This is a genomic window from Microcella alkalica (genome assembly GCF_014137945.1).
In the GTDB taxonomy this organism is placed as follows: Bacteria; Actinomycetota; Actinomycetes; order Actinomycetales; family Microbacteriaceae; genus Microcella; species Microcella alkalica.
Genome location: NZ_JACGWX010000010.1, coordinates 1 through 52569, shown reverse-complemented (window position 1 = coordinate 52569; position 52569 = coordinate 1). Strand labels below are relative to the sequence as shown.

The 52569-nt window shown below is 70.4% G+C and carries 66 protein-coding genes and 1 pseudogene; 12 read left to right on the top strand and 55 right to left on the bottom strand.

The features are described from left to right. The 3 genes from FHX53_RS13040 to FHX53_RS13030 all read left to right on the top strand — a co-directional run. A partial coding sequence (locus FHX53_RS13040) for a DUF4190 domain-containing protein (protein ID WP_182491830.1) occupies nucleotides 1–284 on the top strand: 284 nt, incomplete at its 5' end. After that, on the top strand, nucleotides 281–850 hold the full coding sequence (locus FHX53_RS13035; RefSeq protein WP_220476445.1) for a hypothetical protein: 570 nt from the start codon (nucleotides 281–283) through the stop codon (nucleotides 848–850). The genes FHX53_RS13040 and FHX53_RS13035, both read left to right, overlap by 4 nt. 93 nt (nucleotides 851–943) lie before the next feature. Further along, entirely contained in the window at nucleotides 944–1750 is an 807-nt protein-coding gene (locus FHX53_RS13030; protein ID WP_182491828.1) for a Bax inhibitor-1/YccA family protein, read from the top strand. A 79-nt stretch (nucleotides 1751–1829) separates the two neighbouring features. Here FHX53_RS13030 and FHX53_RS13025 read toward each other — a convergent pair whose 3' ends face one another. The 6 genes from FHX53_RS13025 to FHX53_RS13000 form a co-directional block, all read right to left on the bottom strand. After that, nucleotides 1830–2093: an SGNH/GDSL hydrolase family protein gene (locus FHX53_RS13025; RefSeq protein WP_182491826.1), complete on the bottom strand. Its 264-nt coding sequence runs from the start codon at nucleotides 2091–2093 to the stop codon at nucleotides 1830–1832. A gap of 69 nt (nucleotides 2094–2162) precedes the next feature. Continuing rightward, nucleotides 2163–2396 carry a hypothetical protein gene (locus FHX53_RS13020; RefSeq protein ID WP_182491824.1) on the bottom strand — a complete coding sequence of 78 codons (234 nt, stop codon included), beginning with the start codon at nucleotides 2394–2396 and terminating at the stop codon, nucleotides 2163–2165. A gap of 260 nt (nucleotides 2397–2656) precedes the next feature. After that, complete coding sequence (gene guaA / locus FHX53_RS13015; protein ID WP_182491823.1) at nucleotides 2657–4231, bottom strand: glutamine-hydrolyzing GMP synthase; 1575 nt, start codon at nucleotides 4229–4231, stop codon at nucleotides 2657–2659. After that, the gene (locus tag FHX53_RS13010) at nucleotides 4228–4680 is read right to left on the bottom strand and encodes a DUF3817 domain-containing protein (RefSeq protein WP_182491821.1); all 453 of its coding nucleotides are present in this window, start codon (nucleotides 4678–4680) and stop codon (nucleotides 4228–4230) included. Before FHX53_RS13010 ends, guaA begins: the two co-directional genes overlap by 4 nt. Nucleotides 4681–4689: 9 nt before the next feature. Next, on the bottom strand, nucleotides 4690–5442 hold the full coding sequence (locus FHX53_RS13005) for an SURF1 family cytochrome oxidase biogenesis protein (RefSeq protein WP_182491819.1): 753 nt from the start codon (nucleotides 5440–5442) through the stop codon (nucleotides 4690–4692). A 6-nt stretch (nucleotides 5443–5448) separates the two neighbouring features. Then, nucleotides 5449–6570 carry a GuaB3 family IMP dehydrogenase-related protein gene (locus tag FHX53_RS13000; protein WP_182491817.1) on the bottom strand — a complete coding sequence of 374 codons (1122 nt, stop codon included), beginning with the start codon at nucleotides 6568–6570 and terminating at the stop codon, nucleotides 5449–5451. 79 nt (nucleotides 6571–6649) lie between these two features. Between FHX53_RS13000 and FHX53_RS12995 the strand changes: the two genes are divergently transcribed. After that, entirely contained in the window at nucleotides 6650–7690 is a 1041-nt protein-coding gene (locus FHX53_RS12995) for a Gfo/Idh/MocA family protein (RefSeq protein ID WP_343051028.1), read from the top strand. Here FHX53_RS12995 and guaB read toward each other — a convergent pair. After that, nucleotides 7678–9180, bottom strand: coding sequence for an IMP dehydrogenase (guaB, locus tag FHX53_RS12990; RefSeq protein WP_182491815.1), 1503 nt, complete (start codon nucleotides 9178–9180; stop codon nucleotides 7678–7680). The two genes, FHX53_RS12995 and guaB, sit on opposite strands and share 13 nt — an antisense overlap. Nucleotides 9181–9510: 330 nt before the next feature. Here guaB and FHX53_RS12985 point away from each other — a divergent pair, with 330 nt between their 5' ends. The 4 genes from FHX53_RS12985 to FHX53_RS12970 are packed head-to-tail and all read left to right on the top strand — an operon-like array spanning nucleotide 9511 to nucleotide 13406. Then, nucleotides 9511–10737, top strand: coding sequence for a branched-chain amino acid ABC transporter permease (locus FHX53_RS12985; protein WP_182491814.1), 1227 nt, complete (start codon nucleotides 9511–9513; stop codon nucleotides 10735–10737). A gap of 12 nt (nucleotides 10738–10749) precedes the next feature. Continuing rightward, nucleotides 10750–11730, top strand: a complete 981-nt coding sequence (locus tag FHX53_RS12980; protein WP_182491846.1) for an ABC transporter permease subunit — start codon at nucleotides 10750–10752, stop codon at nucleotides 11728–11730. Next, nucleotides 11720–12649 carry an ABC transporter ATP-binding protein gene (locus FHX53_RS12975; RefSeq protein WP_182491812.1) on the top strand — a complete coding sequence of 310 codons (930 nt, stop codon included), beginning with the start codon at nucleotides 11720–11722 and terminating at the stop codon, nucleotides 12647–12649. Before FHX53_RS12980 ends, FHX53_RS12975 begins: the two co-directional genes overlap by 11 nt. Then, nucleotides 12627–13406 (top strand): ABC transporter ATP-binding protein, encoded by a 780-nt coding sequence (locus FHX53_RS12970; protein WP_182491845.1) that lies wholly within the window; start codon nucleotides 12627–12629, stop codon nucleotides 13404–13406. Before FHX53_RS12975 ends, FHX53_RS12970 begins: the two co-directional genes overlap by 23 nt. A 348-nt stretch (nucleotides 13407–13754) precedes the next feature. On the opposite strand, the gene FHX53_RS12965 is transcribed toward FHX53_RS12970, so the two are convergent. The 4 genes from FHX53_RS12965 to groES form a co-directional block, all read right to left on the bottom strand. Further along, nucleotides 13755–15017 carry an ABC transporter substrate-binding protein gene (locus FHX53_RS12965; RefSeq protein ID WP_182491811.1) on the bottom strand — a complete coding sequence of 421 codons (1263 nt, stop codon included), beginning with the start codon at nucleotides 15015–15017 and terminating at the stop codon, nucleotides 13755–13757. A 266-nt stretch (nucleotides 15018–15283) separates the two neighbouring features. Beyond that, a complete protein-coding gene (locus FHX53_RS12960) occupies nucleotides 15284–16582 on the bottom strand; it encodes an ABC transporter substrate-binding protein (protein ID WP_182491809.1) in 1299 nt (432 codons plus the stop codon). 36 nt (nucleotides 16583–16618) lie between these two features. Then, nucleotides 16619–17545, bottom strand: a complete 927-nt coding sequence (gene rarD, locus FHX53_RS12955) for an EamA family transporter RarD (protein WP_182491808.1) — start codon at nucleotides 17543–17545, stop codon at nucleotides 16619–16621. Between the two features lie 90 nt (nucleotides 17546–17635). Continuing rightward, nucleotides 17636–17932, bottom strand: coding sequence for a co-chaperone GroES (groES, locus tag FHX53_RS12950; protein WP_168914950.1), 297 nt, complete (start codon nucleotides 17930–17932; stop codon nucleotides 17636–17638). A 142-nt stretch (nucleotides 17933–18074) separates the two neighbouring features. Between groES and FHX53_RS12945 the strand changes: the two genes are divergently transcribed. After that, the gene (locus tag FHX53_RS12945) at nucleotides 18075–19253 is read left to right on the top strand and encodes a class I SAM-dependent methyltransferase (RefSeq protein WP_182491806.1); all 1179 of its coding nucleotides are present in this window, start codon (nucleotides 18075–18077) and stop codon (nucleotides 19251–19253) included. A 44-nt stretch (nucleotides 19254–19297) separates the two neighbouring features. On the opposite strand, the gene FHX53_RS12940 is transcribed toward FHX53_RS12945, so the two are convergent. From FHX53_RS12940 to glmS, 9 genes are all read right to left on the bottom strand, one after another. After that, nucleotides 19298–19705 carry a DUF4190 domain-containing protein gene (locus tag FHX53_RS12940; protein ID WP_182491804.1) on the bottom strand — a complete coding sequence of 136 codons (408 nt, stop codon included), beginning with the start codon at nucleotides 19703–19705 and terminating at the stop codon, nucleotides 19298–19300. An 85-nt stretch (nucleotides 19706–19790) separates the two neighbouring features. Further along, nucleotides 19791–20177 carry a DUF4190 domain-containing protein gene (locus tag FHX53_RS12935; RefSeq protein WP_182491803.1) on the bottom strand — a complete coding sequence of 129 codons (387 nt, stop codon included), beginning with the start codon at nucleotides 20175–20177 and terminating at the stop codon, nucleotides 19791–19793. A 116-nt stretch (nucleotides 20178–20293) separates the two neighbouring features. Next, on the bottom strand, nucleotides 20294–21355 hold the full coding sequence (gene tsaD / locus FHX53_RS12930) for a tRNA (adenosine(37)-N6)-threonylcarbamoyltransferase complex transferase subunit TsaD (protein WP_343051026.1): 1062 nt from the start codon (nucleotides 21353–21355) through the stop codon (nucleotides 20294–20296). Beyond that, nucleotides 21352–21849 carry a ribosomal protein S18-alanine N-acetyltransferase gene (gene rimI / locus FHX53_RS12925; protein ID WP_182491802.1) on the bottom strand — a complete coding sequence of 166 codons (498 nt, stop codon included), beginning with the start codon at nucleotides 21847–21849 and terminating at the stop codon, nucleotides 21352–21354. Before rimI ends, tsaD begins: the two co-directional genes overlap by 4 nt. Continuing rightward, the gene (gene tsaB, locus FHX53_RS12920; protein WP_182491800.1) at nucleotides 21849–22463 is read right to left on the bottom strand and encodes a tRNA (adenosine(37)-N6)-threonylcarbamoyltransferase complex dimerization subunit type 1 TsaB; all 615 of its coding nucleotides are present in this window, start codon (nucleotides 22461–22463) and stop codon (nucleotides 21849–21851) included. Before tsaB ends, rimI begins: the two co-directional genes overlap by 1 nt. Further along, nucleotides 22447–22968 carry a tRNA (adenosine(37)-N6)-threonylcarbamoyltransferase complex ATPase subunit type 1 TsaE gene (tsaE, locus tag FHX53_RS12915; protein WP_343051024.1) on the bottom strand — a complete coding sequence of 174 codons (522 nt, stop codon included), beginning with the start codon at nucleotides 22966–22968 and terminating at the stop codon, nucleotides 22447–22449. Before tsaE ends, tsaB begins: the two co-directional genes overlap by 17 nt. Next, complete coding sequence (gene alr / locus FHX53_RS12910) at nucleotides 22965–24071, bottom strand: alanine racemase (protein ID WP_182491798.1); 1107 nt, start codon at nucleotides 24069–24071, stop codon at nucleotides 22965–22967. Before alr ends, tsaE begins: the two co-directional genes overlap by 4 nt. Continuing rightward, on the bottom strand, nucleotides 24068–24442 hold the full coding sequence (locus tag FHX53_RS12905) for a holo-ACP synthase (RefSeq protein WP_182491796.1): 375 nt from the start codon (nucleotides 24440–24442) through the stop codon (nucleotides 24068–24070). Before FHX53_RS12905 ends, alr begins: the two co-directional genes overlap by 4 nt. A gap of 21 nt (nucleotides 24443–24463) precedes the next feature. Beyond that, on the bottom strand, nucleotides 24464–26314 hold the full coding sequence (glmS, locus tag FHX53_RS12900) for a glutamine--fructose-6-phosphate transaminase (isomerizing) (RefSeq protein WP_182491794.1): 1851 nt from the start codon (nucleotides 26312–26314) through the stop codon (nucleotides 24464–24466). A gap of 57 nt (nucleotides 26315–26371) precedes the next feature. Here glmS and coaA point away from each other — a divergent pair, with 57 nt between their 5' ends. Further along, nucleotides 26372–27316: a type I pantothenate kinase gene (gene coaA / locus FHX53_RS12895; protein WP_182491792.1), complete on the top strand. Its 945-nt coding sequence runs from the start codon at nucleotides 26372–26374 to the stop codon at nucleotides 27314–27316. Between the two features lie 38 nt (nucleotides 27317–27354). After that, nucleotides 27355–28152 (top strand): methyltransferase domain-containing protein, encoded by a 798-nt coding sequence (locus FHX53_RS12890; RefSeq protein WP_182491791.1) that lies wholly within the window; start codon nucleotides 27355–27357, stop codon nucleotides 28150–28152. 31 nt (nucleotides 28153–28183) lie between these two features. Here the strand turns inward: FHX53_RS12890 and glmM are convergent, their stop codons facing one another. From glmM to FHX53_RS12870, 4 genes are all read right to left on the bottom strand, one after another. Next, a complete protein-coding gene (glmM, locus tag FHX53_RS12885) occupies nucleotides 28184–29545 on the bottom strand; it encodes a phosphoglucosamine mutase (protein ID WP_182491789.1) in 1362 nt (453 codons plus the stop codon). A 33-nt stretch (nucleotides 29546–29578) separates the two neighbouring features. Beyond that, nucleotides 29579–30049 (bottom strand): 30S ribosomal protein S9, encoded by a 471-nt coding sequence (gene rpsI, locus FHX53_RS12880; RefSeq protein WP_370689153.1) that lies wholly within the window; start codon nucleotides 30047–30049, stop codon nucleotides 29579–29581. Nucleotides 30050–30092: 43 nt separating this feature from the next. Beyond that, entirely contained in the window at nucleotides 30093–30539 is a 447-nt protein-coding gene (gene rplM, locus FHX53_RS12875; RefSeq protein ID WP_182491788.1) for a 50S ribosomal protein L13, read from the bottom strand. A 134-nt stretch (nucleotides 30540–30673) separates the two neighbouring features. Then, nucleotides 30674–31603 (bottom strand): tRNA pseudouridine synthase A, encoded by a 930-nt coding sequence (locus FHX53_RS12870; RefSeq protein ID WP_425488317.1) that lies wholly within the window; start codon nucleotides 31601–31603, stop codon nucleotides 30674–30676. Nucleotides 31604–31668: 65 nt separating this feature from the next. Between FHX53_RS12870 and FHX53_RS14190 the strand changes: the two are divergent. Next, nucleotides 31669–32724: pseudogene (locus FHX53_RS14190) on the top strand (acyltransferase family protein); the annotation flags it as partial. An 846-nt stretch (nucleotides 32725–33570) separates the two neighbouring features. On the opposite strand, the gene FHX53_RS12860 reads toward FHX53_RS14190, so the two are convergent. The 31 genes from FHX53_RS12860 to FHX53_RS12710 all read right to left on the bottom strand — a co-directional run. Then, complete coding sequence (locus FHX53_RS12860; protein WP_182491784.1) at nucleotides 33571–34605, bottom strand: GNAT family N-acetyltransferase; 1035 nt, start codon at nucleotides 34603–34605, stop codon at nucleotides 33571–33573. A 64-nt stretch (nucleotides 34606–34669) separates the two neighbouring features. Continuing rightward, a complete protein-coding gene (gene rplQ, locus FHX53_RS12855) occupies nucleotides 34670–35230 on the bottom strand; it encodes a 50S ribosomal protein L17 (protein ID WP_182491783.1) in 561 nt (186 codons plus the stop codon). Nucleotides 35231–35284: 54 nt separating this feature from the next. Next, nucleotides 35285–36274 (bottom strand): DNA-directed RNA polymerase subunit alpha, encoded by a 990-nt coding sequence (locus tag FHX53_RS12850; protein WP_182491781.1) that lies wholly within the window; start codon nucleotides 36272–36274, stop codon nucleotides 35285–35287. A gap of 200 nt (nucleotides 36275–36474) precedes the next feature. Continuing rightward, nucleotides 36475–36873, bottom strand: a complete 399-nt coding sequence (rpsK, locus tag FHX53_RS12845) for a 30S ribosomal protein S11 (RefSeq protein WP_055857188.1) — start codon at nucleotides 36871–36873, stop codon at nucleotides 36475–36477. A gap of 57 nt (nucleotides 36874–36930) precedes the next feature. Continuing rightward, nucleotides 36931–37311, bottom strand: a complete 381-nt coding sequence (rpsM, locus tag FHX53_RS12840; RefSeq protein ID WP_182491779.1) for a 30S ribosomal protein S13 — start codon at nucleotides 37309–37311, stop codon at nucleotides 36931–36933. Between the two features lie 146 nt (nucleotides 37312–37457). Further along, a complete protein-coding gene (rpmJ, locus tag FHX53_RS12835) occupies nucleotides 37458–37571 on the bottom strand; it encodes a 50S ribosomal protein L36 (RefSeq protein ID WP_047561540.1) in 114 nt (37 codons plus the stop codon). Nucleotides 37572–37646: 75 nt separating this feature from the next. After that, entirely contained in the window at nucleotides 37647–37868 is a 222-nt protein-coding gene (gene infA / locus FHX53_RS12830) for a translation initiation factor IF-1 (RefSeq protein WP_055857193.1), read from the bottom strand. A gap of 174 nt (nucleotides 37869–38042) precedes the next feature. Next, on the bottom strand, nucleotides 38043–38633 hold the full coding sequence (locus tag FHX53_RS12825; RefSeq protein WP_182491777.1) for an adenylate kinase: 591 nt from the start codon (nucleotides 38631–38633) through the stop codon (nucleotides 38043–38045). After that, entirely contained in the window at nucleotides 38630–39955 is a 1326-nt protein-coding gene (gene secY, locus FHX53_RS12820; protein WP_182491776.1) for a preprotein translocase subunit SecY, read from the bottom strand. Before secY ends, FHX53_RS12825 begins: the two co-directional genes overlap by 4 nt. Nucleotides 39956–40063: 108 nt before the next feature. Beyond that, nucleotides 40064–40816, bottom strand: a complete 753-nt coding sequence (gene rplO, locus FHX53_RS13470) for a 50S ribosomal protein L15 (RefSeq protein ID WP_220476441.1) — start codon at nucleotides 40814–40816, stop codon at nucleotides 40064–40066. Next, nucleotides 40816–41001: a 50S ribosomal protein L30 gene (gene rpmD / locus FHX53_RS12810; RefSeq protein ID WP_182491833.1), complete on the bottom strand. Its 186-nt coding sequence runs from the start codon at nucleotides 40999–41001 to the stop codon at nucleotides 40816–40818. The genes rplO and rpmD overlap by 1 nt, the downstream gene beginning before the upstream one ends. Further along, on the bottom strand, nucleotides 41001–41690 hold the full coding sequence (gene rpsE, locus FHX53_RS12805) for a 30S ribosomal protein S5 (RefSeq protein ID WP_182491832.1): 690 nt from the start codon (nucleotides 41688–41690) through the stop codon (nucleotides 41001–41003). Before rpsE ends, rpmD begins: the two co-directional genes overlap by 1 nt. Nucleotides 41691–41701: 11 nt before the next feature. Then, complete coding sequence (gene rplR / locus FHX53_RS12800; protein WP_182491774.1) at nucleotides 41702–42073, bottom strand: 50S ribosomal protein L18; 372 nt, start codon at nucleotides 42071–42073, stop codon at nucleotides 41702–41704. Nucleotides 42074–42075: 2 nt separating this feature from the next. Then, nucleotides 42076–42612: a 50S ribosomal protein L6 gene (rplF, locus tag FHX53_RS12795; RefSeq protein ID WP_182491772.1), complete on the bottom strand. Its 537-nt coding sequence runs from the start codon at nucleotides 42610–42612 to the stop codon at nucleotides 42076–42078. 6 nt (nucleotides 42613–42618) lie between these two features. Beyond that, nucleotides 42619–43017, bottom strand: a complete 399-nt coding sequence (gene rpsH, locus FHX53_RS12790) for a 30S ribosomal protein S8 (RefSeq protein WP_182491771.1) — start codon at nucleotides 43015–43017, stop codon at nucleotides 42619–42621. Nucleotides 43018–43115: 98 nt separating this feature from the next. Further along, nucleotides 43116–43703, bottom strand: a complete 588-nt coding sequence (gene rplE / locus FHX53_RS12785) for a 50S ribosomal protein L5 (RefSeq protein WP_182491769.1) — start codon at nucleotides 43701–43703, stop codon at nucleotides 43116–43118. Beyond that, the gene (gene rplX, locus FHX53_RS12780) at nucleotides 43703–44062 is read right to left on the bottom strand and encodes a 50S ribosomal protein L24 (RefSeq protein ID WP_055857211.1); all 360 of its coding nucleotides are present in this window, start codon (nucleotides 44060–44062) and stop codon (nucleotides 43703–43705) included. The genes rplE and rplX overlap by 1 nt, the downstream gene beginning before the upstream one ends. Nucleotides 44063–44064: 2 nt before the next feature. Continuing rightward, nucleotides 44065–44433 (bottom strand): 50S ribosomal protein L14, encoded by a 369-nt coding sequence (gene rplN, locus FHX53_RS12775; protein ID WP_055857214.1) that lies wholly within the window; start codon nucleotides 44431–44433, stop codon nucleotides 44065–44067. A gap of 33 nt (nucleotides 44434–44466) precedes the next feature. Further along, a complete protein-coding gene (gene rpsQ / locus FHX53_RS12770; protein WP_182491767.1) occupies nucleotides 44467–44784 on the bottom strand; it encodes a 30S ribosomal protein S17 in 318 nt (105 codons plus the stop codon). Then, a complete protein-coding gene (gene rpmC / locus FHX53_RS13925; RefSeq protein ID WP_182491765.1) occupies nucleotides 44784–45104 on the bottom strand; it encodes a 50S ribosomal protein L29 in 321 nt (106 codons plus the stop codon). The genes rpsQ and rpmC overlap by 1 nt, the downstream gene beginning before the upstream one ends. After that, entirely contained in the window at nucleotides 45104–45523 is a 420-nt protein-coding gene (gene rplP, locus FHX53_RS12760; protein WP_055857223.1) for a 50S ribosomal protein L16, read from the bottom strand. The genes rpmC and rplP overlap by 1 nt, the downstream gene beginning before the upstream one ends. 5 nt (nucleotides 45524–45528) lie before the next feature. After that, entirely contained in the window at nucleotides 45529–46302 is a 774-nt protein-coding gene (gene rpsC / locus FHX53_RS12755; protein ID WP_182491764.1) for a 30S ribosomal protein S3, read from the bottom strand. 2 nt (nucleotides 46303–46304) lie between these two features. Then, nucleotides 46305–46703, bottom strand: a complete 399-nt coding sequence (gene rplV, locus FHX53_RS12750; protein WP_182491762.1) for a 50S ribosomal protein L22 — start codon at nucleotides 46701–46703, stop codon at nucleotides 46305–46307. Between the two features lie 27 nt (nucleotides 46704–46730). After that, nucleotides 46731–47012 (bottom strand): 30S ribosomal protein S19, encoded by a 282-nt coding sequence (gene rpsS / locus FHX53_RS12745; RefSeq protein ID WP_182491760.1) that lies wholly within the window; start codon nucleotides 47010–47012, stop codon nucleotides 46731–46733. A gap of 15 nt (nucleotides 47013–47027) precedes the next feature. Continuing rightward, complete coding sequence (gene rplB, locus FHX53_RS12740; protein WP_182491759.1) at nucleotides 47028–47864, bottom strand: 50S ribosomal protein L2; 837 nt, start codon at nucleotides 47862–47864, stop codon at nucleotides 47028–47030. A 19-nt stretch (nucleotides 47865–47883) separates the two neighbouring features. After that, entirely contained in the window at nucleotides 47884–48195 is a 312-nt protein-coding gene (rplW, locus tag FHX53_RS12735) for a 50S ribosomal protein L23 (protein WP_182491757.1), read from the bottom strand. Further along, nucleotides 48192–48839: a 50S ribosomal protein L4 gene (rplD, locus tag FHX53_RS12730; RefSeq protein WP_055857242.1), complete on the bottom strand. Its 648-nt coding sequence runs from the start codon at nucleotides 48837–48839 to the stop codon at nucleotides 48192–48194. The genes rplW and rplD overlap by 4 nt, the downstream gene beginning before the upstream one ends. A 5-nt stretch (nucleotides 48840–48844) precedes the next feature. After that, complete coding sequence (rplC, locus tag FHX53_RS12725) at nucleotides 48845–49495, bottom strand: 50S ribosomal protein L3 (RefSeq protein WP_182491755.1); 651 nt, start codon at nucleotides 49493–49495, stop codon at nucleotides 48845–48847. Between the two features lie 11 nt (nucleotides 49496–49506). After that, nucleotides 49507–49815 (bottom strand): 30S ribosomal protein S10, encoded by a 309-nt coding sequence (gene rpsJ, locus FHX53_RS12720; protein ID WP_047561503.1) that lies wholly within the window; start codon nucleotides 49813–49815, stop codon nucleotides 49507–49509. Between the two features lie 814 nt (nucleotides 49816–50629). After that, entirely contained in the window at nucleotides 50630–51814 is a 1185-nt protein-coding gene (hutI, locus tag FHX53_RS12715; protein ID WP_220476440.1) for an imidazolonepropionase, read from the bottom strand. Next, nucleotides 51814–52569: arginase family protein (locus tag FHX53_RS12710; RefSeq protein ID WP_182491751.1), on the bottom strand; the 756-nt coding region annotated here is incomplete at its 5' end. The genes hutI and FHX53_RS12710, both read right to left, overlap by 1 nt.

Here is a 52569-nt window from a genome sequence, read left to right as displayed (position 1 = left end):
ACGGGATGCCCGCCCTGCGCCCCGGCCCGACCGACGCCGCACCGCCCGCGCCGCCCGCGCGAGCCGCGCGCCTGAACCCGCTCGCCGTGCTCGCCCTGCTCCTGGGAATCCTGCTCAGCCCCCTCGCCGCCCTCTTCGGTCACCTCGCCGCCGGCCAGATCACCCGGTCCCACGGCGCCGAGCGTGGGGCCGTCCTGGCGTGGGTCGCGATCGGGCTGGGGTGGCTGTGGCTCCTTCTGCTCGTCATCATCGCCGCCGCCGTCTGGGTCGCCCTCGCCTCATGACCGAGGCCCCCGCCCGCACCGCCGCGACCCCGGCCTCCCGGGTCGAGCCCGCCGCGCGCCTGCCCCTGCGATGGGGCCGCTACGACGATCGCCGGGCGATCGGCCTGCTCCTCATCGTCGGCGGACTGCTGCACCTGCAGTCCTCCGACACGGGCAATCTCATCCCGCTCATCACGGGCTCAGCGGCTCACATCGCCGGCTGGCTGATCATGCCCGCGGCCGGGTGGCGCCGCGTCCTCCCCCTCGCGCCCTCGACGCTCGTCGTCTGGCTCCTCCTCACAGGCCCCTCCTCGATGTGGACGCTCACCATCCCCTTCCTGTTCTGGCTGCTCGTCCGGCACCGGCCGTGGCGCAGCGTGCTCGCCGTCGGCCCGGTCCTCCTCAACGGCGTCGTGTGCGCGGCGCTGTTCGCCGAGTACCGGTGGATGCCCGTGGCCCTCGCCCTCTCCGCCGCCGTCGTCGTCGGGTCGGCCTGGGGCGCTCGGGCCCTCGCCCGGCCCGTGGCGAGCATCCGCCGCCCCGCCCGCGGCGCCGCAGCGACCGATACGCCCACAGCGAGCGCATAGCCTCCGACGTTCCTTCGCCGAGCATCCCTCTCTACACTGGTGTCAGTGCCGACCGGGGAGCCTCCCCGCGGCCGACACGTCGAAGAGGAAACCATGGCAACGTCCAATCCCGCTTTCTCGAACTCCCCCGCCTTCACGCACAACGCGACCAAGGCGATCCAGTTCTCGCAGACCCCGAGCGCCGAGCAGCTCGACGAGCTCTACGGCCGGCCCGCCGCCACGGCTGAGCAGACCGACCGGATGACGTACGAGAACACGATCCAGAAGATCGTCGGCTCGTTCGCCGTCCTCCTCGCGGCTGCGGCCATCGGCTGGTTCGTGCCGCTGCTCGCGATCCCCGCCGCGATCGCCGGCTTCGTGGTGTCGCTCGTCCTGATCTTCAAGAAGAAGCCGAGCGCGCCGCTGACCCTCGCGTACGCCGCACTGGAGGGCCTGTTCGTCGGTGGCATCTCGGCGATCTTCGAGCAGATCGCTCCCGGTGTCGCCACGCAGGCAGTCATCGCGACCTTCGTGATCATCGGTGTCGTCTTGGTGCTGTTCCGCAGCGGCAAGATCCGCGCCTCGAAGCGAGCGACCAAGGTCTTCATGATCGCGATCATCGGCTACGCCGTGTTCTCGCTCATCAACCTCGGTCTCATCGTGTTCGGCGTCAACAGCGACCCGTGGGGCATGCGCGGCGGCGAGATCTTCGGCATCCCGGTCGCCCTGCTCCTGGGTGTTCTCGTCATCCTTCTCGCCTCATACTCGCTGGTGCTCGACTTCGACTCGATCCAGCAGGGCGTCCGCCGCGGCGCTCCGGCCGCCTTCGGGTGGCAGGCGGCTTTCGGCATCATGGTCACAGTCGTCTGGCTCTACATCGAGATCCTGCGCATGCTCGCGATCCTGCGCGGCAACGACTAGACGACGCGCCACTCAGCAGGAATGGGCCGCCCTTCGGGGCGGCCCGTTCTGCGTTCCGGTTCGGGCGAGGGCGGAGCGGTCAGTGGCCGCGGATGACCGCGACCTGCCGCACCGCGGCCGCGTAGGCGGCGTTACCGGCGGCGTTGGGGTGGAGGCTCTCGACCGAGGACCCGTACGCGATCCACGGGTCCGCCGAGCCGATGCCGTGCGCAGCGAAGTCGGCGGTGACGTCGACGAGCGAGACACGGGGGTTCCCGGTGAGGAGGACCGCCTGCGCGAGGGCGCCGTTGAGGGCGTCCGTCGCGCCGTTGACGGTGGCCGCGGTGACCGGATCGGGGAACAACGGGTCGAAGAGCCGCGGATAGGTGAGGACGGAGATCCGCGCCTTCGGGAAGGCCGCCGCGACCGCGCTTTACGTGCCCACGAGACTCTGGGTGACCGTCGGCAGATTCGCGATCGCCGCACCGAACGCCTGGGCGCACGCGAGCGACTGCGAGTCCGCGCTACACGCCGCCACGATCGCGGCCGCTGCGGCGTCGATGCCGCCGACCGTGATGGTCACGAGTGAGGCGTTCGCCGCCACCCGGTCACCGACAGCCGCGATCTGACCGGGGATGCTCGCCGTGCTGGCCGCCGAGCACGCCACGTTGATCGTCCTGGCCCGGTAGCTGCTCGTGCTCGCGATGATCGCCGGGTAGCTCGGAGCCGCTGGGCGACGCTCTGGTGGGGGCGATCCCCGCTGCGACCACGAGACCGAGGGTGAGGATCGAGACCGCGCTGAGCCGTGACATGAAGCGCATTCGGGTTTGCGTGATTCGTGTCATGGCGTGACAACACGTCCGGGACGGGCGCACCGCAGGTGGACCGATCGGTCGGCGGCCGCGTCAGCTCGTCACGAGCCGGCGACTACTCCCACTCGATCGTCCCCGGCGGCTTCGATGTCACATCGAGCACGACGCGATTCACGTCGGGCACCTCGTTCGTGATGCGGTTCGAGATGCGCGCGAGCACGTCGTACGGAAGGCGCGTCCAGTCGGCCGTCATCGCGTCCTCGCTCGACACGGGGCGCAGGACGATCGGATGCCCGTACGTACGGCCATCGCCCTGCACGCCGACCGACCGCACGTCGGCGAGCAGCACGACCGGGCACTGCCAGATCTCGCCGTCGAGGCCCGCGGCCGTGAGCTCCTCGCGCGCGATCGCGTCGGCCTGGCGCAGGATCTCCAGGCGCGCCTCGGTCACCTCGCCGATGATGCGGATGCCCAGACCCGGGCCGGGGAAGGGCTGGCGGCTGACGATCGCCTCGGGAAGGCCGAGCTCGCGGCCGATCGCGCGCACCTCGTCCTTGAAGAGCGCGCGCAGGGGCTCCACGAGCTCGAACTCGAGGTCCTCGGGTAGACCGCCGACGTTGTGGTGGCTCTTGATGTTGGCCGTGCCGGTGCCGCCGCCCGACTCGACGACGTCGGGGTAGAGCGTGCCCTGCACGAGGAATTTCACGGCCTCGCCCTCACCCTGCGCCTCGAGCACGAGCGCCTCGGCCGCGTTCTCGAAGGTGCGGATGAACTCGCGCCCGATGATCTTGCGCTTCGTCTCGGGGTCGGCGACGCCCGCGAGCGCGTCCATGAACTGCCGCCGGGCATCCACCGTCACGAGGCGGATGCCCGTGGCTGCGACGTAGTCCTCCTCGACCTGGCGGCGCTCGTCGGCCCGCAGGAGTCCGTGGTCGACGAACACACACACGAGCTGGTCGCCGACGGCCTCGTGCACGATCGCCGCGGCGACCGCGCTGTCGACGCCGCCGGACAGGCCGCAGATGACCCGGGCATCCCCCACCTGCTCGCGGATCCGCTCGACCTGCTCGGCGATGACGCTCCCGCTGTTCCAATCCGGGGTGATGCCCGCGGCGCGGTGCAGGAAGTTCTCGAGCACGCGCTGGCCGAAGTCGGAGTGCTTCACCTCCGGGTGCCACTGCACGCCGTACAGCTTCCGCTCGTCGCTCGCGAAGGCCGCGACGGGCGTGCCGGGTGTCGAGGCGAGCACCTCGAAGCCGTCGGGCGCCTTCGCGACCGAGTCGCCGTGGCTCATCCACGTCGTCTGGGACTCCGGCTGCTCGGCGAGCAGCGCGCCGCCGTCGCCGTGCACCGTCATCGTCGTCGCGCCGTACTCGCGGCGACCCGTCTTCGCGACCTCGCCGCCGAGCTGCTGCGCCATCACCTGGAAGCCGTAACAGATGCCCATGACCGGCACGCCGAGCTGCAGGATGCCCGGATCCAGGCTCGGCGAGCCCGGCTCGTACACGCTCGACGGCCCGCCGCTCAGGACGATGCCGACGGGGTTCATCGCCGCGACCTCCTCGGCGGAGATCGTGTGCGGCACGATCTCGCTGTAAACGCTCGCCTCGCGAACGCGGCGGGCGATGAGCTGCGCGTACTGAGCGCCGAAGTCGACGACGAGAACGGGGCGGTGGTCGGTCTCGCTCACGCGGAGGCCTCCTGGGTCGTGGTCTGCTGGTCGAGCTCGGCGACGATCGCCTCGACCTCGCGCGGCACCTGCCGCTCGAAGTAGAAGGATAGGAAGGGCACGATTCCGCCCATCGCGATCCAGAGGAAGCGGAGGAAGGCGTAGCTGCGCGCCCCCTGGTAGGCGACCCGCCACAGCACGAAGTCGCACGCGAGGTAGACGACGTAGAGCCAGCCGTGCACCGTCAGGAGCACGATCGAGAGGTTGACGCCCGTCAGCTCCTCCTTCGGCGTGAGTGCGAGGAACCCGTCGGGGCCGAGCAGCTCGATGTCGCGGCCGAAGCCGTAGCGCGTGACCATCATCACGACGAGACCGAGCAGGAAGAGGCCCGTGACGATCGACGAGACCTTGAAAACGGCGAGCGTGCGACGGATGAGGGGAATGTCCGAGGGCTGGGGGCCGAGCGCCATGGCTCCAGTCTAGGCGGGCGGGCTGGGGGCTTCGGCCGCCGTCGACGCCTCTGCGAGCGCCGCCTGCTCCTTCTCGTACTCGTCGCGCACGAGGCGCCACCAGAGGTACACGGCGAAGCCGCCGAACAGCACCCACTCGATCGCGTAGAACAAATTCAGGAGGTTGAGCTCGACGTCGCCCTCGGGCGGGGGCGCTGCGATCTCCTCGAGCCCCGGCGGAGCATCCGCCGCCGCCAGATAGCCCGAGTAGACGAGGTCGACATCGCGCCACAGGTTGATGAGCTCGGCCACCGCGATCGCGCGCCGCTCGCCCGCCTCGAAGTCGGACTGCTGCGGCGACTCGCTCGGAACGTACCGGCCGACGAGGCTCGCCTCGCCGACGGGCAGGTCGGGGATGTCCGCTCCGGGAGCCACGAACCCCACGACGACCGCGAGGCTCGCCCCATCGCTCGTCACGAGGTGCCGGACGATCCAGTCGCCCGGCTCGCCCCCGCTCTCGCGACCCGTCGCGACGACGTCATCGCCCTCGACCCACGTGCCGTCGACGCTCACCGTGCGCCCGCTCGCATCGGAGGTCATGACCTCCTGCGGCTCGGCCACCGACTCGAGCGGCACGGGCGTCTCCGTGTCGCGCTCGATGACCGTCGCCGCCTCGATCGAGCGCTCGAGCTGCCACTGGCCGAGCGCCGCGAACACCGCGGCGACGCCGAGCGCGAGCAGGAGCGCCGCGATCCACTTGGGGCGACGGGCGATGCGCCACACGGCTGGCTAGTGCCCCTGGTAAGGCGCGACGACGACATCCACCCGCTGGAACTCCTTGAGATCGGAGTAGCCGGTCGTCGCCATCGAGCGCCGGAGGGCGCCCATGAGGTTGACCCGCCCGTCGGCGTGCGAGCTCGGGCCGAAGAGCAGCTGCTCGAGCGACGCGAGCTGGCCGACGTGCACGCGGTTGCCGCGCGGGAGTTCGGGGTGGTGCGCCTCCGCGCCCCAGTGCCAGCCGCCGCCCGGCGCCTCCTCGGCGCGCGCGAGGGTCGAGCCGAGCATGACGGCATCGGCGCCCATCGCGACCGCCTTGACGATGTCGCCACTCGTGCCGAGGCCGCCGTCGGCGATGACGTGCACGTAGCGGCCGCCCGACTCGTCGAGGTAGTCCCGTCGCGCGGCGGCGACGTCGCTCACCGCGGTCGCCATCGGGGCGTGGATGCCCAGGCTCAGGCGCGTCGTCGACGCGGCGCCGCCGCCGAAGCCGACGAGCACGCCGGCCGCGCCCGTGCGCATGAGGTGCAGCGCGGCGGTGTAGGTCGCGGCGCCGCCCACGATGACGGGCACGTCGAGCTCGTAGATGAACTTCTTCAGGTTGAGGGGCTCGCTCGACTTCGAGACGTGCTCGGCGCTCACCGTCGTGCCGCGGATGACGAAGAGGTCGACGCCCGCGTCGACGACGACCTCGTGGTGCTCCTGCGTGCGCTGGGGACTCAGGGCCGCCGCCACGGGCACGCCGGCCGCGCGGATCTCGGCCAGGCGCGCGCTGATGAGCTCGGGCTTGATCGGCTCGGCGTAGATGCGCTGCATCTCCGCGGTCGCCTCGGGGCCGTCGAGCTCGCGGATTCGGGCGAGCTGCGCCGCGGCATCCTCGTACCGCGTCCACAGCCCCTCGAGGTCGAGTACTCCGAGGCCGCCGAGGCGCCCGATCGCGATCGCGGTCTCGGGGCTCACGACCGAGTCCATCGGGGCGGCGATGACCGGGATGTCGAACTTGAGAGCGTCGATGCTCCAGGCGATCGACACGACCTCGGGGTCGCGCGTGCGCCGACTGGGCACCACCGCGATGTCGTCGAAGGAGTAGGCCCTCCGGGCGCGCTTGGCCCGCCCGATCTCGATGTCCGTCACCGCATCAGCCTATCGGGCGGGGGGTGAGGGGTAGCGTGACGCAGGCGGGCGGCACGAGCCGGCCGCGGAGGGAGCACCCGTGACCGGCAGCGCACTCAGCATCCAGCGGCCGGGCCTGCGCGACGTGCCGCCGCTGCGCATCGCGGTGGTCGGGGCCGGCGGCTGGGGAGCCCAGCACGCGCGCGTCGTCACCGAGCGCGTCGACACCGAGCTCGTGGCCGTCGTCGGGCGGTCGCCCGAGCGCACCGCCGCCCGCGCGGCCGCGTACGGCACGCGCGGGTACACCTCGATCTCCGGGATGCTCGAGGCCGAGCATCCCGATCTCGTCATGGTCAGCCTCCCGAACGAGGGGCGCTTCGCGCCGACGCGCGAGCTCCTGCAGGCCGGTGTGCCGCTGCTCGTCGAGAAGCCGCTCGTCTTCGACCTGGGCGAGGCCGATGCGCTGCTCGACGCGGCGGGCGACACGTTCTTCGCCATCAACTTCAATCATCGCTACGCCGAGCCGGTGCTGCGCGCGCGGGCGGCTCTGCAGGCCGGTGAGCTCGGCGACCTCGTGTTCGCGACCTGGCGCTTCGGCGGCGAGGCCAACCGCGGGCCGTCGCCGCACGCCAACCTCATCGAGACGCAGTGCCACGGCTTCGACATGCTCGAGCACCTGTGCGGGCCGATCGCCTCGGTCGCCGCGCAGATGACGTCGATGACCTACGGCGCGTTCAGCACCGTCGCGATCGCGCTCGAATTCGCGTCGGGAGCCGTCGGCACCATGCTCGGCTCGTACGACTCGTCGTACGCCTACCCCGACACCCAGCGCGTCGAGCTCAACGGCACCGCGGGCCGCGCGGTCATCCACGACACGGTACGGGCGCTGACGCTGCAGTCAGTCGGCGACGAGACCGAGCGCGTGTGGCGCCCCGGCTACTTCGACGACGAAGCGAGGTCGTTCGAGCGCACCTTCGACCGTCACCTGGATGCTGTGCTCGCGGCTCTGCGCGCGGGCTCGCCCCCGCCCGTGCCGGCGTCGGCGGGTCGCCGTGCGCTCGAGCTCGCGCACGCGGTGATCCGCTCGCACGAGTCGGGCGCTCGCGTGCCGACGCCGCCCTCGCGCGGCTACCGGCGGTAGTTGGGCGCCTCGACGACCATCTGGATGTCGTGGGGGTGCGACTCCTTCAGACCGGCGGCCGTGATGCGCACGAACTTGCCGCGCACCTTCAGGTCGTCGATCGTGCGGGCGCCCGTGTAGAACATCGACTGCCGGAGGCCGCCGAGCAGCTGGTAGACGACCGAGCCGACCGGGCCGCGGTAGGGCACCTGCCCCTCGATGCCCTCGGCGATGAGCTGCTCGTCGCTCGGCACATCGGCCTGGAAGTAGCGGTCGCGCGAGTACGAGGTCTTCGTGCCGCGCGTCTGCAGCGCGCCGAGCGAGCCCATGCCGCGGTACGACTTGAACTGCTTGCCGTTCACGAAGATGAGGTCGCCGGGGCTCTCGTCGGTTCCCGCGAGGAGCGAGCCGAGCATCACGGTGTCGGCGCCGGCCACGATCGCCTTCGCGATGTCACCCGAGTACTGCAGGCCGCCGTCGGCGATGACCGGAACGCCCGCGGGGCGCGCGGCGAGCGATGCCTCGTAGACGGCGGTCACCTGGGGAACGCCGACGCCCGCGACGACGCGGGTGGTGCAGATCGATCCGGGACCGACGCCCACCTTGACGGCGTCCGCGCCGGCATCCACGAGCGCCTGGGCCCCCGATCGCGTCGCCACGTTGCCGCCGATGACGTCGATGTGGGCGAAGGCGGGGTCGGCCTTCAGGCGCGCGATGATCTCGAGCACGCCGCGGCTGTCGCCGTTCGCGGTGTCGACCACGACGACGTCGACACCGGCGTCGCGGAGGCGACCGGCGCGATCCCAGGCATCGCCGAAGAATCCGATCGCGGCGCCGACGCGGAGGCGGCCCTCCTCGTCCTTCGTAGCGTTGGGGTACTGCTCGCTCTTGTCGAAGTCCTTCACGGTGATGAGGCCGTGCAGGCGGCCCGCCTCATCGACGAGGGGCAGCTTCTCGATCTTGTGCTTCGCGAACAGCGCGAGCACCTCGCCCTGCGAGATGCCGACCGGCCCCGTGATGAGCGGCACCTTCGTCATGACGTCGCGCACGAGGGTCGACGAGGCCTCGAACGGCGAGACGAAGCGCATGTCGCGGTTGGTGATGATGCCGACGAGGCGACCATCGCCCTCGACCACGGGAAGACCGGATACGCGGAACTGCCCGCAGAGTGCATCCACCTCGGCGACCGTCGCATCGGGCGTCGTCGTGACCGGATTCGAGATCATGCCCGACTCGGACCTCTTGACCTTGTCGACCTGCTCGGCCTGCTCGTCGATCGAGAGGTTGCGATGCATGATGCCCATGCCGCCCTGCCGCGCCATGGCGATCGCCATGCGGGCCTCGGTCACGGTGTCCATCGCGGCGGAGAGCAGCGGAGCGTGCACCCGGATGCGGCGCGTCAGCCGCGAGCTCGTGTCGGCCTCCGAGGGGATGACGTCGGTGTGCGCCGGCAGGAGCATGACGTCGTCGTAGGTGAGTCCGATGAAGCCGAACGGGTCGGGCTGGTCCATGAGTCCCCTTGGTCGAGAGAGGTCGAGAGCCGAAGATTCCCGGATGCGGCGTCGGATACCGGTGCTCCATCTTAACGAGTTAGGCCGTCGAGTATTCCGCCGTCATAATGGGGGACGGTCGGGAGGCCGCGCCGAGAAACACGGGCGCAACATCCCGTCCGTATCGTCATCGTGGACGAAACTCGGGCTACCCGCCCGCGGGGCAGAGCGCCTCACCCGAAACGACCTGGAGGTTTCGTGGCTCACGCTGCTAGCAGACCACGCGCGCGAAAGGCCTCGCGATTCCTCGCCGGCCTCTTCGCCGCGGGATTGGCTGCACTCTCACTCTCGATGGCATCTCCGGCGATGGCGGACGAGGTCGGCCTCGACGACTACGACTTCCGGATCTTCGGAATCGTCGAGCTCGCCGATGAGCCGCTGGAGGACGTCCTGCTCGTCATCGCCGGGAACGGCTTCGAGGTCGACGTCGAGTCGGATGCCGAGGGTCGCTGGGCGGTCGGGGTTCCGGAGCGGGGCGACTACACCGTCACCCTCGACGAGAGCTCGCTGCCCGAGGGCATCGCCGTCATCGACGAGGACCGCGAGGCGCCCAACGTCCGCGAGGTGAGCGTCGGCCAGAGCGGCAGCACGGTCGCCAACTTCTTCATCGGTCAGGGCGAGCGCAACACGACGAGCTACATCGACCAGGTGTTCGAGCGCATCTTCAACGGTCTGAACTTCGGTCTGCTCCTCGCCCTCGCCGCGATCGGCCTGTCGCTGATCTTCGGCACGACGGGCCTGAGCAACTTCGCGCACGCCGAGCTGATCACCTTCGGGGCGCTCATGACGTTGCTGTTCGGCGTCTTCCTCGACGTGCCGATCTGGCTGGCCATCCCGATCGCGCTGGCGCTGAGCGGCGCCTTCGGGTGGCTCAACGACGCGGCGCTCTGGAAGCCGCTCCGTCGGAAGGGCGTCGGGCTGATCCCGCTCATGATCGTGAGCATCGGCCTCTCGCTCGCGGTGCGCTACGTCTACCAGTACTTCATCGGCGGCGGCACCTCGCAGCTGCCGGGCGCGACCGACACCACCGGGTCGATCGGCCTCTTCGGCCTGACCTGGGTGGACGTCGCGAGCATGGCGCTCTCGGTCGTGGTGCTCCTCGGCGTCGCCTACTTCCTGCTGCGCACCCGCATCGGCAAGGCGACGCGTGCGGTCTCCGACAACCCCGCGCTCGCGGCGGCGAGCGGCATCGACGTCGACCGCGTCATCCGGATCGTCTGGGTGCTGGCCTCGGTCCTCGCCGGGCTCTCGGGCATCCTGTGGGCGTACTTCCGACCCGGCGTCAGCTGGGACATGGGCTTCCAGATCCTGCTGCTGACCTTCGCGGCCGTCACGCTCGGAGGCCTCGGCACCGCGTTCGGAGCCCTCGTCGGTGCGATCGTCGTCGGAATGTTCGTCGAGATCTCGACCCTGTGGATCCCGTCCGACATGAAGTACGTCGGCGCCCTCGTCATCCTCATCATCGTCCTGCTCATCCGGCCCCAGGGAATCCTCGGCCGCAAAGAGCGGATCGGCTAGGAGCGCATCATGATCGACTGGCTTCTTCTCTTCTCCAACGCCGCGCAGGAGATCATCTCTCCCACCACGGCCGCCTACGCGCTCGCCGCCCTCGGGCTCGCGATCCACTTCGGGTTCACGGGCCTGCTCAACTTCGGGCAGGCGGGCTTCATGGCCCTCGGAGCGTACGGGTACGCGATCGCGACCCTGACCTTCGGCTTCCCGGTGTGGGGCGCCATCCTCTTCGGCATCGGCGCATCGATCGTCTTCGCGCTGATACTCGGCGTGCCGACGCTGCGATTGCGCGCCGACTATCTGGCGATCGTCACGATCGCGGCCGCCGAGATCCTCCGTCTGCTCTTCACGACGAACACCTTCGAGCCGGTCACGGGCTCGGCGAACGGCCTCCAGGGCTACAAGGGCGGCTTCGAGGAGCTCAACCCCATCCCCGAGGGCACCTACGGCTTCGGCCCGTGGGTGTACAACGAGTACGACTGGTGGGTGCGCATCTTCGGCTGGGGCCTCGTGGCGCTCGCGGCGCTCATCACCTGGCGCCTGATGTCGAGCCCGTGGGGTCGCGTCATCAAGGGCATCCGCGAGGACGAGGATGCCGTGCGCGCGCTCGGCAAGAACGTCTACTTCTACAAGATGCAGTCGCTCATCATCGGCGGCGTGTTCGGCTCCCTCGCCGGAATGATCTTCATCCTGCCTCGCGCCGTCGTCCCCTCCAACTATCAGACCTCCCTGACGTTCTTCATCTACGCGATCCTGCTTCTCGGCGGCGCGGCGACGGTGCTCGGCCCGATCCTCGGATCGGTCATCTTCTGGGTTCTGCTGTCGTTCTTCTCGGGCTTCATCGCCCGAGCCGTCGAGGCTGGCTGGCTGCCTTTCATGTCGAGCGTCCAGGCAGGTCAGCTTCGATTCATCCTGGTAGGGATCGCGATCATGGTCATAGTCATCTATCGACCACAGGGCATCCTCGGCAACAAGAAGGAGCTGGCCTTTGTCAAGTAGCGCCGGCGCCAACGGCGCCCCCGTCAAGTCCACCGGTCTGCACGTCGGCGAGCCCGCTCCCGGCGTCAAGAAGGTTGACCCGATCATCGTCGCCGACGGCATCAAGCGGCAGTTCGGCGGCCTCACGGCAGTCGACGTCGAGCACCTGGAGATCCCGCGCGGCGCCATCACGGCGCTCATCGGGCCCAACGGTGCCGGCAAGACCACGCTCTTCAACCTGCTCACGGGGTTCGATAAGCCGAACGAGGGCACCTGGACCTTCGACGGCCAGTCGATCTCCGGCGTGCCGGCGTTCCGCGTGGCGCGCAAGGGCCAGGTGCGCACCTTCCAGCTAACCAAGGCGCTCGGGCTCCTCACCGTCCTCGACAACATGAAACTCGGGGCGAAGGGGCAGTCGGGCGAGAGCCTCGCGCGGGCCCTCTTCCCGTGGTTCTGGCGCAAGGAGGAGGAGGCGATCGAGGAGCGCGCTCTCGACCTGCTCGCGCGCTTCAAGCTCGATGGGAAGAAGGACGACTACGCTGCGAGCCTCTCCGGCGGCCAGCGCAAGCTCCTCGAGATGGCGCGCGCGCTCATGAGCGAGCCGACGCTCGTCATGCTCGACGAGCCGATGGCCGGCGTGAACCCGGCACTGACGCAGTCGCTGCTCGACCACATCCTGAACCTGAAGAAGGAGGGCATGACCGTGCTCTTCGTCGAGCACGACATGCACATGGTCCGGCACATCGCCGACTGGGTCGTCGTGATGGCGGAGGGCCGCGTCGTCGCCGAGGGTGATCCTCACGAGGTCATGGCGAACCCCGCCGTGATCGACGCCTACCTGGGCTCGCACCACGACCAGGACCTCGGCGAGCCCGACACCGACGTGGTGACCGCGATCAAGGAGCTGGCACATGACGATGCCGACGAGTCCAAGCACTGAGGCCGCCGCAGCGGGGTCCGCGGCGGCGACGACGCGCGAGATCGTCGTCCACGTCGACACCGTGACCGCGGGCTACCTCCCGGGGATCAACATCCTCAACGCGTGCTCGCTCACCGCACACGCCGGCGAGCTCATCGGCATCATCGGCCCCAACGGCGCCGGGAAGTCGACCCTCCTGAAGGCCATCTTCGGACTCGTGAAGGTCCGGGAGGGGAAGATCACCCTCTACGGCGAGGACATCACGAACCTCAAGGCCAACAAGCTCGTCGCCAAGGGCGTCGGATTCGTCCCGCAGACGAACAACGTCTTCCCGACCCTCACCATCCGCGAGAACCTCGAGATGGGCATGTTCCTCAAGCCCAAGGAGTTCGAGCACCGCCTCGACTTCGTCACGAGCATCTTCCCCGAGCTCGGCAAGCGGCTCTCGCAGCGCGCGGGCTCGCTCTCGGGCGGCGAGCGGCAAATGGTCGCCATGAGCCGCGCGCTCATGATGAGCCCCGAGGTGATCCTGCTCGACGAGCCGAGCGCGGGGCTCTCGCCCGTTCGCCAGGACGAGGCGTTCATCCGCGTCCGCGAGATCAACAAGGCCGGCGTGACGACGATCATGGTCGAGCAGAACGCGCGGCGCTGCCTGCAGATCTGCGACCGCGGCTACGTGCTCGACCAGGGCACCGACGCCTACGAGGGCACCGGCCGCGACCTCCTCAACGACCCCAAGGTCATCGGCCTGTACCTCGGCACCCTCGGTCAGGAGTAGACCCGCAGCACCCGCGGAACGGCCCCCGAGCGCTCCGGCGCGCGGGGGCCGTTCCGCGTCTCGTCGCTCCCGTGCCTCGACCGAATCAAGGGAGCGAGGGCCGCTTCTCCCGCGTGCCGCGGCGACACGCCGCGTCGCGGGCCGCCGCTCCCTGCATTCGGTCGGGGCCGCTGTGCAGGGGCAGGCGGCGCGCGGCGTACGCCGACGCGTGGGCGAGGGGGCTGGGCGCACGGGTCGGGCGCACGGCGCAGCGGGGCGACGTGCGCGCCCGGCGCACCACGGGCATCCGGCGGACGGGGAAGGGCCCCGGCGCGAAGCCGGGGCCCTTCCGCACCGCGCTAGCGAGCGCTAGTTGATGCGGCTGTAGGTGTTGTCGTCGCCGTACTCGTAGACGCCAATGGTGGCCTCGGTCGGGTCGCCGTTCTCATCGAACGTGATCGGACCGGACGCGCCGTCGAAGTCGACGGTGCCGCCGTCGAGGATGATCTGCGCGGCCGACGCGAAGTCGGTCGCCTTCTCACCGTCACCGGTGCCACCGGAGACCTCCTGAAGGAACGACGCGATCTCGGTGCCCTCGGTCGAGTTCGCCGCGAGAGCGGCGAGCGCGAGGAGGATGACGGCATCGTACGACTCGGCGGCGTACGAGAACTCGGTCAGCGCCGGGTCGACCTCGAGCAGGCGCTCGCGGAAGTCGTCATCAATGGCCGGGCCGGGGAGCGTGCCCTTCGCACCGGTGATGAGACCGGCCTCGAAGTCCGCGCTGTAGTCGGCGAGGTTGCCATCGACGAAGTACAGCGAGTCACCGGGGTAGCCCGCGCCCACGAGGGCGGGAACGACGACCTTGGCCTGGTCGAACGTGATGACCGCGATCGCGTCGGGAGCGGCGGCGGTCAGCGAGGAGATCTGAGCATCGAAGCTCGTGTCGCCCTCGTTGAACAGCTGCTCCTCGACGACCTCGCCGCCCGCGGCCTCGAACGACTCGGTCAGCGCGGCCGCGAGGCCGGTGCCGTAGGCGTCATTGAGGACGAGGAGACCGAGAGTGGCCGCTCCGTCACCGGCGATGACGTTGCCGAGCACCTCGCCCTGGAGCAGGTCGCTCGGGGCGGTGCGCCAGTACAGGCCGTCGTCGTCATAGTTGGTGAAGTCGGGCGAGGTGTTCGCCGGCGAGAAGTGCACGACGCCGGCGCCCGTGATCTGGTCGATCACCGTGAATGAGACGCCCGACGATGCGGCGCCGACGATCGCCGATACGTCCTGCGAGAGGAGGTCGGTGACCGAGACGGTCGCAGTGTCGGTCGTTGTGTCGCCGGAGTCGCGGTGGATGACCTCGATCTCGATGCCGAGATCAGCCTCGTTGATCTCCTGCGCGGCGAGGTCGACGCCCGCGATCTCGGGCGGCCCGAGGAACGCGAGAGCGCCTGACTGGGGAAGGATGGTGCCGATCGTGAGAGTGAGGTCCTCGCGGGGGCCCTGCGACTCCTCGGGCTCTTCCGCGGCGGGCGCAGCGCAGCCGCTCAGGATGAGCGCGCTGGCGCCGAGCAGCGAGAGGCCGCCCAGAGTCGCCGAGAAGGACCGCGAGCGGCCGGCCGAGGCCGTGGTGAATACGCCCATGTTGCTCCTTGCGTAGTTCGAATGTGTTCAGGAAGACGACGATGCGCATGCACCATCGCTGTCCTGCCACGGTGGGTGACGGAGCGGGCGCGCACAATACATTGGGGTTACAGCCCTGTAACGCCCCGAAACGAATTCATGGGGGATTCTCCGCAGCGGTTTTCGCAGATGACGCGCTTTCCCGCGACGGATTCCGCAGTTCCGGCGGCCAGGTGCTCGCGCCCCGCCGGACGTCCGTTGCCGTGCTCGCGAGCCGTCGATGACGCTCAGTCGCCGAGCACCCCGTCGCGCTCGGGAGTGCCCGCCGCGGAGTAGCGGAACAGGGCGAGCCGCGCATCCACCACATCTCCCGACTCGTCGATCGTCAGGAGGCCGCTGAGGCCGTCATAGTCGGGTTCGCGGTCCTGAGCGAGGACGTCGAGGCAGGCGCCGAAGCTCGTGCACGGCACGCCGTCGGCTGCGGCCGCGCGCAGCGAGGCAGCGATCGAGGGTCCGCCGTCGTCGCCGGCGAGCTCAGCGGCGAGCGCGGCGAGGATCACGGCGTCGTACACCTCTGCAGCGAAGCCGAATGAGGGGATGCCCGGGTCGGACTGCCGCAGGATCGTGCGGAAGCGGTCGCTCACATCGGCTCCCGCACGCACGCCCTGGGCTCCCTCGAGCGCTCCCTCATTCACGACTGCTGCATAGTCGACCAGGCTGTCGCCGAGGAGCCAGAGCCCGCCGGCCTCCAAGCCTGCGTCGACGAGGGCCTCGAGGGCCGCTCCGGTGATGGGAGCGAGGTCCGCGCTCGTGGCGGCGATCACGCTGTCGATGGGGCGGGGCGCGGCCTCCTCGCCATCGCCCGCCTCGGGCTCGAGCAGCTCGCGCGCGAGGGTCGAGGCGCGGGTGGCGGCGGTGAGCGGCTCGGGCACGACGACGTCGACGTCGGCGCCCTCGAGTGCGGTGCGTAGCGCATCGGCGAGCGCGAGACCCTCCTCGCCCTCGGCGGTGAGGAGCGCGATCGACTCGACGCCGTCGGCGACGAGGGCCCGCCCGACCGCGGCGACCTGCGCGGTGAGCGGCGGAGTGACACGAAAGAGCACGTCTGCGGGGTCGGCCGCCCCGACGGCCGCGGTGCTGGCTCCTGGGACGAGCATCGTCACGCCGGACTCGGCGGCGAGCGGTGCGATGCGGAGCACGAGGCCAGGGTCGGACGGACCGATGACGACGTCGACTCCGCGCGAGACGAGGTCGGCGAACGACTCCTCCGCCTTCGGCGTCGCGGGGTCACCCACGTCGCGATGGATGACCTCGACCGGAGCGCCGAGCACGCCGCCGGCCGCGGCGATGTCACGCACGGCGATCTCGACGGCCGCGACCTGGACGGGACCGCGGGATGAGGACGGGCCGGTGAGCGGTACGAGCGTGCCGATGCGCAGGATGCCGTCGCCGCTCGGCGGAATGGGCGTGGGCGTCGCGGTCGTGACGACGGGCGTCGGAGTGGCCACGGGCTCCGTCGCGGTGCACCCGGCGAGCGCGACGGTGGCGAGGACGAGGGCGAGGGCGGTCGCGGCGGCGGGGCGCATGAGGGATCCTTCCGAGGTGCAGGGTTCGGCGGCACACTACCCGGCCGCGACCTCGGGCACGCGCACCGCTCCGGTGCGCCGTCGGTGCCGCACGGCGTCGAGGGTCAGGACGACGAGTGCTAGCCAGACGAGCGCGAAACCGAGCCAGCGCTCGGGCGGCATCGGCTCACCCATGACGGCGACCCCGAACGCGAACTGCAGCAGCGGCGCGAGGTACTGGATGAACCCCATCACCGTGAGCGGCAGCCGACGCGCGGCGCCCGCGAACAGCAGGAGCGGCACGGCGGTCACGATGCCCGCGAGCCCGAGCAGGGCGACGTGCCCGAGGCCCTCCCGCCCCATCGTGAGCTCGCCGGCGCTCGCGAGCACGCCCAGCACCACGACGGCGAGCGGGGTGAGCCACGCGGTCTCGAGGGTGAGCCCGGCGACGGCCCCCACGCGCGGGCCCATGCGGTTCTTGAGCAGGCCGTACACGCCGAACGAGAAGGCGAGGGTGAGCGCGATCCACGGCGGCTGGCCGTAGCCGATCGCAAGCACGAGCACCGCGGCGACGCTGATCCCGACGGCGACCCACTGCCACGGACGCAGCCGCTCGCGCAGCACGAGCACGCCGAGGGCGACCGTGACGATCGGATTGATGAAGTAGCCGAGGGCGGCCTCGACGATGAAGCCGTTGGTCGAGCCGTAGACGTAGACCGTCCAGTTGACGGCGATGAGGATGCCGGCCGCGAGGCTCAGCACCATGATCCGCCGGTCGCGCAGCACCGCCGCGAAGGGCAGGAACGCCCGCGTCACCGCGAGCAGCGCGACGCAGAACACGAGGGACAGCACGACCCGCCAGGCGACGATCTCGACCGCGCCGCTCGGCGTCAGGAGGAGGAAGTAGGCGGGCAGGAAGCCCCAGAGCCCGTAGGCGCCGATCGCGAGCAGCAGCCCGCTGCGAGAGGCGCGGGAGTCGGGCACCGGGTCAGTGTACGCCCGGGAAACTGCCCGTTCGGACGCGAACGGCCCCCGCCCGCCGAGGCGGGAGGGGGCCGGATCGCAGCGCCGCGACTAGCGGACGATGACCGCGAGGATGTCGCGGGCGGAGAGCACCAGGTACTCCTGGCCGTCGTACTTGACCTCGGTGCCGCCGTACTTCGAGTAGATGACCTTGTCGCCGACCGCGACGTCGAGCGGGACGCGGTTGCCGTTGTCGTCGATGCGGCCGGGGCCGACCGCCACGACCTCGCCCTCCTGGGGCTTCTCCTTGGCGGTGTCGGGGATCACGAGACCCGAAGCGGTGGTCTGCTCCGCCTCGACCTGCGTAATGACGATGCGATCTTCGAGCGGCTTGATGGAGACCGACACGGTTGACCTCTTCTTTCCTAAGACGTTGAGGGGATTGGCACACTCGCCCTGCGAGTGCCAGGGTCAACTGTACCGAAGCGGTTAGCACTCATGCAATCCGAGTGCCAGCGCGCGGCATCGGAGCGCGTGGGAGGATCGGACGATGGACGCGAGCGAGGTGCGGGAGCTGCTGACGGCGGAGGCGCTCGACCTGCTCGCGGGCCTCCCGCCGAGCGACTCGACGGCCGATGCGGTCTCGCTCGTGGCCGGTCTGCGCCGCGCCGGGCATCCGCCCGCTCGCGTCTCCGCCGTCCTCACCCAGCACCGACTGCGCAGGAAGGCCGTCGCGAAGTTCGGCCCGTTCGCCGAGCGGATGCTCTTCACCGAGGCGGGCCTGGAGCAGGCCTCCCGGCTCGGGGTCGCGGCGCAGCACGCCGGCCGGTACGTCGCGGCGGGCCTCACGCGCGTCGCCGACCTCGGATGCGGCATCGGCGGCGACGCGATGGCGCTCGCGGCGCTCGACCTCGAGGTGCTCGCCGTCGAGCGCGACGAGCCGACCGCGGCGATCGCCGCCTACAACCTCGCCCCGTGGGAGCGCGCGACCGTCGAGCTCGGCGACGCCGAGGCCGTCGACGCGACCCGCGTCGACGCCGTGTGGCTCGACCCCGCGCGGCGCACCGGCGCGCGGCGACTGTCCTCCCCCGACGACTGGTCGCCCTCGCTCGACGCCGCCCTCGCGATCGCGCGGCGTCGACCCGGCGGCATCAAGCTCGCGCCCGGGATGGACCGCGCGCTCATCCCCGCCGACGTCGAGGCGCAGTGGGTGAGCGGCGGCGGCGAGGTCGTCGAGGTCGTGCTGTGGAGCGGCGCGCTCGCGCGGCCGGGCATCCGACGGGCGGCGCTCGTGCTCGGCCCGCAGGGGGCCGCGGAGCTCGTGGCGGCCGACGATTCGCCGGACGTCGAGGCCGGCCCCCTCGGGGAGTACCTGTACGAGCCCGATGGGGCGGTCATCCGGGCCCGCCTCATCGGCGACCTCGCCCGATCGATCGAGGGGCGGATGCTCGACGCCACGATCGCGTGGGTGACGGCCGATCGGCTCGCGCCGACGCCGTTCGCGCGGGCGTTCCGCGTGCTCGAGCGGTGGCCGCTCGACGCGAAGCGGATTGCGAAAGCGCTGCGCGAGCGCGGCGTCGGGACGATCGAGATCAAGAAGCGCGGCGTCGACATCGACCCCGCGCTGTTCCGGAAGCAGCTCAAGCCCCAGGGCCCGAACGCGGCGACGCTCGTGCTGACGCGGGCCGCGGGCGAGCGCGTGGCGCTACTCGTCGAGCGCGTCGACTGACGAGAGCCGGTGGCGCCCGCCCGGTGCGGTCGGGCTCGTGAGGCCTAGCCGGCGATGCCCGCAATGCCGGCGAACAGCCCGACGGCGAGGAGCGGGATGAGCAGCGTCGCGAGCAGGATGATGCCCCAGATGATCGAGATCCCGAGGCCGACGTAGCCGCAGGCCAGCCCGGCGATCGCCATGGAGCGCCCGGCCGGCTCGCGTCGCAGGCCGAGGTGGCTGAGGATCACGCCGACGAGCGCTAACACGAGGCCGACGGCGGCGAACGAGGCGAGGAACCCCACGACGCCGAAGACGAGGCCGAGCACGCTGAGCGTCTGCGCGCTCGCGGGGGCGGGCGGGTGCGGCGCGACCGAGGGGAACTCGGCGGTCGAGCCGGGCTGAGCGTCGGCGTCAAGTGCGGGTGCGGGTGCGGGTGCGGGGGCCGTCTCGGGCTCGACGGGCGTGGACATGCGGCTCCTCGGGGCTGGGTCGCTTCCAGCGTACGCGCGACGACCCGCCGGCGCGGAGCGCGGGCGGGCCGTCGGGCGACGCGGATCAGTACGTCGAGTAGCTCGTGAACCCGGCGGTGGCGATGAGGCCCACCCAAAGCAGAACGAGCAGGAGCCCGCCGACGATGCCGATGTAGCCGACGACGAGGCCCGCGATCGCGAGACCGCGGCCGCTCTCGCCGGTCTTCTTGATCTGGTTGAGCGCGATGTGGCCGCACACGACGCCGGGGATCGAGATCCAGAGGATCGACAGCACGAGCGAGACGATCGCGAGCACGTTCGTCTTCTGCGCAGGAGCGGCGGCATACGGCGTCGAGGACGCGTACGGGTTCTGGCTCGCGTACGGGTTCGGCTGCGCGGCCTGGGCCGGCTGGGCCGGCTGGGCCGGCTGCGAGGGGTAGTCGGGCGAGGGAGGCGGCGGGGCGTCGGTCATCGAGGACTCCTGGTGGCGGGGTGAGGGCGACGGTGCTGGCCGCCGGGCGCGCAGATCGTGCGCAACCGCAACTGTGCCAGGGGGGTGAGGAGGTGTCAACGTTCGACGCGCGGCGCTCAGGCCTGGACGACCGTCACCGGCAGGGTCGAGTCGGCGCCGATGCCCAGATCGGAGGGGCCGTGCCCCGCCATGATGCGCTGCGCGGCGATCGCGGCGATCATCGCTCCGTTGTCGGTGCAGAGCGACAGGGGCGGGATGCGCAGGCTCACGCCGGCAGCCTCTGCGCGCTCGGCCGCGAGGGTGCGGACGCGCGCGTTGGCGACGACTCCCCCGCCGAGCAGCACCCGCGGCACTCCGAGGTCGCCGCACGCCGCGATCGCCTTCGCGGTGAGCACATCGGCGACGGCCTCGCGGAAGCTCGCCGCGACATCCGCCACCGGGACGGGCTCGCCCGCGTCGCGCAGCCTCTCGACGTGGCGCGCGACCGCCGTCTTGAGGCCGGAGAACGAGAAGTCGTAGCGGTGCGCGACGAGATCCTTCGGCAGGGTGAGCCCGCGCGGGAAGCGGATGGCGGTGGGGTCGCCGTCGGCGGCGGCCCGGTCGATCTGCGGGCCGCCCGGGTACGGCAGACCGAGCAGGCGCGCGACCTTGTCGAAGGCCTCGCCCGCGGCGTCGTCGATCGTCTCGCCGAGGAGCTCGACTTCGTCGGTGAGGCTGCGCACGAGGAGGAGGCTCGTGTGGCCTCCCGAGACGAGGAGCGCGATCGTCGGCAGCTCGAGCTCGCCGCGGTCGGCCGCGCCCGGGTCGTGCAGGATGTCGGCACCGACGTGCCCGACGAGGTGGTTGACGGCGTAAAACGGCTTCCCGAGCGCGACCGCGAGCGCCTTCGCCGCGCCGACCCCGACCATGAGGGCTCCGCTCAGGCCCGGCCCGCTCGTGACCGCGACGGCGTCGAGGTCGGCCAGCGCGATGCCCGCCTTCTCGACGGCCGCGTGCAGCGTCGACTCGAGGGCTTCCAGGTGGGCGCGCGCCGCGATCTCGGGGACGACGCCGCCGAAGCGCGCGTGCTCGTCCATCGAGCTCGCGATGACGTTCGCGAGCAGCTCGGTGCCGCGCACGATGCCGACGCCTGTCTCGTCGCAGCTCGTCTCGATGCCGAGCACCAGTGGCCCGCTCACGCCGCTCCCTCCCACCGCATGACGATCGCATCGACGTCATCGGGCTGGTAGTAATGCGGCCGCACGCCGATGCGCGCGAATCCGTGGCGGCGGTAGAGCTCCTCGGCGCCGGGATTGTCGGCCCGCACCTCGAGGAAGACCTGGGTCGCGCCGCGCGCCCGCGCCGCGCCCAGGAGCTCGCGCATGAGCACCGTGCCGATCCCGAGCCGCCGGTGCGTCGGATCGACGGCGATCGTCTGGATGTCGCCCTGCTCGGCCCCCGCGGGCGCGCTCAGCCCCGCATACGCCACGACCTCATCCCCCGACTCGATCACGACGTAGACGGTGTGCGGGCTCGCGAGCTCGGCGGCCATGAGGTCGCGGCTCCACGCGTCGCCGGGGAAGGTCGCCGTCTCGAGCGCCATGATCGCGTCGAGATCGGCGAGCTCGGCGTCGCGCACGCGGATGGCGGGGGCGGCGCCCCCGCTCCCGGCCGTCGACCCTCGGCCGCTCATCAGCTCACCCGCTTCGGGGTCGAGAGCGTGACGTCGGGGGCGCGCAGGTAGAGCGGCTGCGGCTCGAGGAAGGCGGCTCCCGCGGCGAGCCGCGCGAGGGCGGCGAGCGCGAGCGCGGCGGCGGGGATCTCCTGCACCTCGAACGGCGTGACGCCCTCGGTCGGCGCGAACGCGGCGCGGGCCACGAGGTGCGCGGCCTCGAGCTCGGTCGGGAGAGGGAGCTGCGCGGCGAAGACGGTGACGGCGACCTCGCGGCGGCGGGCATCCGTGATCACCGCGAAGCGGCCGGCGGCGACGCCGCCCTCGACGAGGCTCAGGGCGACGGCCTCGTGGCTCGGGCCGGCCAGGAGCGGGATCCTGCGGGCGATCGCGATCGCGCGGGCCGCGGCGATGCCGACGCGCAGGCCGGTATAGGGGCCGGGGCCGATGCCGGCGACGACGTGCGACAGTCGCGACCCGTCGCGCTCGGCGACCTCGAGGGCCTCCGCCAGGAACGGGCCGATGACCTCGGCGTGCCGCCGCGTGTCGGCGCTCGACCGTTCGACGATCACGCGGCCGTCATCAGCGACGATCGCGATCGACGTGCCCGCGGAGGTGTCAATCGCGAGCAGCATGGATCCAGCCTAGGTCGGCCCAGCGCTCGCCGGTTCCCGTCACCGTGACCGCGCGGGGCTCGACGGGGGCGACATCCGGGTCGGCGGCGGCGCCGTCGGGGCCGGATGCTCCGCCTCCCGTCGGGCGCCCGATCGTGATCGACAGCCACTCGTCGACGAGGTGCTCGACGAGACCGGCGCCCCACTCGACCACGACGATCGAGCCCGCGAAGTCGATGTCGAGGTCGTCGAGCTCGGCGGCGTCGGAGAGCCGGTAGGCGTCGACGTGGACGAGCGGCGCGGCGCTCTCGCGCGGGTGGGTCCTGGCGAGGACGAAGGTCGGGCTCGTGACGGTGCCGCGCACGCCGAGGGCGGCGCCGAGCCCGCGCGTGAAGGTCGTCTTGCCGGCGCCGAGCTCGCCCGTCAGGAGAACGACGTCGCTCGCGCGCAGCTCGGCCGCGACGCGCGCGCCGAAGCGCTCCATGGCCTCCGGGTCGGCGATGACGAGGCGCTCCTCTGCGCTCACGCGTGCGCTCTCACGGTGGTCCGGGTGACGCGGCGGCCGAGTCGCGTGACGATCTCGTAGCCGATGGTTCCCGCCGCGTCGGCCCAGTCGTCGGCCGTCGGCGCGCCCGTCGCGGCGTCGCCGAAGAGCACGGCGCGATCGCCGACGGCGACGCGACGGCCGCCGACGTCGACGACGAGCTGGTCCATCGCGATGCGCCCGGCCACGGGGAAGGTCTCGTCCCCGATGAGCACGCGCGCCCCGAGGGCGTGCCGCGGGACGCCGTCGGCGTAGCCGAGGGGCACGAGGGCGAGGGTCGACGACTCGTCCGTGCGATGCAGGTACCCGTACGAGACACCGCTGCCGGCAGCTACGCGCTTGACGCTCACGACGGGCGCGCTGAGCTCCATCGCGGGGCGAAGCCCGATCGCGCGGTGCTGCGGGGCGGGTGAGACTCCGTACACCGCGATGCCGGCGCGCACCATGTCGAGGCGCGCCTCCGGCAGGTCGATCGCGGCGGCCGAGGCGGCGAGATGGCGGATGCCCGGCTCGAGCCCGACGGCGTCGACGGCGTCGAGGAAGCGCTCGAAGACGTGCAGCTGCGCGCGATCGTCGTGCGGGCTCGTGTTCGAGAGGTGGCTGAAGACGCCGTCGAGACGGACGTCGCCCGCGTCGACGAGCTCGGCGAGCCGCTCGAGCAGCGGGCCCCATCCGGGCTCGACCACGCCGTTGCGCGAGAGCCCCGTGTCGACCTTGACGTGGACGACGGGGCGATGCCCGGCCGCAGCGGCCCGCTCGAGCTCGGCGAGCGAGCTCACGCCGAGCGCGACCCCCGCCTCCGTCGCGACGGCGAGATTGGCGGATGGGTCGTGCAGCCACGCGAGCACCGGCGCGTCGATGCCCGCGCGGCGAAGCTCGAGCGCCTCGGTCACGTCGGCGACGCCGAGATGATCGGCACCGGCCTCGAGCGCCGCGCGCGCCGCGGTCACCGCTCCGTGCCCGTAGCCGTCAGCCTTGACGACCGCCATGAGGTGCCGGCTCGGCGCCAGTCGGCGCAGGAGCCCGACGTTGTGGGCGATCGCGTCGATCGCGATGCGCGCCTCGCGGAACGGGCGGGTGGTCATGCGCGGTCTCCCGAAACCTCGGTGCGCTCGGCGACGACGAAGGCCGTCGCGATCCCGGCGTCGTGCGACATCGAGACGTGGATGCGGCCGATGCTGCGCCCGGCGGCGATCTCGGCCGCCCGCCCAGTGAGCGCGAAATCGGGATTCCCTCGGTCATCCGACTCGATGGCCATCTCGACCCAGCGGATGCCGTCCGTCTCGCCGAGCGCCTTCATGAGGGCCTCCTTCGCCGCGAAGCGGCCCGCGAGGGAGCGCAGCGGCAGCGCTCGCTCGGATTCGGCGAAGAGGCGCTCGCGCAGGCCGGGGGTGCGGCTGAGCGCCCGCTCAAACCGGGCGAGGTCGACGACGTCGACCCCGATGCCCACGATCACGACCGCACCGCGCAGCCCGGGCTACTCGACCGTGACCGACTTGGCGAGGTTGCGCGGCTGGTCGACGTCGAGCCCCTTCGCGGCCGCGAGCTCCATGCCGAAGATGTGGAGCGGGACGACCGCGAGGAGCGGCTCGAAGAACGGCGAGGCGAGCGGGATGCGGATGACCTCGTCGGCGTGCGGCAGGACCGCCGCGTCTCCCTGCTCGGCGATCGCGATGACGCGGGCGCCGCGCGCGCGGATCTCCTGGATATTCGAGACGACCTTCGCGTGGAGCGAGTTCGGGTCGCGCGGGCTCGGCACGATGACGAAGACGATCTGACCCGGCTCGATGAGAGCGATCGGCCCGTGCTTGAGCTCGCCCGCGGCGAAGCCCTCGGCGTGGATGTACGCGAGCTCCTTGAGCTTGAGCGCGCCTTCGAGCGCGACGGGGTAGCCGACGTGGCGGCCGAGGAAGAGGACGGACTGCGTATCGGCCATCCACTTCGCCATCTCGCGGATGCGCTCCCCCGACGCGAGGACGGACGCGAGCTTGTCCGGAACGGCCTGCAGCTCGCGCACGAGGCCGCGTGCGCGGGAGTCGTCGAGGGTGCCGCGGACCTGGCCGAGCTGGATGCCGAAGAGGTACATCGCGGTGATCTGCGCGACGAACGCCTTGGTCGACGCGACCGCGACCTCGGGGCCGGCGTGCGTATAGACGACCGCGTCGGACTCGCGCGGGATCGTCGCGCCCTGGGTGTTGCAGATCGACAGGGTGCGGGCGCCCTGCTCGCGCGCGTACTTGACCGCCATGAGGGTGTCCATCGTCTCGCCGGACTGGCTGATCGAGACGACGAGGGTGCGCTCGGTCAGCACCGGCTCGCGGTATCGGAATTCGTGGGCGAGCTCGACGTCGACCGGCACACGCGCCCACTGCTCGATCGCATACTTGCCGACCATGCCGGCGTAGGCCGCCGTGCCGCAGGCGATGACGACGACGCGATCGATGTCGCGGAGCGTGTCCGCATCGAGGCCCTCGAGCTCGGGGATCCGCACGAGGCCGTCCTCGACGCGCCCGATGATCGTCTTCGCGACCGCCTCGGGCTCTTCGCTGATCTCCTTCGCCATGAAGCTCGACCAGCCGCCCTTGTCGGCGGCCGACGCATCCCAGTCGACCTCGAAGGTCTTCGCCTCGACGGGCGCGCCGTCGAAGCCGATGACCTCGACGCTGTCGGGGCGGATGGTGACGAGCTGGTCCTGCCCGATCTCCATCGCCTGCTTCGTGTAGGCGACGAACGCCGCGACGTCGGAGCCGAGGAAGTTCTCGCCCTCCCCGAGCCCGATGACGAGCGGTGAGTTGCGGCGAGCCCCGACGACGACGTCGGGCTGGTCGGAGTGGACGGCGAGGAGCGTGAACGCGCCCTCGAGGCGATTGACGACCTGCAGCATCGCCGTGGTTAGATCGCCCGTCTCGCGGTAGGCGTCGCCGACGAGCAGCGCCGCGACCTCGGAGTCAGTCTGCGAGCTGAACTCGTGGCCGCTCGCGAGGAGCTCCTCCTTGAGCTCGCCGAAGTTCTCGATGATGCCGTTATGGATGAGGGCGAGCTTTCCGCCGTCGCCGAGGTGGGGGTGCGCATTCTCGTCAGTGGGTCCGCCGTGCGTCGCCCAGCGCGTGTGGCCGATACCCGTCACGCCGTCGGCGAGAGGCGTCGCGCTCAGATCGTCGGTCAGCACGGCGAGCTTGCCCGCGTGCTTGCGAGTGTCGAGGTGTCCGTCCGCGTCGATGACGGCGACTCCCGCCGAGTCATAGCCCCGGTACTCGAGCCGCTTGAGCCCGCCGATCAGAACGTCGACGCTCCCCCGGGATCCGACATAACCCACGATTCCGCACATGGGCTCGAGTCTACGGCCCGGCGGGAGGCGAGGCGGGCTGGCACTACTGTGGAGCCGATGTCCGAGGCGAGCGCAGCGCGCGACAACACCCCCTTCGTCGAGCTCGATCGACGCCGGTGGGCTGCGCTCGCACCGGCCACGCCGCAGCCGCTGAGCGAGACGGAGCTCGTGCAGCTGCGCGGGCTCGGCGACCAGCTCGACCTCCAGGAGGTCGCCGAGGTCTACGTCCCGCTCAGTCGGCTGATCTCGCTGTACGCGGTGGGCGCGCGTCGCCTTCACGACTCGACGCGCGAGTTCCTCGGGGCCCCGGGTTCGAGCACGCCCTTCGTCATCGGCGTCGCGGGCTCGGTCGCTGTCGGCAAGTCGACGATCGCGCGCCTGCTGCGCGAGCTGCTCTCCCGCTGGCCGGACACCCCCCGGGTGGAGCTCGTCACGACGGACGGATTCCTCCTCCCCACCGCCGAGCTGGGGCGCCGAGGCATCCTGCACAGGAAAGGCTTCCCGGAGTCGTACGACCGCCGCGCCCTCCTGCGATTCGTCTCGCGCATCAAGGCCGGCGCTGACGAAGTGCGCGCGCCCGTCTACTCGCACCTGAGCTACGACATCGTCCCCGACGCAGAGATCATCGTCCGCCGGCCCGACATCCTCATCGTCGAGGGCCTCAACGTGCTGCAGCCGCCCGGCCCCGGCGCCTCGCTCGCGGTGAGCGACCTCTTCGACTTCACGATCTACGTGGATGCCCGAACGAGCGACATCGCGCAGTGGTACGAGGACCGCTTCCTCGCCCTCCAGCGCGGAGCCTTCGCCGATCCGCGCAGCTACTTCCACCGCTACGCCTCGCTATCGCACGAGCAGGCGGTCGGGAAGGCACGGGAGATCTGGCGCGAGATAAACGAGCCGAACCTCGTGCAGAACATCCTGCCGACGCGCGCGCGGGCGTCGCTCGTCCTCCGCAAGGAGAGCGATCACGCTGTCTCGACCGTCCTCCTGCGCAAGATCTGACCCTCCAGCCCGCCCCGCCCCTCTCCGGAGAATCGACCATGGTCAAGTACACCCACGGCCACCACCCGAGCGTGCTCGCCGCCCACGCCTGGCGCACAATCGCGAACTCGGCCACCTACCTCGAGCCGCACCTCGTCGAGGGCGCCTCGCTGCTCGACGTGGGCAGCGGCCCCGGGAGCATCACGATCGAGTTCGCCCGTCGGCTCGGAGCGCAGAACGTCGTGGGGCTCGACGGCGCAGAGGAGGCGGTCGCCCACGCACGGGAGGCCGCCGAGATGGCGGGGCTCGACGTGGCGTTCGAACAGGGCGACCTGTACGCACTCCCCTTCGCCGACGCCTCCGCGGACATCGCGCACGCGCATCAGGTTCTCCAGCACCTCGGCGACCCCATCGCAGCCCTTCGTGAGATGGCGCGGGTCGTGCGACCAGGCGGCGTCGTCGCAGCGCGCGACATCGACGCGGGCGGGGTGCTCATCCACCCGCTCTCGCCCGAGCTCGCGCGCTGGCTCGAGCTGTACGTGAGCATCCCGGTCGCGAACGGCGGCGAGGCGCGCGCGGGCCGTCGGCTCCTCCAGTGGGCGCACGCAGCCGGGCTCGACGACGTGACGGCGACCGCGTCGACCTGGCTCTTCACGGCCGATGGCGACGGGCCCTGGTGGGGCGGGCTGTGGGCGGAGCGCGTGGTGTCGTCGTCCTTCGCCGACGACGCCGTCCGTCACGGGCTCGCGACCCGGGAGGAGCTCGAGGCGATCTCGGCCGCGTGGCGGGAATGGGCGGCGCACCCGGATGCGTGGATGCTCATGCCGCACGGCGAGATCATCGCGCGCAGCCGCTGACGCCGCTCGGTGAGCGCGGCGACGGCCGAACTCAGACCGAGAGCTGCTCGCGGACGACGTCGGCGAGGCGATCGGCCATCGCCTGCGCGGTCTCCTCGGTCTCGGCCTCGACCATGACGCGCACCATCTGCTCGGTTCCGCTCGCCCGCAACAGCACGCGCCCGGTGTCGCCGAGCTCGGACTCGACCTCGGCGACCGCGGCGGCGATGCCCTCGTGCCCCGCGAGGGCGGTGCGGTCGACGCCGCGGACGTTGATGAGCACCTGGGGGAAGACCGTCATGACGCTCGCGAGCTCGTCGAGGCTCCTGCCCGTGCGCACCATCTCCGCGGCGAGCTGGATGCCCGTGAGGATGCCGTCGCCCGTCGTCGCATGGCGGCTGAAGATGATGTGACCGGACTGCTCGCCGCCGAGGCTCAACCCGTGCTCCGCGAGCGCCTCGAGGACGTAGCGGTCGCCGACACCGGTCTCGATGATGCGGATGCCCCGCTCGGCCATCGCGCGCTTGAGGCCGAGGTTGCTCATTACCGTGACGACGAGGGTGTCGTCGGTGAGCAGGCCTCGGCCGTGCTCGGCCACGGCGAGGATCGCCATGATCATGTCGCCGTCGACGACCTGGCCCCGGGCATCCACCGCGAGGCACCGGTCGGCGTCGCCGTCGTGGGCGATCCCGAGATCGGCGCCCACCTCGATGACCGTCCTCTGCAGGAGCTCGAGGTGCGTCGACCCGACGCCATCGTTGATGTTGAGGCCGTCGGGGTCGGAGCCGATGACCGTGACCGTCGCGCCGGCGTCGGCGAACACCTGCGGCGAGATGCCGGCCGCGGCGCCGTTCGCGCAGTCGATGACGACGTGCAGGCCGTCGAGCCGAGTGTCGAGGGTGCCGAGAAGGTGCAGGACGTAGCGGTCCTCCGCGTCGGCGAAGCGGCGGATGCGGCCGACGCCTCCGCCCGTCGGCGCGAGCTTCTCCCCCGACATCGCTGCCTCGATGCGATCCTCCACCTCGTCGGGCAGCTTGACGCCGCCGAAGGAGAAGAATTTGATCCCGTTATCGGGCGCGGCGTTGTGGGAGGCGGAGATCATCACGCCGAAGTCGGCGCGGATGTCGCTGACGAGGTACGCGGCGGCCGGGGTCGGGATGACTCCGGCATCGAGCACATCGATGCCCGAGGAGGCGAGGCCCGCGGCGACGGCCGCCGTCAGAAACTCGCCCGAGACGCGCGGATCGCGCGCGACGACCGCGCGCGGGCGCCTGCCTTGCGAACGCAGCTCGTCGGCGTGACGGCCCTGCGTGAGGACCAGTGCGGCGGCCTGGGCGAGGCCGAGGGCGAGGTCAGCGGTGAGATCACCGTTGGCCAGCCCCCGAACCCCGTCAGTGCCGAACAGTCGACCCATGTCGATCCGCGGTTGGTGCGCAGCCGGAGCGCGTTAGCGCTTCGAGTACTGGGGCGCCTTGCGGGCCTTCTTGAGACCGGCCTTCTTACGCTCGATGACGCGGGCGTCGCGCGTGAGGAAGCCAGCCTTCTTGAGCGTCGCGCGGTTGTTCTCGCGGTCGATCTCGTTGAGCGCACGGGCGATCGCGAGACGCAGAGCGCCCGCCTGGCCCGACGGGCCGCCGCCGGTGATGCGCGCGGTGACGTCGTAGGCGCCGCCGAGCTGCAGGATCGTCAACGGGTCGTTGATCAGCTGCTGGTGCAGCTTGTTGGGGAAGTAGTCCTCGAGGGTCCGGCCGTTCACCTTGTAGGTGCCGGCGCCGGGGACGAGGCGCACGCGGGCGATGGCCTGCTTGCGGCGGCCCACGGCTGCGCCGGAGACGGAGAGGACGGCGCGGGGCGCGGCCTCGGCCGGCGCCGCGGTGGACTCGGTCGTGTAGCTCTCGGGAGCTGCGTCGTTGGTGATGTCGTTCGCCACGGTATCGATCCTTGAAGTCGTCAGGCGGTCGCTACTGGGCGACCTGGTCGAGGGTGTAGGTCGTGGGCTGCTGGGCAGCGTGGGGGTGCTCGGCACCCCGGTAGACCTTGAGCTTCTTGAGCTGGTCGCGGCCGAGGCTGTTCTTCGGCAGCATGCCGCGGATCGCCTTCTCGACGGCGCGCTCGGGGTTCTTCTCCAGCAGCTCGGAGTACGAGGTGGCCGTGAGGCCGCCCGGGTAGCCGGAGTGGCGGTAGGCCTTCTTCTGCGCGAGCTTCGAACCGGTGAGCGCGACCTTGTCGGCGTTCACGATGATGACGAAGTCGCCCATGTCCATGTGCTGGGCGAAGGTGGGCTTGTGCTTGCCGCGGAGGAGGGCGGCGGCGTGGCTGGCAAGGCGACCCAGGACGACATCGGTTGCGTCGATGATGACCCAGTCGCGCTTGACGTCAGCGGGCGTGGGGCTGAACGTGCGCGTCACAGTACGTGCTTTCTTGTCGAGGTGTTCGTGAATCCCGCTCCGGTGGGTGGTTCCGTGCGGATCGCACGGGAACGTCCCGGTGGAGGGCTCAACTGGATGCCCGTCGGCGACGGACACCAAGGGGCAACCCTAGTTCACCGCGGTTCTGCGGTCAATTCGCGCTTCGCCCGCGTCTGCTCGGCCCGCACGGCGAGGGCCGCGTCGTCGGGGTATCCGACTTCGACGAGCGTCAGCCCCTTGGCCCCGAGCACCGGGAAGTCGCTCGTCCTGGCTGCGCCGTCGCGGATCGCGACGAGCCGCTCGGCGTCGAGCCTGCCGAGCCCGACCGCCACGGCCGCGCCGACGAGCGCGCGCACCATCGAATGGCAGAAGGCGTCGGCCCGCACGGCGGCCACGAGCACGCCGTCGGCGTCGCGTGTCCACGTGTAGTCGAGCAGCGTCCTGATGGTCGTCGCCCCCTCGCGGGGCTTGCAGAAGGCGGCGAAGTCGTGGAGTCCGACGAGAGCGCGCGCCGCGGCATCCATCGCGTCGCCGTCGAGAGCGGAGGGGAACCACAGCGTGTGTCCGCGCTGGCGGGGGTCGCGCTGCGCGGCGGCGTCGGCGAGCCGGTACTCGTATCGACGCCAGACGGGCGAGAAGCGCGCGTCGAACCCCTCGGGGGGGATCGAGGCGCGATGGACGACGAGGTCGCCGTCGGCGCCGGCGATGCCGTTGAGGCGGCGCACGAGCGACGACTCGGGGCTTTCGTCCGCGCGCGCATCCCGGGCGGGCGCGGCGCGCCGGGGTCGGCGCACGGCCGCCCACTGCGCGGCCGTGAGGTCGAGGTGCGCGACCTGGCCCGTCGCGTGGACGCCGGCGTCGGTGCGGCCTGCGACCGTGAGGCTCGGCGCCGGCTGATCGGGCACGGCCCGCCCGACGATCGTCGTGAGCGCCGCCTCGAGCTCGCCCTGCACCGTGCGGAGCCCGGGCTGACGGCTCCAGCCGGAGAACGCGGCGCCGTCGTACGCGAGGTCGAGGCGCAGGCGCACGGCGGGCTCGGGTGTCTCGAGCGACTCGGGGGTCACGAGCGAGAAGTCTACGGCGCGTCCGTTTTGACGGCGCGGGGTCCACGGGCGACCCTGGAGGGGACATGAGCTCCTCCACCGCCGTGTCGAGCGCACGCGAGCGCCTCCCCGGCCTCGACGGGGTCAGGGCCCTCGCGATCGTGCTCGTCCTCGCCTACCACCTGTTCCCGGGCCTTGCGCCGGGCGGGTTCGTCGGCGTCGACGTCTTCCTCGTCGTCAGCGGCTACCTCATCACCGCGCTCCTGCTCGCGGAGCACGAGCGGACGGGTCGCATCGCGCTCGGCCGCTTCTGGCACCGTCGCGCGCGACGACTACTCCCCGCGCTCGCCCTCGTCATCGGCGTCTCCGCCGCCGCGGCCGCCATCATCGGCGGCGACGTGCTCGTCGGCATCGGCTGGCAGCTCGTCGGGGCCGCGACCTTCTCGAGCAACTGGCTCGCGATCGCGCAGGGCGCGAGCTACCTCGACCAGACGAGCCCCGAGCTGCTGCGCCACGCGTGGTCGCTCGCGGTCGAGGAGCAGTTCTACCTCCTCTGGCCGCTCGCTCTGCTCGCGCTGCTGCTCGTCCCCCGTCGCGGCGTGCGCGTGCTCGCGGTCGCCGCGCTCGCCGTCGCGTCGGCCGTCGGGATGGCGGTCGTCGCGGGCGACCCGGTCGCGAGTCCGGCTGCCGCGTCGACGGCCTACTACTCGACGCTCACGCACGGCAGCGGTCTGCTCGCGGGGGCGGCGCTCGCGATCGCGCGCGCGCCGCTGTCGGGGACGCGCGCTCGCGCGACGCGCATCCCCGCCGCCGTCGCCGACGCGATCGCCGCGATCGCCGCCCTCGGGATCGTCGCCGCCGCGAGCGCGCTCGCGATCGACGACGCGCTCGTCTACCGCGGCGGCATCGCGCTCGTCGTCATGCTCACGCTCGTTCTGCTCGTCGCCGCCGACCACCCCTCAGGGTGTGCGGCGGCCGTGCTCGACGCACCTCTGCCGCGCTGGGTCGGCGAGCGCTCCTACGGCCTGTACCTCTGGCACTGGCCGATCATCGTCCTTCTCTGCGCGGCGCTGCCGACGGTCGAGCGCACCGGGGCGAGCGGGTGGATTCTCGGCGCCGTCGCCCTCACGGCGAGCGTCGCTCTCGCGGCGGCGTCCTACCGCTGGCTCGAGCAGCCCGTGCGCCGCGAGGGCCTCGGCCTCCTCTGGCGCCCCGAGCGACGCGTCGGCCGACTCGCACTCGCCGCCGCGCTCGTCGTCGCGACCGCGGTCGGCGCAGGGGCCGCCGTCGTGCGGGCTCCCGACGCCTCGAGCGCCGCCGCGGCGATCGCTGCGGGCGAGGCCGCTCTGCGCGCGCCGTCGGAGCCGCCCACGCCCTCCGTACCCCCGGAGCCGATCATCACGACGGCGCCCGCTCCCCCGCCCTCGACCCCGCCGGGCGAGGAGCTGCTCGCAATCGGGGATTCGGTGATGCTCGCGTCGGCTCCCGCTCTGCAGGAGCGCTTCCCCGGCATCGCGATCGACGCCGCTGTCTCGCGGCAGATGCATCAGGCGCCGGAGATCCTCCGTGGCCTGGCCGAGCGCGGCGAGCTGCGACCCGTCGTCGTCCTTGCCCTCGGCACGAACGGGCCGATCAGGACGGAGACCCTCGACGAGGTCAGGCGGATCCTCGGCCCCGAGCGCGAGCTCGTCCTCGTCACGACGCAGGCGCCCCGGGGCTGGACGGACGACGTCAACAGCACGCTCTCGGACTTCGCCGACCGCTACCTCGCCGTCGAGCTGAGCGACTGGCAGTCGGCGATCCGGCCGAGGCTAGACCTGCTCGCGGGCGACCAGATCCACCCGGGGCCGACGGGCGGGAAGCTCTACGCCGAGGCCCTCGAGGCGCCGCTCACCCGGCTCGCGTCCCTCCCGCGCGTGGCCGACTACCTGCCCGATCCGCTCGACGAGCGCTGAGAGGTCGAACGCGACCGCCCGTGGGCGTGGCGGTCAGTAGACGATGCGGTAGGAGACATCCCGCGAGGTCGCACGGAAGCCCAGCCGCGTGTAGACGCTGAGGGCGCCCGTGGGGTTCTCGGCGTCGACGTCGAGCACGGCGCGCTCGAGCCCGGCGTCGCGCGCAGCGCGCATGACGTCGGCGAGCAGCGCCCCGGCGAGCCCCCGCCCGCGCCACTCGCGCACCGTGCCGACGAGCCCGATGTAGCAGCCGGTGAAGCCCTGGCGCTCCCAGTCGTCCTCGTTGATCTCGGTCAGGACGAAGCCCACGACCTCCTCGTCCGCGAGCGCGACGCGGCTGAGCTCAGGGCGGGCGCTCGGAAGGGCGAGCATCGACGTCCACCCCTCGACGGTCGCGGGCTGGCTTCCCCAGTGGTCGGCGAAGCTCGCGTTCTTGGCAAGCCGCACGGCCTCGGACAGCTCGGCGCTCATCGGCTCGACGCGCACGCCGGCGGGGAGCTCACGATCGAGGTCGGCGTCGGCCAGCACGGCGTCGAGGCTCGTGAAGTAGCGCGATGGCTCGAACCCGGAGCGGTCGAGCAGCCGGCCGTGCTCGGGCGCGCGATCCGGGGCGTACGACATCAGCCAGGCGGGCAGGATGCTGTCGCTGCGCGACAGGCGCTGCTTGGCTCGCGCTCGCTGCCAGGCGAGCAGGCGCCGTCCGAGCCCCCGGCCGCGCCGCTCGGGGTGCACGCCGCCGGGGAGGATGATCCGCAGCAGCGACTCCGGCTCGGGCATCTCGATCACGAGGCCCCACGCCACGAGGGCTCCGTCGGCATCGTGGCCGAGGACGCTGTCGTTCGGCAGGTCGACCCAGGAGTGCCCGAGATCGTCCTCGACCTCCGCGAGGCTCTCGCTCCAGTCCGGATGATCGCGTCGACTCATCGCCTCGAGGAGCGCCGTGATCCCGGGCGCGTCCTCCGGCGTCGCCGGCCGCCAGACGACGCCGTCGACCGGGTCGGGCATCCGGACCTCCGCGGGGGCGGGGACGCGCTCGCGCACGGGGGGTCGGGGTTCTGCAGTGCTCATGGCAAAAGAGAGTAGGGCCCCGTCCGGTCGGACGGGGCCCCGCAGTCGCTCGGGAGCGACCGGACTACTTGGACTCGGCGTCGCCCTCGGTCGAGTCGGCGTCGGCCGCTGCGGCGTCGGCCGAGTCGGTCTCAGCGGACTCGGTCTCGGTCGACTCCGCGGGAGCCTCCTCGACGTCCTCGGCGGGCGCCTCGGCGGGCTCCTCGACGGCGGCGGCGGGCGCCTCCTTCGCTGCGGACTTCTTCGCCGACTTCGGCTTCGGGTTCACGGGCTCGAGAACGAGCTCGATGACCGCCATGGGGGCGTTGTCGCCCTTGCGGTAGCCGACCTTCGTGATGCGCGTGTAGCCACCCTCGCGCTCGGCGACGAGCGGAGCGATCTGCGTGAAGAGCTCGTGCACGGCGCTCTTGTCGCGGATGATCGTCATGACGCGGCGGCGGGCGTGGAGGTCACCGCGCTTCGCGAACGTGATGAGGCGCTCGGCGAGCGGCCGGAGGCGCTTTGCTTTCGTCTCGGTCGTCGTGATGCTCTTGTGCGTGAACAGCGCGGTGGCGAGGTTCGCGAGGAGCAGGCGCTCGTGGGCGGGGCCTCCGCCGAGGCGCGGACCCTTGGTGGGCTTAGGCATGATCAGTGTTCTCCAGTGTCAGGTGCTGCCGGGGCTGTCGGGGACGACGGGCCCTTAGATGTAGTCGTCCTCGTTGCCGCCGTAGTAGTGGGCGCCGTCGAATCCGGGAACCGCGTCCTTGAGCGAGAGGCCCATCTCGACGAGCTTGTCCTTGACCTCGTCGACCGACTTCTGCCCGAAGTTGCGGATGTTCATGAGCTGCGTCTCCGAGAGGGCGACGAGCTCGCTGACAGTGTTGATGCCCTCGCGCTTGAGGCAGTTGTAGCTGCGCACCGAGAGGTCGAGGTCCTCGATGGGCATCGAGAGCTCGGTGGAGAGCACTGCGTCGACCGGCGCGGGGCCGATCTCGATGCCCTCGGCCTGCGTGTTGAGCTCGCGCGCCAGACCGAACAGCTCGGTGAGCGTGCGGCCGGCCGAGGCGATCGCGTCGCGGGGGGTGATCGCGGGCTTCGACTCGACGTCGACCACGAGGCGGTCGAAGTCGGTGCGCTCGCCGGCACGCGTCGCCTCGACGCGGTAGGTGACCTTGAGCACGGGCGAGTAGATCGAGTCGACGGGGATCTGGCCGGCCTCGCTGAACTCGCTGCGGTTCTGGGTCGCGCTGACGTAGCCGCGGCCGCGCTCGATGGTGAGCTCGAGCTCGAACTTGGCGTTGTCGTTGAGCGTCGCGATGACGAGCTCGGGGTTGTGGATCTCGACGCCCGCGGGAGCGGAGATGTCGGCCGCCGTGACCTCGCCGGAGCCGGTCTTGCGGAGGTACGCCGTGATCGGCTCGTCGTGCTCGCTCGAGACGACGAGGTTCTTGATGTTGAGGATGATCTCGGTGACATCCTCCTTCACGCCCTGGATGGTGCTGAACTCGTGCAGAACGCCGTCGATGCGGATGCTCGTGACGGCAGCGCCGGGGATCGACGAGAGGAGCGTGCGGCGAAGCGAGTTGCCGAGGGTGTAGCCGAAGCCCGGCTCGAGCGGCTCGATGATGAACCGCGAGCGGAAGTCGGAGACGCTCTCCTCGGTGAGGGTGGGACGCTGTGCGATGAGCACTATGGATTCCTTTCGGCAAAGTGTCCGCCATATGACACTTGTTTGCGACGAGTGGCTGGCTCGTCGAGTGTGTTGAGTTATGTGGTTCTGGAGGACGCGACGAGCGCGGCACGGGCACTGCTGCGGCCTGCGCGACGCGCGCCCGTCAGGCGCGCGTCGCCGCGATTCCTGTGAACCGCTTCACAGGAATCGCCATGCGGCTAGACGCGGCGGCGCTTCGGCGGGCGGCAGCCGTTGTGCGCCTGCGGCGTCACGTCGCTGATCGAGCCCACCTCGAGGCCGGCGGCCTGCAACGAGCGGATCGCCGTCTCGCGGCCCGAGCCGGGGCCCTTGACGAAGACGTCGACCTTCTTCATGCCGTGCTCCTGCGCCTGGCGCGCGGCCGACTCGGCGGCGAGCTGCGCGGCGAACGGGGTCGACTTGCGCGAGCCCTTGAAGCCGACGCCGCCGGACGACGCCCAGCTGATGACGGCCCCGCTGGGGTCGGTGATCGAGACGATCGTGTTGTTGAACGTCGACTTGATGTGGGCCTGGCCCACGGCGATGTTCTTCTTCTCCTTGCGACGCGGCTTGCGAGCGGCCGACTTGGGTGCTGCCATGTTTTTCTCTCTCCGTGTGAGTTCGTGGCGCCGAGCGTGCGTGCGCCCGGCAGTCGGCTACTTGCGGCCGGCCTTCTTCTTGCCGGCGACGGTGCGCTTCGGGCCCTTGCGGGTACGAGCGTTGGTCTTGGTGCGCTGTCCGCGCACGGGGAGGCCGCGACGGTGGCGGATGCCCTCGTAGGATCCGATCTCGACCTTGCGGCGGATGTCGGCGGCGACCTCTCGGCGGAGGTCTCCTTCGACCTTGTACGTGCCTTCGATGTGGTCGCGCAGCTGGACGAGCTGGTCGTCGCTGAGGTCCTTGACGCGAGTGTTCGGGTCGATGCCCGTGGCCTCGAGGGTCTGCACGGCGCGGGTGCGACCGACGCCGTAGATGTAGGTGAGGGCGACCTCGACGCGCTTATCGCGCGGGATGTCGACTCCGGCAAGACGGGCCATGACGGCTCCTTCGGATGAATCGGGGAGGTGTGGAGCAGCTCCGGTGCCCGGGCCTCCCGCCCGGGGTGTCCGCCGCTTCCGCGGCTTCTGGAACTGCCAGTTCGTCTATTCAGTTATGAGTTCGCGTGCCGCTCTCGCGGCGGCGACTAGCCCTGACGCTGCTTGTGCCGAGGGTTCTCGCAGATGACCATCACGTTGCCGTGACGGCGGATCACCTTGCACTTGTCGCAGATGGGCTTGACGCTGGGGTTGACCTTCATGGTTCTTCCTTCGGGGGTTCGCTGGCCTCGTGCGCCGGGTGGAGTCCCGGGCCGTTCCTTGTGCAGCGAGATCCGTTACTTGTAGCGGTAGACGATCCGGCCGCGGGTCAGGTCGTAGGGGCTCAGCTCCACGATCACGCGGTCCTCCGGGAGGATGCGGATGTAGTGCTGGCGCATCTTGCCCGAGATGTGGGCGAGCACCTTGTGTCCGTTGGTCAGCTCAACGCGGAACATCGCGTTGGGCAGAGCCTCGATCACCGCGCCCTCGATTTCGATGACACCGTCTTTTTTGGCCATAGCCTCTTCGTCGCTAAAAGTTGGGGATTTCGCTGGTCGTGCGCATACCGGCACCCGTGGAAGGCCGCGTCGACTGCACAAGCGACGCGCCACGTCGACACGCCGAAGGCGTGCCATGAGCACCAAGGGTCTAGCTTAGGCGGTAATGCGGTTCTGTGGCAACTCGGAGCCGGGTCAGCCGGCGACGACGACGCCGCGCTCGGCGAGGGCCGATGCGATCCGACCGGTCACCTCGTCGATCTCGCCGATGCCGTCGACCTTGACGAGCAGTCCGCGCTCCTCGTACACGCCGATGAGCGGAGCCGTCTGCTGGCGGTAGATCTCGAGACGGTGGCGGACGACCGACTCGTCATCGTCGCTGCGCCCCTGATCGAGCGCGCGCTGACGGAGCCGCTCGACGACGACGTCCGGGTCGGCGACCAGCTCGACCACGACATCCATCGCCGTGTCGTGCTCGGCGAGGAAAGAGTCGAGGTAGGCGACCTGGTCGAGCGTGCGCGGGTACCCGTCGAGGAGGAAGCCCGACGCGCAGTCGGCCTGCTCGAGGCGATCGCGCACGAGGTCGTTGGTGAGGGAGTCGGGGACGTTGTCGCCAGCGTCCATGTAGGCCTTCGCCTTCACGCCGAGGGGTGTCTCCTCGCGGACGTTCTGACGGAAGATGTCGCCCGTCGAGATCGCCGGCACGCGGAGCATGTCGCGCAGCCGCGCGGCCTGCGTGCCCTTGCCCGCCCCGGGCGGGCCGATGAGCAGGAGGCGCGCGCTCACTTCAGGAGCCCCTCGTAGTGCCGCTGCTGCAGCTGCGCGTCGATCTGCTTCACGGTCTCGAGGCCGACGCCGACGATGATCAGGATGCTCGCGCCGCCGAACGGGAAGTTCTGGTTGGCGTTCACCGTGGCGAGCGCGATCAGCGGAATGAGCGCGACCAGGCCGAGGTACAGCGAGCCGGGGAGCGTCACTCGCGTGAGCACGTAGTCCAGGTACTCGGCCGTCGGGCGGCCCGCGCGGATGCCGGGGATGAAGCCGCCGTACTTCTTCATGTTGTCCGCGACCTCCTCCGGGTTGAAGGTGATCGCGACGTAGAAGTACGTGAATCCGACGATGAGCAGGAAGTAAACGATCATGTAGATCGGGTTGTCGCCGGAGACGAGGTTGTTCTGGATCCAGACGACCCACTCGGGCGCGGTCTCGCCCGCCTGCGGCTGGTTGAACTGCGCGACGAGAGCGGGCAGGTACAGCAGCGACGACGCGAAGATGACGGGCACGACGCCGGCCATGTTGACCTTGATGGGGATGTACGTGTTGTTGCCGCCGTAGGTGCGGCGGCCCACCATGCGCTTGGCGTACTGCACCGGGATGCGCCGCTGCGACTGCTCGACGAACACGACGGCGGCCATGACCAGCAGGCCGAGACCGAGCACGAGCAGGAAGATGTCGAAGCCCTGCGCCTGGGCGATGGCCCAGAGAGCGGTCGGGAAGGTCGCGGCGATCGAGACGAAGATCAGCAGCGACATGCCGTTGCCGATGCCGCGCTCGGTGATGAGCTCGCCGAGCCACATGATGAGGCCCGTGCCCGCGGTCATCGTGATGACCATGAGGAGGATGGCGTACCAGCTGGAATCGGTGATGAGCTGGCTGCACTCCGCGACGCCGGACGTGGTCGGGAACAGCGCGCCCGCTCGGGCCACCGTGATGAGCGTCGTCGACTGCAGGACGGCGAGAGCGATCGTGAGGTAGCGCGTGTACTGCGTGAGCTTGGCCTGACCGGCCTGCCCCTCCTTGTAGAGGGTGTCGAAGTGGGGGATGACCACGCGCAGGAGCTGCGTGATGATCGAGGCCGTGATGTACGGCATGATCCCGAGCGCGAAGATCGACAGCTGCAGGAGGGCGCCGCCGGAGAAGAGGTTGACGAGCTGGTAGAGCCCGGTCGCGTCGGCGTTGCCCTGGAGGCAGATCTGGACGTTCTCGAAATCGACGAACGGCGCAGGGATGAAAGAACCCAGACGGAAGAGCGCGACGATTCCGAGGGTGAAACCGATCTTCCGGCGGAGGTCGGGCGTGCGGAAGATCCGCCCGATAGCTCTGAACACGAGACCTCCCGTACTAAACAGCAGGAGCATCTCGCGCGCGGCGGCCCGAGATGCTGTGGCCCGGTTGGGCCGGAAGCCGGGCGGCCCCCGAAGGGGCCGCCCGAGCGGCTAGTTGATCGAACCGCCGGCCGCGACGATCTTCTGCTCCGCGGAGCGCGAGACCTTGTCGACGGCCACGTTCAGCTTAACCGCAATGTCGCCGTCGCCGAGAACCTTGACCTTCTCGTTCTTGCGAACAGCACCCTTGGCCACGAGGTCGCCGATGGTGACGTCGCCGCCCTTCGGGTAGAGCTCGGCCAGCGTCGACAGGTTCACGACCTGGTACTCGACGCGGAACGGGTTCGTGAAGCCGCGCAGCTTGGGCGCGCGCATCACGAAGTTCAGGTTGCCGCCCTCGAAGCCGGGGCGCACCGAGTAGCGAGCCTTCGTGCCCTTGGTGCCGCGACCCGCGGTCTTGCCCTTCGAGCCCTCACCGCGGCCGACGCGGGTGCGGTCCTTCTTCGACCCGGGAGCGGGGCGGAGATGGTGGACCTTGAGCACCTGCGGGCGCGCGACCTCGGTCGACTCCGCCTTCGTGGCCGGAGTCTTCTTCGCGGGCGCCTTGTTGGCGGGAGCCTTCTCAGCAGCCGGCTTGTCAGCAACGGCCTTCGCCGGAGCCTTCTTCGCAGGAGCCTTCTCAGCAGCCGGCTTGTCAGCAACGGCCTTCGCCGGAGCCTTCTTCGCAGGAGCCTTCTCAGCAACCGGCTTGTCAGCAACGGCCTTCGCCGGAGCCTTCTTCGCAGGAGCCTTCTCAGCAGCGGCCTTCGCCGGAGCCTTCTTGGCCGGCGCCGTGGCGGCGTCGTCCTTCTTCTCTTCAGCCATTAGTCAATCTCCTCGAACTTCACGAGGTGAGCGACCGCACGAACGTACCCGCGGTTGGCCGGGCTGTCCTCGCGGACGACGACATCGCCGATCCGCTTGAGGCCCAGGCTGCGCAGGGTGTCGCGCTGGTTCTGCTTCTCGCTGATAACAGACTTGATCTGGGTCACCTTCAGACGCGATCCCATCATGCACCTGCCTTTCCGGCCGCGACCTTGGCCGCGTGGGCCTCGGCACGGACGAGACGGGCCGGGGCCACGTCCTCGAAGTCGCGACCACGGCGGGCGGCCACGGCACGCGGCTCCTCGAGCTGCTTGAGCGCCTCGACGGTCGCGTGCACGATGTTGATCGTGTTCGACGAGCCGAGCGACTTGCTCAGCACGTCGTGGATGCCGGCGCACTCGAGCACGGCACGGACGGGGCCACCGGCGATGACACCGGTACCGGCGGCGGCGGGGCGCAGGAGCACCACACCGGCGGCTGCTTCGCCCTGAACGGGGTGCGGGATCGTCTGAGCGACGCGGGGAACGCGGAAGAAGTTCTTCTTCGCCTCCTCGACGCCCTTCGAGATCGCCGTCGGGACCTCGCGCGCCTTGCCATAGCCGACGCCGACGAGGCCGTTGCCGTCACCCACGACCACGAGGGCCGTGAAGCTGAAGCGACGACCGCCCTTGACGACCTTCGAGACGCGGTTGATGGTCACGACGCGCTCGAGGAACTGGCTCTTCTCGGTATCGCGCGCACCGCGGTCGCGGTTGGGGTTCCGCTCGCGGCTGCCACGGCGAGCCTCGCGGGGCTCCGTCGACGGCTCCGACGATGCGGCGGTCTCCACGGGGGCCTCTGCCGCCACGGTCTGCTCCTTCGCGATGTTGTTGATGTCTGCCTCGCTCACAGGCTCAGTCCTGCCTCTCGCGCTCCATCGGCGATCGCGGCGACGCGACCGGCGTAGCGGTTGCCGCCGCGGTCGAACACGACCGCCTCGACGCCGGCCTGCTTCGCGCGCTCAGCGAGCAGCTCGCCGACCTTGCGGGCCTTGGCGGTCTTGTCGCCCTCGAACGTGCGGAGGTCGGCCTCCATGGTGGAGGCGCTGGCCAGGGTGTGGCCCCTGGTGTCGTCGACGATCTGCACGAAGACGTGACGCGCCGATCGGGTGACGACGAGACGCGGACGCTCGGACGTGCCGGCGATGCGCTTGCGAAGACGGGCGTGACGGCGGCCCTTGGCGGCCGTCTTGCTCTTGCCTCTAGTTCCGAGACCCATGATTACTTACCACTCTTTCCGGCCTTGCGGCGCACGATCTCGCCGGCGTACCGCACACCCTTGCCCTTGTACGGCTCGGGCTTGCGGATCTTGCGGATGTTCGCTGCGACCTCGCCCACGGCCTGCTTGTCGATGCCGCTGACGGTGAGCTTGTTGTTTCCCTCCACCGTGAAGGTGATCCCGGCGGGCGGGTTCACGGTGACGGGGTGCGAGAAGCCGAGTGCGAACTCGATGCTCTCGCCCTTGGCCTGCACTCGGTAACCGGTGCCGACGACCTCGAGGCCCTTGGTGTAGCCCTGGGTCACGCCGACGATGTTGTTCGCGATGAGGGTGCGGGTGAGGCCGTGGAGCGAGCGCGAGTTGCGCTCGTCATCGGGACGGGTGACGACGACCTGGTTGTCCTCGATGGAGACCTCGATGGGGCTCGCCACGGAGAGCGCGAGCTCGCCCTTGGGGCCCTTGACGGTGACGGCCTGGCCGTCGACCGACACGGTGACACCGCCGGGGATGTCGATGGGCATGCGTCCGATACGCGACATGTCAGATCACCACACGTAGGCGAGGACTTCCCCACCCACGCCCTTCTGCATCGCCTCGCGGTCAGTCAGCAGACCGGAGGAAGTCGAGAGGATCGCCACGCCGAGCCCGCCGAGGACGTGCGGGATCTCGGTGGACTTCGCGTAGACGCGGAGTCCGGGCTTCGAGACGCGCTTGATGCCGACGATCGACCGCTCGCGGTTCGGGCCGTACTTCAGCGACAGCGTGAGGGTCGAGCCGACGCGGGCTTCCTCGACGGCCCAGTCGGAGATGTAGCCCTCGCGCTTGAGGATCTCGGCGATGGTGGTCTTGAGCTTGCTGCTGGGCAGCGAGACCGTCTCGTGAAAAGCCGAGTTGGCGTTGCGCAGTCTGGTCAGCAGGTCTGCGACCGGATCTGTCATCGTCATGATGATGTTCCTGTTCTCGTCCGGTTTCCGCGCCCGTTACACGAACGCGGACCTGTTCGATCGGGGCCCCAGGAGGGGCCGATGTGGAGTGCCCCGGTCTAGGAGGCGTCGGCCGACTTGAAGGGGAAGCCGAGCGCGCGCAGCAGGGCGCGACCCTCGTCATCCGTCTTCGCCGTCGTCACGATGGTGATGTCGAATCCGCGGACGCGGTCGATCTTGTCCTGGTCGATCTCGTGGAACACGCTCTGCTCCTGGAGACCGAAGGTGTAGTTGCCGTTGCCGTCGAACTGCTGGTCGCTCAGGCCGCGGAAGTCGCGGATGCGCGGGAGCGCGAGCGAGAGCAGGCGGTCGAGGAACTCCCAGGCGCGGTCGCCGCGCAGCGTCACGTGGGCGCCGATGGGCATTCCCTCGCGCAGCTTGAACTGGGCGATCGACTTGCGGGCCTTGGTGACCTGCGGCTTCTGGCCGGTGATCGCGGTGAGGTCCTTGACCGCACCGTCGATGACCTTGCTGTCGCGCGCGGCCTCGCCGACACCGGTGTTCACGACGATCTTCACGAGACCGGGAACCTGGTGCGGGTTGGAGTAGCCGAACTGCTCCGTGAGCGCCTTGGTGATCTCAGCGCGGTACTTCTGCTTGAGGCGCGGCTGGATTCGGCCAGCCTGCGCTGCAGTGGTCGTCGTCATTAGAGCTTCTCACCTGAATTCTTGGCGTACCGCACGCGCACGGTCTTCTTCACGCCGTTCTTCTCGACGGTCTCCTCACGGTGACCGACGCGCGTGGGCTTCTTGGTCTTGGGGTCGACGACGGCCACGTTGGAGATGTGGATCGGGGCCTCGTGGGTCTCGATGCCGCCGGTCTTGGTGCCCCGCTGCGTCTGGCCGACGCGAACGTGCTTGGTGACGAGGTTGATGCCCTCGACGACCACGCGGTTCTTCTCGGCGAGCACCTCGATGACGCGACCCTGCTTGCCGCGGTCTCCGCCGCGGTCCTGCTTGGCGCCGCTGATGACCTGCACGAGGTCACCCTTCTTGATCTTCGCCATGGTTACAGCACCTCCGGGGCGAGCGAGACGATCTTCATGAACTTCTTGTCGCGAAGCTCACGACCGACCGGTCCGAAGATGCGGGTACCGCGGGGGTCCCCGTCGTTCTTCAGGATCACGGCGGCGTTCTCGTCGAACTTGATGTACGAGCCGTCGGGACGACGGGTCTGCTTGCGCGTGCGGACGATGACCGCCTTGACGACGTCGCCCTTCTTGACGTTGCCGCCGGGGATCGCGTCCTTGACGGTGGCGACGATGACGTCACCGAGACCCGCGTAGCGGCGGCCGGAGCCACCGAGCACGCGGATCGTGAGCAGCTCCTTGGCGCCGGTGTTGTCGGCGACCTTGAGCCGGGATTCCTGCTGAAGCATTTCTCTCTCCTATAAGGGCAAGCAGGCGAAGGCCTACTTGGCCTTCTCGAGGATCTCGACGAGGCGCCAGCGCTTCGTGGCGGACAGGGGGCGGGTCTCGGCGATGAGCACGAGGTCGCCGATGCCGGCGTCGTTCTGCTCGTCGTGGGCCTTGACCTTCGAGGTGCGGCGGATGACCTTGCCGTACAGCGGGTGCTTCACGCGGTCCTCGACCTCGACGACGATGGTCTTCTCCATCTTGTCGCTCGTCACGTAGCCGCGGCGAACCTTGCGGTAGCCGCGAGCGCTCTCGTCGCGAACGTCGTGCGCGGCCGACTCGTGGCCGGCAGCGACCTTCTTCTCGGCAGCCATCAGTTCTTCTCCTCCGTCTCGGCGGCGGGCGCCTCAGCGGCGTCAGCCTTCTTCGCCGACTTCTTGGCCGGCTTCGCCGGGGCCTCCACCGGCGCGGGCGTGGCACGGATGCCCAACTCACGCTCTCGGATGACCGTGTAGATGCGAGCGATGTCGCGCTTCACGGCGCGCAGGCGGCCGTGGCTCTCGAGCTGTCCGGTCGCGGCCTGGAACCGCAGGTTGAACAGCTCCTCCTTGGCCTTCTTCAGCTCGTCGACGAGTCGCTCGTCTTCGAAGGTGTCGAGCTCCGCAGGTGCGAGCTCCTTGGATCCGATCGCCATTACGCGTCGCCCTCCTCGCGCTTGATGATGCGTGCCTTGAGGGGCAGCTTGTGAATAGCACGGGTCATGGCCTCACGAGCGAGCTGCTCGTTGACGCCCGCGACCTCGAAGAGGACGCGGCCCGGCTTGACGTTCGCGACCCACCACTCCGGCGAGCCCTTACCCGAACCCATGCGAGTCTCGGCGGGCTTCTTGGTGAGCGGGCGGTCGGGGTAGATGTTGATCCAGACCTTGCCGCCACGCTTGATGTGACGGGTCATCGCGATACGCGCCGACTCGATCTGGCGGTTCGTGACGTATGCGGGCGTGATTGCCTGGATGCCGAACTCGCCGAACGAGACCTCGGTTCCACCGGTCGCGTGCCCACTCCGCTTGGGGTGGTGCTGCTTGCGGTACTTGACCTTGCGGGGAATCAGCATTGTTCCTAGCCTTCCGCTCCGGCCGCGGCGGGCGCCTTGGCGGCGGCCGGACGGCCACCGTCGCGACGGGGGCCACGGTCGGAATCACGACGCTCGGGGCGCGACGACTTCTGAGACGCCTGCTCGCGAGCGAGTTCCTTGTTGGTGATGTCGCCCTTGTAGATCCAGACCTTCACTCCGATGCGGCCGAACGTGGTCTTCGCCTCGTAGAAGCCGTAGTCGATGTTGGCGCGGAGCGTGTGCAGGGGCACGCGGCCCTCGCGGTAGAACTCCGAGCGCGACATCTCGGCGCCGCCGAGACGGCCGGAGACCTGGATGCGGACGCCCTTGGCGCCGGCGCGCTGCGCGCCCTGCAGACCCTTACGCATCGCGCGGCGGAAGGCCACACGAGCGCTGAGCTGCTCGGCGACGCCCTGCGCGACGAGCTGAGCCTCGGCCTCTGGGTTCTTGACCTCGAGGATGTTCAGCTGGATCTGCTTCGCGGTGAGCTTCTCGAGGTCGGCGCGGATGCGCTCGGCCTCGGCGCCACGACGACCGATGACGATACCGGGACGCGCCGTGTGAATGTCCACGCGGACGCGGTCGCGGGTGCGCTCGATCTCGATGCGCGCGACGCCGGCGCGGTCGAGGCTCGTGGTGAGCATCCGCCGGATCTTGACGTCCTCAGCCACGTAGTCGGCGTAGCGCTGACCGGGCTTGGTGCTGTCCGAGAACCACCGCGACACGTGGTCGGTGGTAATGCCGAGACGGAAACCGTACGGGTTGACTTTCTGACCCATGACTACTTGCTCGCCTTCTTCTTCGTGCCCGAGCCCGCGACAGCGGCCTCATCCGGCGTGGCGAGCACGACGGTGATGTGGCTGGTGCGCTTGTTGATGCGGAACGCGCGGCCCTGCGCTCGCGGCTGGAACCGCTTGAGCGTGGTGCCCTCGTCGACGAACGCGCGGGCCACGTAGAGGTCCTGCTCGTCGAGGAAGGCGTTGGCAGCGTCCGCCTTCACCCGGGCGTTGGCCATGGCCGACGCGACGAGCTTGTAGACGGGCTCGCTCGCGCCCTGGGGCGCGAACTTCAGGATGGCAAGGGCCTCCATGGCCTGCTTGCCGCGGATCAGGTCGACGACGCGACGAGCCTTCTGAGGCGTCACGCGGATGTGTCGCACGCGGGCGATCGACTCCACCATGTCTGTACTCCTCTTCACGCCGCCGGGTTACCGGCGACGACCCTTCTTGTCGTCCTTCTCGTGACCGCGGAAGGTGCGGGTGGGCGCGAACTCGCCGAGCTTGTGCCCGACCATGGTCTCGGTCACGAACACGGGGATGTGCTTGCGGCCGTCGTGCACGGCGATCGTGTGCCCGAGCATGGCGGGGACGATCATCGACCGGCGCGACCAGGTCTTGATGACGTGCTTGGTTTTGGCCTCGTTCTGCGTGAACACCTTGCGAAGCAGGTGATCGTCGACGAACGGGCCCTTCTTGAGACTGCGAGGCATGTTTCTCGACTCCTACTAGCGCTTCTTACCGACGGTGCGGCGACGGACGATGAGCTTGTCGCTCTCCTTGTTGGGGCGACGGGTGCGGCCCTCGGACTGGCCCCAGGGGCTGACCGGGTGGCGACCACCGGAGGTCTTGCCCTCACCACCACCGTGCGGGTGGTCGATCGGGTTCATCGCGACACCGCGGACGGTCGGGCGCACGCCCTTCCAGCGCTTGCGGCCGGCCTTGCCCCAGTTGATGTTCGACTGCTCGGCGTTGCCGACCTCGCCGACCGTGGCGCGGCAGCGGGCATCCACGTTGCGGATCTCGCCCGAGGGGAGACGCAGCTGGGCGTAGGGGCCGTCCTTCGCGACGAGACGCACGGAGGCGCCGGCCGAGCGGGCCATCTTCGCGCCGCCGCCGGGGCGGAGCTCGATGGCGTGGATGACGGTACCCACGGGGATGTTGCGCAGCGGGAGGTTGTTGCCCGGCTTGATGTCGGCCGAGGCGCCCGACTCGACGATGTCGCCCTGCGAGAGCTTGTTCGGCGCGAGGATGTAGCGCTTCGTGCCGTCCACGTAGTGCAGGAGCGCGATGCGCGCGGTGCGGTTGGGGTCGTACTCAATGTGCGCGACCTTCGCGTTCACGCCGTCCTTATCGTTGCGACGGAAGTCGATCATGCGGTACTGGCGCTTGTGGCCACCACCGATGTGACGGGTCGTGATGCGACCGGTGTTGTTGCGGCCACCGGTCTTCGGAAGCGGCTTGAGCAGCGACTTCTCGGGCGTCGATCGGGTGATCTCAGCGAAGTCGGCGACCGACGAGCCGCGACGACCCGGGGTCGTGGGCTTGTACTTGCGAATAGCCATTGTTCTCTGTCTCCGTTGCCTAGCCGACGGCCGTGAAGATGTCGATGGAGCCCGACTTCAAGGTCACGATCGCGCGCTTGGTGTCCTTGCGCTTTCCGGTGCCGAAGCGGGTGCGGCGGGTCTTGCCCGGGCGGTTGAGCGTGTTGATCGACTCGACCTTGACGTTGAAGATCTTCTCGATGGCGAGCTTGATCTCGGTCTTGTTCGCACGCGGGTCCACCAGGAAGGTGTACTTGCCGTCGTCGATGAGCGCGTAGGACTTCTCGCTCACGACGGGCGCGATGATGATGTCGCGCGGGTCCTTGTTCTGGGCGACAGCGTGGATGCTCATGCGCCGACCTCTTCCTTCTTCGTCTTCGCGTTCACGAAGGCGTCGTACGCGCCCTTGATGAACACGATGTCGTCGCTGACCAGCACGTCGTACGCGTTGAGCTGGTCGGGGGTGATGACGTGCAGGTTCTTGAGGTTGCGGACGCTCTTGAGGTTGACCTCGTCATCGCGCTCGATCACGACGAGCACGTTTCGGCCCGCGGTGAGGGAGAGGATGACCGAGGCGGCAGCCTTGGTCGAGGGCACGTCGGTGCCGAACGACTCCACGATGTGGAGGCGCTCGCCGCGCGCGCGGTCGGAGAGGGCGCCGAGCAGAGCGGCGGCGATCATCTTCTTGGGCGTGCGCTGCGCGTAGTTGCGGGGGGTCGGGCCGTGGACGATGCCACCGCCGCGGTGCTCGGGGGCGCGGACGGAGCCCTGACGGCTGCGGCCCGTTCCCTTCTGCTTGAACGGCTTGACGCCGGAGCCGGAGACCTCGCCGCGACCCTTGGTCGAGTGCGTGCCCTGACGGGCGGCGGCGAGCTGGGCCACGACCACCTGGTGGAGGAGCGGGACATTGGTCTGCACGTCGAAGACGGCAGCGGGCAGGTCGACCGAACCGGTCTTCTTGCCGGCGGCGTCGACGACGTCGAGCGAGTTAGCCATCGCGGTTACGCTCCCTTCACGGCGTTGCGGACGAAGACGAGACGACCGCGAGCACCGGGGACGGCGCCCTTGATGAGCAGCAGACCCTTCTCGAGGTCGACGGAGTGAACCTTGAGGTTCATGACGGTGACGCGCTCGCCACCCATGCGGCCGGCCATGCGCATCCCCTTGAATACGCGGCTGGGGGTCGACGAGGCGCCGATCGAGCCGGGCTTGCGGTGGTTGCGGTGCGAACCGTGCGAGGCCGAGACGCCCTTGAAGTTGTGGCGCTTCATGACACCGGCGAAGCCCTTGCCCTTGCTCGTGCCGACGACGTCGACGAGCTGGCCCGCCTCGAAGATGTCGACCGCGAGCTCCTGGCCGGCGGCGTACTCGGACGCGTCGGCGGTGCGCACCTCGGTGAGGTGGCGGCGCGGGGTCGAGCCGGCCTTCTCGAAGTGGCCGGTGAGGGGCTTCGTGACCTTGCGCGGGTCGATCGCGCCGTAGGCGATCTGCACAGCCGCGTAGCCGTCCTTCTCGACCGTGCGCACCTGCGTCACGACGTTCGGGGCGATCTCCACGACGGTGACGGGAACGAGCTTGTTGTTCTCATCCCACACCTGGGTCATGCCGAGCTTCGTGCCCAGCAGACCCTTGGTCGTCTTGGTAGCAGACATAGAGGGGTTCCTTAGAGCTTGATCTCGATGTTGACGTCGGCGGGAAGGTCGAGGCGCATGAGCGAGTCGACCGCCTTCGGCGTCGGGTCGATGATGTCGATGAGCCGCTTGTGCGTGCGCTTCTCGAAGTGCTCGCGGCTGTCCTTGTACTTGTGGGGCGACCGGATGACGGCGATGACGTTCTTCTCCGTCGGCAGCGGCACGGGGCCGACCACGGTTGCGCCTGCACGCGTCACGGTGTCGACGATCTTGCGCGCCGATGCATCGAGACCTGCGTGGTCGTACGACTTAAGCCGGATGCGGATCTTCTGTCCCGCCATGCTCAACTCTCTTCCTTCTTGGACGTGATGAACCCTGACGGGCACATCTGCGCGGAGCGCTCTCGCTGTCGCACCACTGTTCTTCTGTCAAACATCGATCTGCTGCCGCACGCCGGCTGGGATCGCTCCCTGCCGAACTGGGTCCGACCTCTGCTCGTCACCGACCCCCGCGCTCGGGCGTGTCGCCCTCGCCAGGCACAGAGATATCCCCTGTGCGAGTTGGTTGTCGATTTAAGTCGTGTTCTTCTGCCTGCGGCCTAGGCTCATCGCCACCCGCACCTGCGGGCTGCTCGTCCTATGCACTGCCTGGACAGTGAGCCGCGCGACGAAGCGCGGCGTGTGGAACTAGAAGAGTCTGCCACAGCCGGGAGGGTGCTGCAACCCGGGCGTGTCGCCTCAGAGCGGAGGCCATTTCTGGCCTCCGCGGCGACATCGCCCCGGGGGCCGTCCCGGCCCCCGGTTGTCGGGTAGTTCGCTCCGAAGCCGCGAGGTACCGCGCTCGGCGAAGCCGGCGCCCCCACTCGGAGCCGCCGTGCACCCGCGCTCGGCGAAGCCGGCGCCCCGCCCCCGCACTTCTTGCTGTTTCGGGCGACTCGTCCTGAATCGGGCGCACGGGTCGCCCGAAACAGGACGAGTTGCGGGGATTCGCCCGCGGGAGGCGGAGGCGGCAGCGCGGCGGGCGCGGGCGAGGAGGCGGAGGCGGCAGTGCGGCGTTCGCGGGCGAGGAGGTCGAGGCGGCAGCGCGGCGGGCGCGCGCAGGCTGAGGTGTCCGGGGTCGGCGCGTTGGCGGGGCGGGGGCGTTCGCCGAGGCGGGCTACCGCGGCCCGCCGATGACGTCGCGCACGAGCGGCACCCCGACCCGGTATGCGAGCCACGAGTGCGACGGCGCGTCGAGCAGCACCACTCCCCCGCGCGAGCCGACGCGCACGTGCCCGACGTCGTCGCGCCGCAGGGCGCGAGCCCCGCCGACGGTCGCGGCCTCGAGGGCCTCGAGCGGGGTGACTCCCATCTCGCGCACCGCGAGAGCGAGGGCGAGAGGCATCGACGACGAGAAGTTCGAGCCAGGATTGCAGTCGGTCGCGATCGCGACGGAGACGCCCGCGTCGAGGAGGCGCCGGGCATCCGGGTACGGCTGCCGCGTCGAGAACTCGACGAGCGGGAGAAGCGTCGCGACCGTCGCGGTCGACGCGGACGGGGAGTCGGTCGACGCGTCGGCCCGCGCAGAGTCGGCGAGCGCCTGGACGTCAGCGGCCGTGAGGTGCGTGCAGTGGTCGACGCTCGCGGCACCGAGCTCGACGGCGAGGGCGACTCCGCCGTCGGCGGCGAGCTGGCCGGCGTGGACGCGCAGGCCGAGTCCGGCATCCCGCCCCGCCTCGAGGATGAGCCGCGCCTCGTCGACGCTGAAGGCGCCCGAACCGATGAAGACGTCGACCCAGCGGACGTGCGGCGCGCACGCGGCGAGCATCGGGCCGCGCACCAGGTCGACATAGGCGCCGCGGTCGGAGGCGTACTCGGCCGGCACGACATGCGCGCCGAGAAAGGTCGACTCGTCGGTGACCTCGCGGGCGAGGCGCAGGGCGCGCTCCTCGTCGGCGACCGTGAGCCCGTAGCCGCTCTTGATCTCGAGCGTCGTCGTACCCTGCGCCCGGGCCTCGGCGACGAGCCGCGCGAGCCGGACGCGCAGCTCGGCGACGCTCGCCTCGCGCGTCGCCGCCACGGTCGATCGGATGCCGCCCGCCGCGTACGGCCGCCCCGCCATGCGGGCCTCGAACTCGGCCGCGCGGTCGCCGGCGAAGACGAGATGGCTGTGGCTGTCGACGAATCCCGGGATGACCGCCCCGCCCGCCGCGTCGACGCGCGCGTCCGCGGGCGGCGCGTCCGAATCGTCGCCCACCCACTGCACGACGCCGTCGACGAGCACGACGGCCGCTCCGTGCCGCACGGGGCGGCCGGGCGCGAAGGTCACGAGCTCGCCGATGTTCGCGACGACGACGCTCATCATGGGCGCTCCCCCGCCGTCACGGGCGGAGCGGGCCGCGACGCGAGCCCCGCGAGCGCCTCGAGCACGCATAGCGCGGCGAGGCGCACGGTGCGCTGGTCGGCGGTATCGCGCACGGCGTCGAGCTCGGTCAGGTCGATGCTCGTGACGGCCGGATGCGCGCCCGCGAGCCGCGCCGCCGTGCGCAGCTCGATCGCGCTCAGGCCGCCGGGCACGCTTGCCGGACAGCCGGGCGCGACGCTGCGGTCGCACACGTCGAGGTCGAGGTCGACGTGGACGGGTCCGCCCGCCGACGCGGCGCGGTCGAGCGCCGCGGTCATCGCGGCTTCGATCGGGGTGGTCATCAGTTCGGCCCGGTTGACGACGGTGATGCCGTGCTCGGCGGCCCGTGCCGCATGTGCGCGGGAGTTCGCGAGCGGCTCGATGCCGAGCTGGCTCACTCGAGCCCCCGCGAGGCCCGCCTCGAGCAGCCGTCGCACCGGCGCGCCGTTGCTGGCGCCGTCGCGCAGGTCGTGGTGAGCATCCAGCGTCACGAGGCCCGCGGTCGCGAGGCGGCCGCCCCACGCCCCGAGGGCGGCCGGCACCGTCGCGGCGTTGTCGCCGCCGAGCACGATGACGAGGGATGCCGTGGCCGTGATCGCGGCGACGCGCGCGGTCGCGACCGCCTCGCCGTCGCCGTCGGGCTCGAGCACGTCACCGGCGTCGAGCACGACGAGTCGCTCCGGCGCGGCTTCCGCATCGTTGGCAGATTCGAC

Excerpts from the sequence above, each read along its gene's own strand:
- coaA (WP_182491792.1), top strand. The coding sequence starts at position 26,372 with ATGTCCGAGGCGAGCGCAGCGCGCGACAACACCCCCTTCGTCGAGCTC.
- guaB (WP_182491815.1), bottom strand. The coding sequence starts at position 9,180 with ATGGACCAGCCCGACCCGTTCGGCTTCATCGGACTCACCTACGACGAC.
- rpsC (WP_182491764.1), bottom strand. The coding sequence starts at position 46,302 with ATGGGTCAGAAAGTCAACCCGTACGGTTTCCGTCTCGGCATTACCACC.
- hutI (WP_220476440.1), bottom strand. The coding sequence starts at position 51,814 with ATGAGCGTCGTCGTCGCGAACATCGGCGAGCTCGTGACCTTCGCGCCC.
- rpmJ (WP_047561540.1), bottom strand. The coding sequence starts at position 37,571 with ATGAAGGTCAACCCCAGCGTCAAGCCCATCTGCGACAAGTGCAAGGTG.
- FHX53_RS12860 (WP_182491784.1), bottom strand. The coding sequence starts at position 34,605 with ATGAGCACTGCAGAACCCCGACCCCCCGTGCGCGAGCGCGTCCCCGCC.
- FHX53_RS12985 (WP_182491814.1), top strand. The coding sequence starts at position 9,511 with ATGGCATCTCCGGCGATGGCGGACGAGGTCGGCCTCGACGACTACGAC.
- rpsS (WP_182491760.1), bottom strand. The coding sequence starts at position 47,012 with ATGCCTCGCAGTCTCAAGAAGGGCCCGTTCGTCGACGATCACCTGCTT.
- rplX (WP_055857211.1), bottom strand. The coding sequence starts at position 44,062 with ATGGCGAAGATCAAGAAGGGTGACCTCGTGCAGGTCATCAGCGGCGCC.
- rplE (WP_182491769.1), bottom strand. The coding sequence starts at position 43,703 with ATGACGACGACCACTGCAGCGCAGGCTGGCCGAATCCAGCCGCGCCTC.
- FHX53_RS12890 (WP_182491791.1), top strand. The coding sequence starts at position 27,355 with ATGGTCAAGTACACCCACGGCCACCACCCGAGCGTGCTCGCCGCCCAC.
- rplP (WP_055857223.1), bottom strand. The coding sequence starts at position 45,523 with ATGCTGATTCCCCGCAAGGTCAAGTACCGCAAGCAGCACCACCCCAAG.
- rplB (WP_182491759.1), bottom strand. The coding sequence starts at position 47,864 with ATGGCTATTCGCAAGTACAAGCCCACGACCCCGGGTCGTCGCGGCTCG.
- rpmD (WP_182491833.1), bottom strand. The coding sequence starts at position 41,001 with ATGGGATCGCGTCTGAAGGTGACCCAGATCAAGTCTGTTATCAGCGAG.
- rplV (WP_182491762.1), bottom strand. The coding sequence starts at position 46,703 with ATGGTGGAGTCGATCGCCCGCGTGCGACACATCCGCGTGACGCCTCAG.
- rplO (WP_220476441.1), bottom strand. The coding sequence starts at position 40,816 with ATGGCTGAAGAGAAGAAGGACGACGCCGCCACGGCGCCGGCCAAGAAG.
- rpsJ (WP_047561503.1), bottom strand. The coding sequence starts at position 49,815 with ATGGCGGGACAGAAGATCCGCATCCGGCTTAAGTCGTACGACCACGCA.
- rplR (WP_182491774.1), bottom strand. The coding sequence starts at position 42,073 with ATGGGTCTCGGAACTAGAGGCAAGAGCAAGACGGCCGCCAAGGGCCGC.
- rimI (WP_182491802.1), bottom strand. The coding sequence starts at position 21,849 with ATGAGCGGCCGAGGGTCGACGGCCGGGAGCGGGGGCGCCGCCCCCGCC.
- glmM (WP_182491789.1), bottom strand. The coding sequence starts at position 29,545 with ATGGGTCGACTGTTCGGCACTGACGGGGTTCGGGGGCTGGCCAACGGT.
- FHX53_RS12945 (WP_182491806.1), top strand. The coding sequence starts at position 18,075 with ATGGACGCGAGCGAGGTGCGGGAGCTGCTGACGGCGGAGGCGCTCGAC.
- rplN (WP_055857214.1), bottom strand. The coding sequence starts at position 44,433 with ATGCTTCAGCAGGAATCCCGGCTCAAGGTCGCCGACAACACCGGCGCC.
- alr (WP_182491798.1), bottom strand. The coding sequence starts at position 24,071 with ATGACCACCCGCCCGTTCCGCGAGGCGCGCATCGCGATCGACGCGATC.
- rpmC (WP_182491765.1), bottom strand. The coding sequence starts at position 45,104 with ATGGCGATCGGATCCAAGGAGCTCGCACCTGCGGAGCTCGACACCTTC.
- FHX53_RS12970 (WP_182491845.1), top strand. The coding sequence starts at position 12,627 with ATGCCGACGAGTCCAAGCACTGAGGCCGCCGCAGCGGGGTCCGCGGCG.
- tsaB (WP_182491800.1), bottom strand. The coding sequence starts at position 22,463 with ATGCTGCTCGCGATTGACACCTCCGCGGGCACGTCGATCGCGATCGTC.
- FHX53_RS12965 (WP_182491811.1), bottom strand. The coding sequence starts at position 15,017 with ATGGGCGTATTCACCACGGCCTCGGCCGGCCGCTCGCGGTCCTTCTCG.
- rplD (WP_055857242.1), bottom strand. The coding sequence starts at position 48,839 with ATGGCTAACTCGCTCGACGTCGTCGACGCCGCCGGCAAGAAGACCGGT.
- glmS (WP_182491794.1), bottom strand. The coding sequence starts at position 26,314 with ATGTGCGGAATCGTGGGTTATGTCGGATCCCGGGGGAGCGTCGACGTT.
- FHX53_RS13035 (WP_220476445.1), top strand. The coding sequence starts at position 281 with ATGACCGAGGCCCCCGCCCGCACCGCCGCGACCCCGGCCTCCCGGGTC.
- FHX53_RS12935 (WP_182491803.1), bottom strand. The coding sequence starts at position 20,177 with ATGACCGACGCCCCGCCGCCTCCCTCGCCCGACTACCCCTCGCAGCCG.
- FHX53_RS13010 (WP_182491821.1), bottom strand. The coding sequence starts at position 4,680 with ATGGCGCTCGGCCCCCAGCCCTCGGACATTCCCCTCATCCGTCGCACG.
- rpsM (WP_182491779.1), bottom strand. The coding sequence starts at position 37,311 with ATGGCCCGTCTTGCCGGAGTCGACATCCCGCGCGATAAGCGCGTCGAG.
- FHX53_RS13030 (WP_182491828.1), top strand. The coding sequence starts at position 944 with ATGGCAACGTCCAATCCCGCTTTCTCGAACTCCCCCGCCTTCACGCAC.
- rplQ (WP_182491783.1), bottom strand. The coding sequence starts at position 35,230 with ATGCCTAAGCCCACCAAGGGTCCGCGCCTCGGCGGAGGCCCCGCCCAC.
- rplF (WP_182491772.1), bottom strand. The coding sequence starts at position 42,612 with ATGTCGCGTATCGGACGCATGCCCATCGACATCCCCGGCGGTGTCACC.
- rplC (WP_182491755.1), bottom strand. The coding sequence starts at position 49,495 with ATGTCTGCTACCAAGACGACCAAGGGTCTGCTGGGCACGAAGCTCGGC.
- rpsK (WP_055857188.1), bottom strand. The coding sequence starts at position 36,873 with ATGGCAGCACCCAAGTCGGCCGCTCGCAAGCCGCGTCGCAAGGAGAAG.
- rpsH (WP_182491771.1), bottom strand. The coding sequence starts at position 43,017 with ATGACGATGACAGATCCGGTCGCAGACCTGCTGACCAGACTGCGCAAC.
- FHX53_RS12960 (WP_182491809.1), bottom strand. The coding sequence starts at position 16,582 with ATGCGCCCCGCCGCCGCGACCGCCCTCGCCCTCGTCCTCGCCACCGTC.
- FHX53_RS12940 (WP_182491804.1), bottom strand. The coding sequence starts at position 19,705 with ATGTCCACGCCCGTCGAGCCCGAGACGGCCCCCGCACCCGCACCCGCA.
- infA (WP_055857193.1), bottom strand. The coding sequence starts at position 37,868 with ATGGCCAAAAAAGACGGTGTCATCGAAATCGAGGGCGCGGTGATCGAG.
- rplW (WP_182491757.1), bottom strand. The coding sequence starts at position 48,195 with ATGAGCATCCACGCTGTCGCCCAGAACAAGGACCCGCGCGACATCATC.
- rpsQ (WP_182491767.1), bottom strand. The coding sequence starts at position 44,784 with ATGGCTGCCGAGAAGAAGGTCGCTGCCGGCCACGAGTCGGCCGCGCAC.